The organism is uncultured Oscillibacter sp. (assembly GCF_900546705.1).
Classification (GTDB): Bacteria; Bacillota; Clostridia; order Oscillospirales; family Oscillospiraceae; genus Oscillibacter.
This window is the reverse complement of sequence record NZ_URDP01000007.1, coordinates 1-56222: the sequence shown is the minus strand read 5'-3', so window position 1 is coordinate 56222 and position 56222 is coordinate 1. Positions and strand designations below refer to the sequence as shown.

Genomic DNA, 56222 nt, shown 5'->3' with positions numbered 1-56222 from the left:
GGCCCTGCGGGACAATCTGGATGATCCGCTTTTGAAGGGGACCGGCGCGGCCCGGTTCGCGGCGCTCATCGAGCGGTTTTCCTCCGGCTGTGAGGGCCGCCCGGTGTCTGAGATCCTGTCCGCCCTTTTAAACGACAGCGGCTACGAGAAAATGCTGCGCACCGAGGGCAGTCAGGAGCGGCTGGACAACCTGGCGGAGCTGAAGCAGTCTGTCTATGAATACGAGACCACCTGCGGGGAAGAAGTGACGCTGGAACACTACCTGAGCCATGTCGCGCTCTTTATCAATTCCGACGCCGCAGGAGCAGAGGACAAAGTGCGTTTGATGACTGTGCATGCCGCCAAGGGCCTGGAATTTCCCTATGTGTTCCTCTGCGGCATGAGTGAGGGGATTTTTCCCTCCAGAAAGATTCGAACCCGCCAGGGGATGGAGGAGGAGCGGCGTCTGGCGTTTGTTGCGCTAACCCGGGCGGAAAAGCGTCTGTATCTGTCTCAGGCCGATGGCCGCAACTTTGACGGTTCCTCCCGTTACCCCTCCCGCTTCATTCTGGATATAGGCCCGGAGCAGCTGTATTTCCCGCAGCCGCCCCAGGAGGGCCTCCTCCGGGAGGCCGCCGACCAGATTGCCCGCAGCTTCCGGGCCCTGCCGGAGCGGGACGATAATCGGATTCTCCCCATCGGACAGCGGGTGCGGCACGCTGCGTTCGGCCCGGGAACAGTAGTGGACGTGGACTTGGACAAAGGGGGCCATGTGGTGCAGTTTGATGAGATGGAGACGCCCCGGACGATTTCCTTCCGGGCGAAGCTGGAGCCGCTGACTCCTTGAGGCGTGTGCGCCGTTCGTGGATTTCCCAGGTGCGGAGCCCTTGCAACAGCTGACAGAAACTGCTATAATATGAAACATTCGTACTGAACCCGCAGACTGTGAAAGGGACCACCCAATATGGACTATGCTATCCAAATCGGACAAAGAATCAAGGCCTACCGCACTGCCCGGAGCCTGACGGTAAAGGAGCTGGCCGCCAAGGCGCAGATCACGCCCTCCATGCTCAGCCAGATCGAGCGGGGACAGGCCAATCCCTCCCTCAATACCATCCGCCAGCTTTCCGCTGCTTTAGATGAGCCCATGTTTCGTTTTTTCCTGGACGATGTAAATGTTCAAAACGAGGTGGTGCGGCTGCAGGAGCGCAAGCGCATCATTGAATTCGGCGTAGAATACGAGATGCTGACCCCCGACACCAACGGTTCGCTGGAGATGATGCAGCTGACCCTCTCTCCGGGAAAGCAGTCCTGCGCCCAACTCCGCAGCCACGCCGGAGAAGAGGTGGCGCTGGTACAGCAGGGGAGCATTGAGCTGATGATGGAAGAGGAAACCTGCCTGCTCCATGCCGGCGACAGTGTGCGGATTAAAAGCGGCATCAAGCACTGCTGGAGAAATCCCGGCCGTGAGAGCTGCGTTCTGATTTTCGCTGTCTCGCCTCCGGATTTTTAAAAAGAAAAGCTGCCGAAGCATCTGCTTCGGCAGCTTTTTTGTCCGATCAGGCGTTTTTCTTCGTGGAATTGCCGCGGATGTCCACCTCCACAAGATGGTCCACCGTCTCTCCTCGCACCCCCACAAAGTAGCTGGTCAGGTTTGCGGTGGAGCAGGAGTGGTTGGGAATGATAAGTACCTTGTCGCCCACCTTCAAATCGGTCTTGCCCTCCAGGTGGAACTTTCCGACTTCCTCAGAGAGGCTGTACACCGTCAGCTCCGGATGTCCCTTGACGACACCGAATCCCTTGATGGAGGTGTTGCCGTGAGCACCCTGATCCAGGCCCAGGCACTTGGCGCCGGCGTCACAGATATAGAGATCCTCACTGGGGTGGGAAATCACGGATGCCAGCACATACAGCGCGCACTCGTCCTCGGCGGCCGTATTGGTGGAAAGCTGGATAGCGTCGTTGAAGATGTAGTTGCCGGGGTGATAGATGCCGATGTTCTCGTCCTCCAGAGCCCCCCAGAAGGTGGGGGTGGAACCGCTGGAGATGATCTCCAGCGAATAGCCGGCACCCCGCAGGGCATCTGCCGCCACCGCGACACTCCTCCGCTCGTCTTCCACATACTGCGCCACGTCTGCCTCGCAGGCTGCGCCGTACACATGGCCGGGATGGGTGGAAATTCCCTTGAACACCAGGTTCTCAAACTGCTTCATCGCATCTGCAAACGCCAGTGCCTGCTCGGGCTTCACGCCGAAGCGATGCAGTCCGCTGTCGATGATGATGGTGTAGTTGACGTGCACGCCTGCCGCTCCGGCACCGGCGTCAATGGCGCGCGCTGCATCCAGACCATCGATGCGGATGATGAAATTGGCACACCGCTTGGCCAGATTCACTACCCGGCCGATGGACACGTCCGTGGCTACCGGATATGCATACATAATGTTCTGCACGCCGTCTGCGGCCATGGCCTCTGCCTCGTCCAGCGTGCCGCACAAAAATCCGGTGCAGCCGTACTGGGTCTGGAGACGGGCCAGCTCCGTGCTCTTGTGGGTCTTGATCATGGGCCAAATCTGCTTGCCGTGGGCCGCGGCGGCGTCACAGTACTTTTTCAGGTTGTGCTCCATGTAATCCAGATTCAGCAAAATTGCGGGGGTATAGAGTTCGTTGATGGTCATGATACTCATCCTTTCCATTTTTTATCCGCATGTTCTGAATGTTACAGGAAGATCATCTGCAGAATAAAGACGCAGACAAGCGAGGTCACTGCCTGCAAAACGCTGATAATGGGGAATACCTTGTAGGCCACCTCCGGCTTCATGCCGGATGTGGACGTAACAACCCAGAAGAAATCGTCGTTTCCATGGAAGACCATGAATCCGCCGGAAGCACAGGCCAGCATGGCAATAACCAGGCCAATGGGGCTGTTGAAGCCCAGTACGTCCACCAGGGGAAGCAGCATGGACGCCGCTGTAATCATGCCCACTGTGCCGGAGCCGATGGCCGTACGGAAAATGGCGCCGATGATGAATGGAACCAGAATTCCCAGCGAGACGCCGGAGAACGTCTGCGTGACGATGGTTTCTAGATCCGACGTCTTCAAAACCGTGGCAAATGCGCCGCCGGCACCGACGATCAGCACGATCTGTCCCGCCGTCTTCAGCGCATCGCCCACTTCGCCGTCAAAGGTCCACACCTTGTGGTCCTCCGGATGGACCCGTCTGTACGTAATAAAGGCGATGACCAGGCCGATGAGGAGCGCCACATCCGTGTTGCCCAGCGCGTACAGCGCCTGGTAGGCGAAGCCCGCTCCGAAAGGAGCAGACTCCAGCGTGGCCACCGTACGCAGCAGCATCAGCGCAATGGGGACCAGGATGGGCAAAAACGCCTCCACGGACCCGGGGTGCTTCTTCTGTTTGTCCTCTTCCGTCTCAATTGCCAGTTCCTCCGGCAAAAAGGCGTACTTTTTGCCGAGCGCCTTGCCGGCCAGAAGCGCAACCGCCACAACCGGAATGGACACCACCATGCCCAGGAGAATCACCATGCCCAGGTCCGCGCCCAAAATGCCCGCCACAGACAGAGGCCCCGGCGTAGGCGGCACCAGCATGTGGGTTGCGTGCAGTCCCATGGCCAATGCCACAGCCATGGTTGTCATGCTGGTCCCTGTGTCCCGGGACATCCGCTTTGCCAGAGGGGAGAGCAGCACGAAGGCCGAGTCGCAGAAAACGGGAATGGAGACAAAGTAGCCTGTAATAGCCAGTCCCAGGGCAGCGTGTTTCTTTCCCGTCAGGCGCAAGATGGCATCGGCCATCGTCTCCGCGCCGCCGCTTTTCTCCATCAACGCGCCCATGACCGTGCCGATTGCGATCACGACGCCGATGCCGGAAATGGTGGAGCCGAGGCCCTCCGCGTAGGAGGTCATGATGTCATTGATATTATGGCCGATCAGCAGCCCGAATGCAATTGCCGAGGCCGTCAGTGCAAAGAAGGGATGCAGTTTGACTTTAACCGTCAAAAATACGAGCAGTGCAATGGCAACTACGATACATACGATGATGTAGGCTGAACTCATATGCGTTTCCTCCTTTTGTGATTGAACTGGAAGGCATGCCAAAAGCAATGGGAGATTCTGTGTTGCAACACATAAAATGTTATTAAAATAATTTAACAACATTTCTTTATCTGGATTCTATTCGCATGAAAAGAAAATGTCAATGCGCAAAATAAAATACCATTAAATTACCAAAGTTTGTTTCTTCTTTCTGTGCAAAATGGTCATTCCCTGCGTTTTTCCACTGGCCGGACAGCAAAAGCCTGTACTCAACGGTTGTACGGTGTTTTTTCCTTGTATTTGGTGGGAAAGCCTGATATAATAACTCTATATATTGGGTTTTTGCATCCAGTAGGGAAATTTTCCGGTTTGAGGTGTCGTGGTTGGAAAATCCTGTTTTTAAATTGGAAAAAGTGGTTCGTACCCGCTCCCAGGAGGAAATGCAGGATTTTGAGGGCCCGCTGGACTTGATCCTCTATCTTTTGGGCAAAAATAAGATGGAAATCCAGGATATTTCCATCTCTCAGATTCTGGATCAGTATCTGGAGTGGCTGGAGGCCCGTCAGCGGATGGACCTGGAGGTCGCCAGTGAATTTGTGGCCATGGCCTCCCATCTGATGTACATCAAGACCCGGATGCTGCTCTCCATGGAGGATGAAGAGGCAAAAAGTGAGATGGACGCTCTGATCCAGTCCCTGGAGGAGCGGCGCCGGAATGAAAATTACAGCCGGATCAAGGGCATGGCGCAGCGGCTGGAGCCTCTGGGCGAGTTTGGGCGAAATATCCTCACCCGCAACCCGGAGCCGGTACAGCGTGGGAAAATCTACGAATACAGCCAGGAGCCGGCTGACCTGATCCTGGCCATGGCGGAAATCCGCAGCCGCGCAAAGCAGGCGCTCCCGCCGCCCCGCACCGCGTTTGACGAGATCGTCCGCCATGAGCCCTATCCCGTGGAGAATAAGGCCAAGGAGATCCTGCGTCGGCTGGGCCAGCATGGCATCACCCGCTTTTTGCTGCTGTTCCGGGGAAGCCGGAGCCGCAGCGAGATCGTTGCCACCTTTCTGGCCGTGCTGGAACTGTGCCGCGCCAGTGTCATCCGCCTGGCCGGATCGGAGACGGACTGCACGGTACGGCAGGCCGGGGAAGTCCCGGAGCATCTGAAACTGTAAGGAGCTATCGAAGTTGGAAGCCATGGAAATGAAAGAAATCGAGTCCGCCGTGGAGAGCATCCTCTTCGCCTCCGGAGAACCGGTGCAGACGGAGCGGATCTGCGTGGCCCTGGAGCTGGACCGCGCCACGGCGGAGCAGGTACTGCAGCGCCTGATGGATTATTATTCCTATGAGCGGCGTGGCATGCGTCTTTTGCGGATTGAAGACAGCTGGCAGCTGTGCTCGGCGCCGGAATACGCCGACGTTATCCGCCGCGCTTTCGAGATCCGCAAGCCAGCCAAGCTCAGTCAGCCCGCGCTGGAAGTGCTGACCATTATCGCATATTACCAGCCCACGACCCGAGCCTTTGTGGACCAGATCCGGGGCGTGGACAGCGCTTATACCATCGGTCTTTTGCAGGATCGAAAACTTATTGAGGAGTGCGGTCGGCTTCAGGTTCCGGGCAGGCCCCATCTCTATCGTACTACCCGTCAGTTTCTCCGGGCATTTCACCTGAGCAGCCTGGACGATCTTCCGGAGATGCCGGAGTTGAGCGGCGACGGTCAGATGCGCCTGGACGAAAGCGGACAGATCATAGGCGGCGCCGGGGAAGAAACGGCGCAGGAATCGTCAGAATCCTGAAATACACACGCGGCAGGGGAGGTGGATGCCTTGGCGTGTTTTTTTGTCATTTTGGGCATATTGGTCTTGGTGGCTGTGCTGCTCCTGCAGGTCCGTCTGGGTGTCCGCCTGACATGGGACGAACGCGCCTTCACAGCGGATGGTCGTGTGGGGCCGTTTCATTTTCGGCTGTATCCACCTAAAAAAGCCGCAAAGCCGGCTGCGCCTGCGGCCGTGGACGGGCAGGATTCCCCTGAAAAAAAGCGCCGTTCCGTTCAAAGGCCATCTGTGGGGGAAATTCGAGAGGCTGCAGCAGAACTTCTGCCCCCTGTGCGCAAAGCTCTGGCCCGTACCCGCCGGGGCATCCGCATTTCGCCGCTGGAGATCTCCCTGGTCGTCGGCGGTGCATCGGACCCGGCCGCAGCCGCTGAACTGTACGGTGTGCTCCATATGGCCGTCTGGACGCTGATGCCGCCGCTGGAACAGCTGATCTGTATCCGGGAGCCTCAGATCCACCTGGGTGTGGATTTTGACGCACCGAAGACGGTATTCCGGGGACGGCTGTCCCTTTCGCTGTCCCTGGGGGCACTGGTATGGATCGCCGGCGGAGTGGGCATACCAGTCATGAAATTTGTCGCAAAGAAGCAAAAGCAGCAGCCGGGCCCCGTGCAGACGGCCCCTGCGGCGTAATGGAAAGGACGGTACACTATGGATAACCCGATGGAAAAAAAGTCCCCGCTCAACGATATGATGCGCGCCACCATGGAGAAAATCCGGGAAATGGTGGATACCAACACCATCGTCGGCCAGCCTATCACCACACCTGACGGTGTGACGCTGATTCCCATCTCCAAGGTAAGTTTCGGTTTCGGCAGCGGCGGCGGCGACTACGGCAAAACCACGCCCAAGGAGAACTTCGGCGGCGGCAGCGCAGCCGGTGTCAAGATCGATCCGGTGGCCTTCCTGGTCATTAAGGACGGCGCTACCCGGGTTCTGCCTGTTGCGGTTCCGCCGGTGTCCACCGTGGACCGTGTGGTGGAGATGGTCCCGGACATCATGGATAAAGTGGAAAAATATTTCGACAAAAAGCAGGACCATTCTGACCTGTAACCGGGGTATACTACCATCACTTTCGATGTTCAATCCGAGGTGATGGATTTGCAAAAGCTGTTCCGGCGCTGGTTCCTCAGTATGATGGCAGTTGTACTGCTGTTCAGCATTTTTCCTTGTCAGTCATTGGCGGTTAGTACTTCTGCCACATCTGCAATTTTGATGGACGTGGACAGCGGCCGGGTTTTGTACGAGCAGAACGCCGACGCGAAGATGCTGATCGCCAGCACCACCAAAATCCTCACTGCCCTGGTCGCTATCCGGGAGGGCAATCTGACGGATACCGTCACTGTATCTGCGGAAGCTGCCGGGACAGAGGGCTCATCCATGTATCTGCGGGCCGGGGAGGAGCTGACGCTGGAGACGCTGCTTTACGGGCTGCTGCTGTGCTCCGGCAATGACGCCGCCGTGGCCATTGCCCAGCATGTAGGCGGCAGTGTGGAGGGATTCGTCCGGCAGATGAACGAGACGGCCGCCCAACTAGGGATGAGCAATTCCTCCTTTGCCAATCCCAATGGCCTGGATGACCCTGATCACTACTCCACCGCCCGGGACATGGCTCGTCTGGCCTGTGCCGCCGTAAATAATGAGACACTGGTGCGCATTGCCTCCACCAAATCCGTGACCATCGGCGGGCGCACCATGACCAACCACAATAAGCTCCTGCAATACATGGAAGGGTGCATCGGCCTGAAAACAGGCTATACCATGGCCGCCGGACGCACGCTGGTCAGCTGTGCTCAGCGGAACGGTCAGCGCCTCGTGGCTGTGACATTGCAGGACGGAAACGACTGGGCCGATCACCAGGCGCTGCTGGAATACGGCTTTTCCGACTATCCCGCCGTGTGCTGCGCCTCTTTGGGGAAAGTCGTAACCCGCGCCGCCGTCTCCGGCGGTTCGGAGTCCGTCATCCCGCTGGTGGCCGCCTCCGGCTTCACTTGGCCCCTGGCGTCGGATGAGACTCTCACCACCGACATTACCCTGACCGCTCCGCTGACCGCCCCTGTCCTGGCCGGAACCCCGGCGGGGGAAGCCGTGTTTTCCGTGGACGGGCAGGAGGTAGGCCGGGTAACCCTGCTGTGCGGCAAGGATGTGCTGCCGGTCTGGGAGCCAGCTATGGCCACACTGAAATCCGGTTTGCCGGAATAAGGAGCAACCAATGGAAGAACGACTGCAAAAGATCTTGTCCGCAGCGGGTGTGTGCTCCCGCCGTGCCTCAGAGCGTTATATTCTCGCCGGGCGTGTCAGTGTGAATGGCCGCCCGGCGGTTCTCGGACAGCAGGCAGATCCGGAAAAGGACGATATCCGGGTGGACGGCGTGTCCATCCGCCCGGCGCCCCGCCTGGTCTATCTGATGCTGAACAAGCCCCGTGGCTACGTGACCACGCTCTCCGATGAGCAGGGCCGTCCCACGGTGGCACAGTTGGTGTCGGATGCCGGCGTCCGGGTCTATCCCGTAGGGCGTCTGGATCTGGACTCCGAAGGGCTGCTGCTGCTGACCAACGACGGCGCCCTGACCCATCGTCTGCTGCATCCCAGCCACGAAATCTCAAAAACCTACCATGTGTGGGTGTATGGCCCGGTGGAGGGTGCCGCGGAAAAGCTTGCCGCCATCCGGGATCTGCGGGGTGAGCCCATTCAGGCGGCAGACGTCCGGGTACTGCATCAGGGGAAAGAGACTGCTGAATACGCCATCACCATTCACGAGGGCAAAAACCGGCAGATCCGTCGCATGTGTGCCCGGTGTGATCTGAAAGTCAAGCGTCTGCGCCGGGTCCGGGAGCACACGCTGGAACTGGGTGACTTGCCCCTTGGAAAATGGCGCTATCTGACCGAGGAGGAAGTCCGGTCCCTGCGGGAGCCGTGATGTTCCGGCCATGCAGGCGGCTCTTTTGCGGGATGATGCCGCAAATTGCAGGATTTTTCAGGAAGCTTGCAAAACGGGTTTGAATCCCGCGAAATTTGTGGTACAATAGCTGCCGGGCGGCGCAGTCTGTGCACAGCGCGCGCATCAGGCTTGACGGAGGGAGATTCCCGTGGCAAAGAGTATTCTACATACCATTGAAAGCAACATGTCCGGCTTTTCCAAGGGCCAGAAGCGGATTGCCGGCTACATTTTGGAAAATTACGACAAGGCGGCGTTTATGACCGCCAGCAAGCTGGGGCATTTGGTGGGCGTCAGTGAGTCCACGGTAGTGCGGTTCGCCTCCGAGCTGGGCTACGACGGATACCCCAGCATGCAGCGGGCACTGCAGGAGATGATCCGCAGCCGCCTGACCTCTACCCAGCGCATCCAGGCCGCAGGGGACATGCTCTCCGGCCACGATGTTCTCTCCGCTGTAGTCCAGTCGGACATGGACAAGCTGCGGATGATGGTGGGGGAGGCCGACCGGGGCGAGTTTGACCGGGTGGTGGACAAGATCATGTCCGCCCGGCATACTTACATTCTGGGAGTGCGTTCGTCCTCCTTCGTGGCAGGGTATCTGAATTTCTATCTGCATCTGCTGTTTGAAAACGTGACGCTGGTGCAGTCCAATGCCGCCGGCGAGATCTTCGAGCAGCTCTTCCGCATCGGACCGGAGGATGTGATGATCGCCATCAGTTTCCCACGGTATTCCAAAGTCACCATGAACACCGTCAAATTTGCCCAGGACCGCGGTGCCGGCATCATTGCCATCACCGACAACGAGCTCTCCCCAGTATATCAGATGGCGGACGCCGCCTTGCTGGCTCCCTGCGAGATGCTCTCGTTTGTGGACTCCATGGTGGCACCGCTGTCCTTGATCAATGCGCTGCTGATCGCAGTGGGCGCACGGATGGGAACCGACGCTTCCCGTACCTTCGCGGAATTGGAGGATATCTGGAACGCCTACGGCGTGTTTGGAAAAATGGACGATGAGTAAAAAAAAGGTGCTGGTAATCGGCGGAGGTGCCGCCGGTATGATGGCCGCCATCTGGGCGGCGGAGGGCGGCGCGGCCGTAACGCTGCTGGAGCCGAATGAACGGCTGGGCAAGAAGCTCAATATCACAGGGAAAGGCCGCTGCAATGTCACCAACAACGCGGATATGCAGACGCTGATGGCCAATATACCGCGTAATGGAAAATTCCTTTACAGTGCCTTTTCTCACTTTGATGGGCGGGATGCTATGGCGTTTTTTGAGGGACTCGGGGTCCCGCTGAAGACAGAGCGGGGCAACCGGGTCTTTCCCGTCAGTGACCGCTCTTTTGACATCAGCGCCGCGTTGGAGAGGCGGCTGAAAGCTCTGGGCGTTCGCCTGGTACAGGACCGGGCCACAGCACTGCACACAGCGGAAGATACTGTGACCGGCGCGGCGGGGGAGCGTGGCGACTATCCGGCACAGGCCGTGATTCTGGCCACCGGCGGCGTATCCTATCCCGCCACCGGGTCCACCGGCGAGGGGCATCGGATGGCTGCCGCAGCAGGGCATACCATTACGCCCTTGCAGGGCTCCCTGGTGCCGCTGCGGGAGCAGGGGAACACCTGTGCCGCCATGCAGGGCCTCAGCCTGCGCAACGTCACGCTGACCGCCTTTGAAAATGATAAGAAAGTCTTCCGGGAGCTGGGAGAGCTGGTGTTCACTCACTTCGGCGTCAGCGGTCCGCTGGTTCTGTCCGCTTCGGCCCACATGCGCCATTTTGACAAGAAGCACTATCGCCTGGAAATCGATCTCAAGCCGGCACTGGACGAGGCACAGCTGGACCGCCGGCTGCTGTCTGACTTTGAAAAATACTGCAACCACGATTTCTGCAACGCCCTGAACGATCTGCTGCCTCAGAAGATGATTCCCCAGATGGTATCCGCTTCAGGCATTGATCCGCACTGTAAGGTAAACACCATCACCCGGGAACAGCGCCGGGAGCTGCTCCATCTGTTCAAGCACTGGCCCATTGCTGTTGCGGGACTGTGCCCGGTGACGGACGCCATTGTCACATCAGGCGGTGTGAAAGTATCTGAAGTGAACCCAACCACAATGGAATCAAAGATTGTAAAGGGGCTGTACTTTGCAGGAGAAATCCTGGATGCAGATGCCTATACCGGCGGTTTCAACCTGCAGATTGCCTGGGCAACCGGGCGTGCGGCGGGAATTGCCGCAGCGCGAAGCGAAAATTGAATTGGACAGGAGAGAAAAATTCCATGCAAACCATCAGCATTGCCATTGACGGCCCCTCCGGCGCCGGAAAGAGCACGCTGGCCCGACAAGCCGCCGCTGCGCTGGGCTATCTCTATGTGGATACCGGCGCCATTTACCGGACGATTGCCTGCTATGTGCTGCACAGGGGGATTGATCCGGCCGACCAGGCTGCGGTGATCGCCGCCCTGCCGGAGATCCGGGTGGAACTTACCTACGGAGAGGACGGACTGCAGCATATGCATCTCAACGGAGAGGACGTGACTTCCGAGATTCGCCTGCCTCAGGTCTCCGCCTGTGCATCCGTGGTCTCCGCCTATCCACAGGTCCGCTCCTTTCTCCTGGATATGCAGCAGGCGTTGGCCCGGACCCACAACGTCATTATGGACGGACGGGATATCGGGACCGTTGTCCTTCCCGGAGCCCAGGTGAAGGTCTTTCTGACTGCTTCACCGGAAGCCCGTGCCAGGCGCCGCTGTCTGGAGCTGGAACAGCGGGGGACGCCGGAGCCCTATGAAAAGGTTCTGGCAGATATCCAGCAGCGGGACTGGAACGACACGCACCGGTCCGCATCGCCTCTGCGTCAGGCGGAGGACGCGGTGGTGCTGGATACCACGGAGCTGGACTTTGCCCAGAGCCGGGAAGCCCTGCTGAAAATCATTGAGGAGCGCGTATGAATAACTGGTTTTTTAAACTTGCCTGGTCCGTGATGCGGCCCTTGTCCCATTTTCTCTTCCGGCTCCAGATTGAAGGCCGGGATCGCCTGCCCTCTCACGGAGCCATGCTCTGTGCCAACCACAGCAGCAACTGGGACCCGGTGCTCATCGCTATCAGCCTGCCCATGGACTACGGCCTGCGGGCCATGGCCAAGGACTCTTTGTTCCGCTACCCCGTGCTGCGGGGGGCGGTGGAGCGGCTGGGAGCGTTCCCTGTGGCCAGGGGGCATTCGGACATCAATTCCATCAAAACCGCCCTGAAGGCCATTCGGGACGGGGAAAATCTCCTGATCTTTCCGGAGGGAACCCGAGTGGAGAAGGAGGGGGACGTCCGGGCCAAGGGCGGCGTTGCCGTGATCGGCATCCGGACCGGTGCCCAGTTCGTCCCGGTGTTCGTGGACGGGAAGAAGCGACTGTTTCACAAGACCCGCGTCATCTTCGGTGAGCCTTACCGGCCCACCTACACCGGCCGCCACGGAACGGCGGAAGAAGTGCAGGCCATTGCCGACGATGTGCTGCACCGGGCCTATGCACTGGGAGAGGGGGATTCCACATGCCGAACGTGATTCTTGCCCAGAGCGCCGGCTTCTGCTACGGTGTGAAGCGGGCAGTGGAGCTGGCCCAGCGGACGGCGGAGGAGACCGGCGGCTGCTGGATGCTGGGAGATCTCATCCATAACACTCATGTGGTGGAGGACCTGGCCCGCAGAGGAATTCGAAAAGCCGATCATCCCGATTCCCTGAAAGCCGGGGACACGGTAGTCATCCGCTCCCACGGGGAACTCAAAAGTGTGCTCGATCAGTTGGAAAGCCGGGGCGTCTCCTGTGTCAATGCCACCTGTCCCAATGTCTGCCGGATTCAAAAGCTGGTGGCGCAGGCAGAGCAGGAAGGGCGCCGGAGCGTTATCATCGGCGAACCCCACCACCCGGAGGTGGTGGGCGTTGCCAGCTGGTGCCGCAACGCGCTGGTCTTTGACGGGCCGGAGGCAGTAAAAACGTGGCTTTCCGAGGACCCCAAAAACCGGGAAATCCCTTTGACGGTGGTAGCTCAGACCACCTGCATCCAAAAACTTTTTGAAAGTTCTTGGGAAATTCTAAAAAAAGAGTGTACAAACGTAAAAATATTTGATACAATATGCAATGCTACGCACAAGCGTCAATCGGAGGCGGCAGATATCGCCGGCAAGGTGGACGTGATGGTCGTGGTGGGTGACCGTAAAAGTGCCAATACGAAGCATCTGACGGAAATTTGCATGAAGAGATGCCCCCGCGTGATTCAGATCGAAAGCGCGGACGAGCTCTCGCCGGATTTTTTCACTGATTGCTCTGTTGCGGGTCTTACGGCCGGTGCCTCCACGCCTGCGGGCATCATTAAGGAGGTATATGCAACGATGAGCGAAGAAATCAAAGCGGCCGAGGGCAAAGAGGAGTCCTTCGAGGAATTACTGAATCAGTCTTTCAAAACTTTAAATACAGGCGAGAAGGTGACCGGTATCGTCACGGCCATCACGCCCACTGAGGTCCAGGTGGATGTGGGCGCCAAGCAGGCCGCCTATATCAAGCTCAGCGAGCTGACCGATGATCCCACCGCCAAGCCGGAGGATATCGTGCATGTGGGCGACGAGATCGAGACCTACATTGTCCGTGTCAACGACGTGGAGGGCTATGCCGAGCTCAGCAAGAAGCGCCTGGATGCTGTGAAGGTCTGGGAGAACATTGAGCAGGCTGTCGAGGACAAGACCATCCTCGAGGGCACTGTCACCGAGGAGAACAAGGGCGGCATCGTGGTGTCCGTCAAGGGCGTGCGCGTGTTCGTGCCCGCTTCCCAGAGCGGTCAGCCCCGCGGCGCTGACCTGAGCGCCATGATCAAGCAGAAGGTGCAGCTGCGCATTACCGAGGTCAACCGCGCCCGTCGCCGGGTGGTCGGTTCCATCCGTTCCGTCACCGACGAGGCCCGTAAGGCCGCTCAGGAGGCTCTGTGGGCTTCCATCGAGGTGGGCAAGCACTACACCGGCACGGTCAAGTCCATGACCTCCTACGGCGTGTTCGTGGACATCGGCGGTGTGGATGGTATGGTACATATCTCCGAGCTGAGCTGGAGCCGCATCAAGACTCCCGCTGAGGTCTGCAAGGTGGGCGATACCCTGGATGTGTATGTCATCTCCTTCGATCCTGAAAAGCACAAGATCTCCCTGGGCGTGAAGGACCGCACCATCAATCCCTGGGATGTGTTCATGAACAAGTACAGCGTGGGTGACGTGGCTTCTGTCCGTATCGTCAAGCTGATGAGCTTCGGCGCTTTCGCTGAGGTTGTTCCCGGCGTGGACGGCCTGATCCACATCTCTCAGATCGCTGACCGTCGGATCGACAAGCCCGAGGACGTGCTGTCCGAGGGTCAGGTGGTGGATGCCAAGATCACCGCCATCGACGAGGAGAAGCAGAAGATCTCCCTGTCCATCCGCGCTCTGCTGACTCCTGCCGCTGAGGAGCCCGTTGAGGAATAATCGCGTGAACTGAAAAAGGGCAGACCCATGGGTCTGCCCTTTTTTTTGAAATTTTTGTGATTTTTTTCACGTTTTCCATTGCAATACATCGACAGCTATGTTATAATCTTGACAATCAGAAGTATGACAACCCTTGAGACATCATACAAGGACATCATTTATACGGGAGGATTATCATGAGCTATCAGGAAGAGTACAAGCAGAAACTCAAGACCGCTGATGAAGCGGTGAAGGTGGTCAAGTCCGGTGATTGGGTGGATTACGGCTGGTGTGTCGGCACCCCCAAGGCACTGGATAAAGCGCTCGCCAAGCGCAGCGAGGAGCTGACCGACGTCAAGTTCCGCGGCGGCATCCTCACCAGCCGCCCTGCAATCTTTGACGTGCCCAATGTGGCTGAGCACTTCACTTGGAACTCCTGGCATATGTCCGGCATCGAGCGCAAGGCCATCAACGAGGGCTTTGCCTATTTCGCACCCATCCGCTATTCCGAGCTGCCCAGCTATTATCGCAACTGCATCGGTGAAACTGATGTGGCTATGTTCCAGGTGGCACCCATGGATGCCCACGGCTGGTTCAACTTCGGTCCCAGTGCCTCTCACCTCAAGGCCATGTGTGAGAAGGCAAAGGTCATCATCGTCGAGGTCAACAAGAATATGCCCGTCTGCTTCGGCGGCTTTGACAACTGCATCCACATCAGCGACGTGGACATGATTGTGGAAGGGGACAATCCTCCCATCGACGAACTGGGCGGCTCCGGTGAGGCCTCCGACGTGGATCTGGCCGTGGCCAACCTGGTGGTGCCCGAGATCCCCGACGGTGCCTGCCTGCAGCTGGGCATCGGCTCCATGCCCAGTGCCATCGGCAAGATGATCGCCGAATCCGATCTGAAGGACCTGGGTGTCCACACCGAGATGTACGTGGATGCCTTTGTGGACATGTCCAAGGCTGGCCGCATCACCGGTCTGCGCAAGCCCTTTGACCGGGGCCGTCAGACCTATGCCTTCGCCGCCGGTACCCAGAAGCTCTATGATTTCCTGGATGGCAACCCCGAGTGCATGTCCGCACCCGTCAGCTATGTCAACGACATTGCCCGCGTCTCCCAGATCGATAACTTCATCTCCATCAACGGCGCGGTGGACATTGACCTCTACGGCCAGGTGTCCTCTGAATCTTCCGGTACCCGCCATATCTCCGGTGCCGGCGGCCAGCAGGATTTCGTCATGGGCGCTTACCTCGCCAAGGGCGGCAAGAGCTTCATCTGCTGCTCTTCCTCCTTCAAGGACAAGAAGACCGGCGAGCTCAAGTCCCGGATCCGTCCCACCATGCTGGAGGGCACCGTCATCACCGCCACCCGTACCAACCTCCACTGGCTGGTAACCGAGTACGGCAAGGTGAATGTGAAGGGCCTGAGCACCTGGGAGCGCGCCGAGGCGATTATCTCCGTGGCCCATCCTCAGTTCCGCGAGGAGCTGATCGCCGCAGCAGAGAAAATGCATATTTGGCGCCGTTCCAACAAAAAGTAAACATCTGCTTTGTATATACTGACGGTGTTTTTCGCACCGTCAGTATATTTTTATGCCAAACAATACAAAATCACGCTTGTAAATTGACAGTTATAGGGTTATAATTGCATGTGAGTAATTATTTGTTTTTGTGAGGTGTAAACAAGACAGCGGGTTACCCGGCCCCGCTTGGACGGGAAAGGAAAGGTTTGTTCATGTTCAGCATCGGGGATCTGGTTGTGCATCCCATGCACGGAGCAGGCATCATCGACGGGATTATACGCGAAAAGATTGCAGGCAGTGCGCAGGATTACTATGTGTTCAAAATGCCGGTGGGGGGACTCCTTCTGAAAATCCCTGTGGCCAACAGCCAGGCCATCGGCATCCGCGAGATTATCTCTCAGCCGGAGGCGGAGACGCTGCTGGGCGCCATCCCCACCATGGAGGTGGAGAGCTGTACCAACTGGAACAAGCGGTATCGGGAGAACATGGCACGGCTGAAGAGCGGGGACCTCTATGAGGTTGCCCGGGTGGTCAAGGCGCTCATGCACCGTGACCACCAGCGGGGACTGTCCACCGGAGAGCGGAAAATGCTGCACAACGCCCGTCAGATTCTCCTCTCGGAGATCGTTATGGCGGAGCACGGAGCATATGATGAAATCGAAGCCCGCCTGGACCAGGCCATGATGCAGCTGCCTGCGGCGCACTGACCATGATTTTGAAAGGGTAGAAGTTCATGTTTCCATTTTTCAAAAAGCATCGGGATGCCCGCCGGCCCCGCTGTGCCGCACTGGTGGCGGCAGCCGGCAGTTCCACCCGGATGGGCGGCGTCAACAAGCTGCTCCAGCCGCTGGACGGCATCCCCGTTCTGGCACGCACGCTGCAGGCGCTGGAGCAGGCGGAGCGGGTGGACGAGATCATCGTAGCCACGCGGGAATCTGACCTTGTGGAGATCGCGGAGCTGTGCCGTACATATGGCATCACCAAATGCGCCAAGGTCATCCGGGGCGGAGAGAGCCGGGCCCACTCGGTTATGCTGGCCGCGCTGGAGGCAGGGGATGGTACGCAGCTGCTGGCCGTGCAGGACGGGGCACGTCCCCTGGTCACGCCGGCTCTGATCGATGCAGTCATCCGTGCGGCGGAGCGGTGCGGCGCGGCAGCGCCGGCAGTCGCGGTAAAAGATACCATCAAGGAAGCCGGCTCCGACGGCATCGTGGAGCGGACGCTGGACCGCAGCCGTCTGCGGGCGGTGCAGACGCCCCAGGTATTCACGGCGGACCTGCTCAAAGGGGCATTGCAGTCCGCACTGGAGCAGAACATCCCCATTACGGACGATTGTTCTGCCGTGGAACGGCTGGGCAAGCAGGTTTTGCTGATCGACGGAGACGAGTCCAATCTGAAAATCACCACGCCGGGCGATCTGATACTGGCGGAGGCAATCTTACACGCCAGGGAGGAAGCGCAATGACCAATCTTCGCATCGGGCACGGGTACGATGTGCACCGTCTGACGGAAAACCGCCGTCTGATTCTGGGCGGCGTGGACATTCCCTGGGAAAAGGGACTGCTGGGCCACTCCGACGCGGATGTGCTGACCCACGCCATTATGGACGCGCTCACCGGCGCGGCCCGGCTGGGCGATATCGGAAAGCTGTTTCCGGACACGGATCCGGCCTATGCCGGAATCTCCAGCCTGAAGCTGCTCTCCCATGTAGCCCATCTGCTGGACGAGGCCGGATACGACGTGGTCAACATCGACGCCGTGCTGCTGGCCCAGGCGCCCAAGGTGGGGCCCTACCGCCGGCAGATGGAGGAGAATCTGGCCTCGGCGCTGGGCATTGATCCCTGGCAGGTCAACGTCAAGGCCACCACGGAGGAGGGACTGGGTTTCACCGGAGACGGCTCCGGGATGGCCGCCCACGCAGTTGTTCTGCTGGAAAAACGCTGAAATATCCGGGAGAGTCCGAAATCGGACTCTCCCTTTTTCTCGGCTCCAGGGGGAACAGACAGCCACCGCCCGCATAGGATGGGGGGAGAGGAGGCGTAACTGTGGAGCACTATCTGATTATCGCCCGCTCCGTAACCTATGCCCAGCGGATGCAGCGCGCCCTGGGCCAGGCGGGAATTCGCAGCCGGATCTATCGTGCGCCCAGGGACTTGACCGAACTGGGCTGCGCCTACGCCGTGGAACTCTCCGTATCCGATCTGGCATCCGCCCTGCAGGTCCTGCACAGGGAGCGGCTGGACCCTGTTCAAATATTTTTGTCGCAAAAAGGCACATTTCTGGAGGTGCGCCCATGATCTACCTGGACAGTGCCGCCACGACCTTCCAAAAGCCGCCGGAGGTAACCGAGGCGGTCCGGGAGGCCATGGCCACCATGAGCTCGCCGGGACGGGGCGGATACCGCTCCGCCATGCTGGCGGCGGATACTGCGTTTGCCTGCCGCAGTGAATTGGCGGAACTCTATCACCTGGAAAGCCCGGAGCAAGTGGTATTCACCATGAACGCAACCCACGCCCTGAACATTGCCATCAAAAGTCTGGTGCCGCCCGGCGGACACGCGGTCATCTCCGGCTACGAACACAACGCGGTTACCCGTCCCCTCCACGCGCTGGGCGCCCGGGTGGATGTGGCGGCCGGTCCGCTTTTCGATCCGGAACAAACCGCAGATGCCTTTGCACATCTGATTGTGCCGGGCGTGGATGCCGTCATCTGCAACCATGTGTCCAACGTATTTGGCTACGTGCAGCCGGTGGAGCAGGTGGCGGCCCTGTGCCGGGCCCGGGGCGTACCATTGATCGTAGACGCATCCCAGTCCGCCGGGATCCTTGCCCTGGACCAGGCGGCACTGGCTGCCGCGTTCATTGCCATGCCGGGTCACAAGGGCCTCTACGGCCCCCAGGGTACCGGCGTGCTGCTGTGCGGTCCGGGAACCACTGTGCGTCCGCTGATGGAGGGGGGGACCGGAAGCCTTTCCATTCAGCAGCAAATGCCCGAGTTCCTGCCGGACCGTCTGGAGGCCGGGACCCACAATGTCCCCGGCATCGCAGGGCTTCTGGCCGGTGTGCGGTTCGTACGCCGGGTGGGGCCGGAAAACATCTGCTATCAGGAGCGGGTTCTGGCCCGGCAGGCCGCCCTGGGCCTTATGTCCATGCCCGGCGTGCAGGTATACGCAAGACCCGATCTTGCAAGTCAGGCCGGTGTGCTGTCCTTTACTGCTGCCGGCCGCGATGTAGAGCAGATCGCCGCTGCATTGGGGCAGCGGGACATTGCCGTCCGGGCAGGACTCCACTGCGCCCCCGCGGCCCATCGCCAGGCAGGTACCCTGGAAACCGGCACCGTCCGGCTGAGCTTTTCTCACTGGAACACAGCCGGGGAGGTGGAGCACTTTTTGGAGGCCATGGGCCAGATCCTGGGGTAATTTTCTGAACAGACCGTGAATTTTCCTGTGGATTGCCTTGCAATCCTTTGGTATTTTTTATATAATCAAGTGTATTCATGGCCTGGAGGAGATGAGGAAATCTCAATGGATGTTCAATTGTCTGAGCTGCCGCTGGTGATCGGCCGGTATTTGCTGATGATCCAGCTGACAGATCTTTTGGATATCGGCATCATGATCTTCGTCCTGTACAAGGTGCTGATGCTGGTACAAAGTACAAAGGCCGCCAGCCTTTTGAAGGGACTGTTCGTCTTCTTGGGCGCACTGCTGCTGTCCTATATTCTGCAGCTGCACAGTGTCAATTATATCCTGAGCAGCATGGTGGATATGGGCGTTCTGGCGCTCATCATTCTCTTCCAGCCGGAGATCCGGCGGATTCTGGAGCAGATGGGCAGCAAGCGGTTCATTGCCTTTTTTGCCCATACCGAGGACGTCAACGTCATCGAGCAGACCATCGGCCAGACAGTCCTGGCCTGCACGGAGATGTCCCAGTCCCGCACCGGTGCGCTGATCGTCTTTGAGCGGGAGATGCTGCTCGACGACATGGTGCGCAGCGGAACGGTGCTGGACGCCACCGTCTCCAGCGAACTTTTGAAAAATATTTTCTTTGTAAAGGCACCCATGCACGACGGCGCCGTTATCGTCCGGGACGGGCGGGTGCTGGGTGCCGGCTGCATGCTGCCCCTGAGCAAAAATGTGAATCTCTCCCGGGATCTTGGCATGCGGCACCGGGCCGGCATCGGCATGAGTGAAAACTCCGACGCGGTGGTGGTCATCGTCTCAGAGGAGACCGGCTCCATCTCCGTGGCCATCGGAGGAATGCTCAAGCGGCATCTGAAGCCGGAGACGCTGGAAAATCTTCTGCGCAACGAGCTGCTCCCTCAGGACAACGAAGAACCCGCCAGGCAGAAATTCTCTCTGGCGGGTCTTTGGGGCGCCATGACAGCCCGGCGGAACGGAGGCAGCCATGAAGATTGATCTGCGCAAGCGAAAAGCATTTTACATTGCCCTGGCCACGCTGGTGGCGATCACCCTCTGGATCTATGTGGATATGACCGGCGGCCCGGATGGAACAGCCCGCATTAGAACCAAGGAGTTCAAGGACGTCCCCATCGAATACCTGTGGGAGGATACGGTCCTGGCCGACCGCGGCCTGATGCTGCTGGACGAGGGCACGGACAAGACGGTGGATGTCACGCTCCGGGGCACACGCTGGAACCTGGCCAAGATCGACCGGGATGACATTCTCATCCAGGCGGATCTGTCCGGCATCACCACAACCGGCGTGCAGAGCGTGTCCAACAAAACCGGGTTTACCACCAAGAGTCTCAGTCAGATTGTGGAGTTTCAGGACATCAAGCCCTATACTGCTACGGTCAACATCGGCGAGTTGTACAGCAAGACCGTGGACGTTCACTGCGAGGTGGTGGGGAACGTGGCCGAAGGCTACTCCGCCGGCGAGCTGACGCTTTCTCCCTCCACCTTTGAGATCCGTGGGCAGCAAGAGATCCTCGATCAAGTCAGCTACGCCAAGGTGACCCTGGACATCGGCACCGATGCGGTTTCCTCTGTCTCGGAGGCTTTGAACTTCGAATTCTATGATGCCAATGACCAGCTTCTGGAGAGTAAGGACATCCATCCCACAGTGGATCAGGTACAGGTGACCATGCCGGTCAACGTCACCAAGGAGCTGAAACTCACCGTGAATTTCAAGGAATCCCCGGGTGCCCGTGTCTCCAATACCGTGGTGACCATCAATCCCGAGAGCGTCACCGTCACCGGCGAGGCAGATATCCTGCGGGATATCGATTCACTGGTACTGGCGGACTTTGATCTGACCAAGCTGGACAGTTCCGCCGTGTATAATTACGTCATCCCCATTCCGGAGGGATGCGAAAACCTCAGCGGTGTCTCTCAGGCTACCATGCGCCTGCACTTCAAGGACATGACCACCGCCGAGGTAACCACTGACCGGATCCGCTACGAAAATCTTGCTGCGGAGGGCCGTCAGGTGGAACTTTTGACCATGGAGGTTCCCGTACAGATCTTCGGCACCAGCGCGGATGTCGCCGCCGTCACAGGAGACGATATCATCGTGGTGGCGGATCTGACGGACTTCAATAACGCCGTGGGAAGCTATACCGTTCCCGCCAAGGTGCTCATCAGCACCGGCGGCGACGTAGGCGTCTCCGGTACCTATCAGGTGCGCGTCAATATCTCCGATGGAACGGACGATTCGTCCGGCGGGGAGGACGCGGATGCGCAATAAGTGGGGCGGCGGGTTTCCGTGCGCCGTCCCGGGAGGTTTATATGACACAAATTGCAACTGTTGAACGAATTCTGGACAAGAACCATGCGGAGATCTCCGTACCCCGCAAATCCGCCTGCGGACACGACTGCGAGGAGTGTGCCGGCTGCGGCGTCACCGGTGCGGCCGTACGGGCAAAGGCAGTCAATTCCATCGATGCCCGCCCCGGACAAAAGGTGGTGGTGGAGAGCAGCACCAGCAAAATGCTGCACATCATCGCACTTGTTTATCTGACACCCGTGGTGCTCTTTCTGCTGTGCTACCTGCTGGCCGTGGCGCTGGGTGCCGGTGTGTCCACCCAGTATACAGCCGGCGTGGTTGGGTTCGTGGCAGGAATCGTAGCCGCCATCGTCTACGACCGCCGTCTGAAAAAGCAGGGGGGACTCACTTTCCGCATTGTCCGCGTGTTTTAATGTACGGATACGTGCGTCCGCCCCTGGAATTGCTGGATGAAACCGGGCGGCAGCAATTTCAGCAGGCCTACTGCGGCCTTTGCCACACGCTGGGCACACGGTACGGATCGGCCGCCCGCTTCATTCTCAATTACGATTTTACCTACCTTGCCATTCTGCTCTCGGACCCGGGGGAGGGGACCGTGCTCCGGCGGCGGTGCATTGCCTCGCCCCATAAGGCTCGTCCTTATCTGCAAAGCAGTGCCCCCATGGAGTTGGCAGCAGACGAGAGCGTGATTCTTGCTTACTGGCAGCTGCGGGACGGGGTTTCCGACCACGACTGGCTGCACGGGGCCAAATACCGAGCCGCCTCTGCCTTGCTGGAGCCGGCTTACCATCACGCCGCCCGCCTTTGCCCTTCTTTTGACACAGCCGTTCAAAAGCAGCTCTCCATTCTCAGCCGCCTGGAGCAGGAACAGTGTGCTTCCATGGATCAGGCGGCAGATGCCTTTGCCGTCTTGCTGGAGCGGGGAGCCGATCAGGTGGAAAACGCCGTGCAGCGGCGGGTGCTGGGGCAGATGCTCTATCATCTGGGACGCTGGATTTATCTGGTAGATGCAGCGGACGACCTGAAAAAAGACGCCCGTTCGGGAAACTATAATCCTGTGGCACTGCGCTTCGGCCTGCAAAACGGCACCTGGACGCCGGAGAGCCGCCGGATCTTTGCCCAGTCTCTGGACCACTCCGTCCGCATGATCGCCACTGCCTACGAGCTGTGGGATTTCGGACGGTGGTCTCCGGTGCTGGAAGCAACCATCTACAGTGGGCTTTTTCAAGTAGGCAAGGCTGTGCTGGACGGCACCTTTCACCCCAAGACTCGGGGGATAGACAGAAAACGCAGGAAGGTTGAGGAAACCACATGAACGATCCTTACGAGGTTTTGGGCGTACCCGAAACCGCTACCGATGAAGAAATCAAAAAAGCATACCGCGAGCTGGCCCGCAAATATCATCCGGACAACTATCATGATAATCCCCTGGCCGATCTGGCGCAGGAGAAAATGAAAGAGATCAACGCCGCTTACGAGCAGATCACACGGGACCGCGCCGCACGCAACGGCAGTGCCCACAGCGGATACAGCACCCAGAGCGGCTACGGCGGTGCCTACCAGCAGCGGCAGGCCTACGGGAGCTACGGCAGCAGTGCCTCCGGCAGCTCTGTGCTTCAGCAGGTCCGGCTGGCCATCAACTCCGGAAACCTGAGCCGCGCCGAGGCGCTGCTGGCCAACTACAGCGATCACAATGCCGAGTGGAACTTTCTTCGGGGCGCCGTCTGCTACCGCCGCGGCTGGATGGACGAGGCCCGCCGTTACTACCAGACCGCCTGTCAGATGGATCCGGACAACGCTGAATACCGCGCCGCTCTGGAATTCATGGACAACGCCGGTCAGAACACCTATCGGCCCAATGGGACGGTGTTTGGCACTGAGCTGTGCGGCTCCAACCCCTGTCTGAGCCTTTGCTGCCTGTACGCGCTGTGCAATGGTGGCTATTGTTTTTGCCCCATCTGCTGACGAATGGGCCAAGATGTGATAGAATGGAGAGGAAGTAACCGTGATCAAGAGTATGACCGGCTATGGCCGGGCCCGTCAGGAGCTGCACAAGCGGGATATCACCGTGGAAGTGCGCTCTGTCAATAACCGCTACCTGGACTGCACCGTAAAAATGCCCCGGATGTACGCATTTGCAGAGGACGCCGTCAAAAGCCATGTGCAAAAGGCGGTCTCCCGGGGAAAGGTGGACGTGTTCATCACTGTGGACGCCTCTGCCGCCGATGTGGCTAAGGTCAGTGTGAACCGGGAGCTGGCAGCACAATATGCTGCCGCATTGAACGAGTTGTCCGGCCTGTGCGGCCCGGAAGCCTACCAAGTTACTCCGGAAGTTCTGGCCCGCTTCCCTGACGTGCTGACGGTCACTAAAGCCGACGAGGACTTGGAGACAGTCAGTGAAGATCTTTGCACCGTGCTGGACGAGGCGCTGGCGGCCTACAACACCATGCGGGCCGTAGAGGGCGAAAAGCTGGCGGAGGACATTGCCTCCCGGCTGGACACCATTGAAGCATGCACCGGAAAGGTGGAGGCCCGTTCTCCCGAGACCGTGGCCGAGTACCGCGCCAAGCTGACCGCCCGGATGCAGGAGGTACTCCAGAGCACCACCATCGATCCCCAGCGGATCCTCACCGAGGCAGCCATCTATGCCGACAAGGTGGCGGTGGACGAGGAGACCGTGCGTCTGCGGAGCCATGTGGCGCAGCTGCGCACCATGCTGCGGGCGGATGAGCCCATGGGCCGGAAGATGGATTTTTTGATTCAGGAAGTCAACCGCGAGTCCAATACCATCGGCTCCAAGTGCAACGATGTGTCCATCGCGCAGATCGTGGTACAGTTGAAGGCCGAAGTGGAAAAGATGCGCGAGCAGGTTCAGAACATCGAGTGAGGATATGGAACTGATCAATATCGGATTCGGCAGCCTGGTTTCCCGGGACCGGCTTCTGGCCATCGTCAGTCCGGACTCGGCACCCATCAAGCGGATGGTGCAGGAGAGCCGGGAGCGGGGCATGCTGATCGACGCGACTTACGGCCGCAAGACCGCATCCATCTTCATCATGGACAGTGACCATGTGATCTTGTCCGCGCTTCCGCCGGAGCGGTTTGGTGCCCGGGCGGAACAGCACTCGGAGGAGGAAGATTAAACACCATGACAAAAGGAAAGACTTTCATTGTTTCCGGCCCGTCCGGCGTCGGAAAGAGCACGGTACTTCAGGCACTGATGGAGCGGCGGAAAAATGTCTATTTTTCCGTCTCCGCCACCACCAGAGACCCGCGCCCCGGTGAGGTCGACGGCGTCCACTATCATTTTATGGATGTGGACACATTCCGCGCCCGGATCGCCCAGGATGAATTTTTGGAGTACGCAGAATACGTAGGCAACTTCTACGGAACGCCCAAGCGCTACGTGGATGACGCCATGAATCAGGGCAAGGATGTGATTCTGGATATTGAGGTGCAGGGTGCCATCCAGGTCACCAGCAAGCGCCCCGACGCCGTGCGCATCTTCATCGCTCCGCCCAGCTGGGCTGAGCTGGAGCGGCGGCTGACCGAGCGCGGAACAGACAGCCCGGAAAAAATCCAGAAGCGGCTGCTTCGTGCCAAGGTAGAGTTCCAGACTGCCCACACCTATGACTACTTCGTCATCAACGACAGCGTGGACAATGCCGTCTCTGAACTCAACGCCATTATGACCGCCGAGCACTGCAAGCCGAAGGAGCGCATGGAGATCATCAGTGGAAAATAAAGGCGCCGCTCCTGAAAAAATGACAAAAAAATCAGCCGAAATCCGGCAGAATGGAAGTAGATTATTATGATGCTGTATCCCGCAATGAACAAACTCACCAGCTACATTCCCAACCGCTACATGCTGGTCAACGTGGTGGCCCGTCGGGCCCGCCAGATTGCCGAAGACGCCGAGGAGACCGGTGAACATCTGACGGAAAAACCCGTCACCATGGCCATCAACGAAGTGGCTGAAGGCAAGCTGGACGCCAGCCATATGGATCTGACCATCGAAGAAGACCAATAAAAAAGAGGGGAGGGCGAGGCATGGAGACCGCGGAAATCGCAAAAATAGCGGTCAGCGCCGCGCCCTATTCCATTGACAAGCCCTATGACTACCTGATCCCCTCAGACCTGGCAGACACTGCACTGCCCGGAGTACGGGTTATCGTGCCCTTCGGCCGTGGAAACCGTACCAGTGAGGGCGTGATTTTGGCCAGATCCCGCGGGGAAAAGGTCCGGGGGCTCAAGCCCCTTACTTCCGTGCTGGACGACACTCCGGTACTGGACCACGACGGTATTGCCTTGGCGCTGTGGCTGCGGCAGCGGTACTTTTGTACCATGTTCGAAGCCGTCAAGACCATTCTTCCTGCCGGGCTGTGGTACCGTCTCCAGGAACGGTTTTCCCTGTCTGTCTCTCCAGATGAGGCCCGTTCTCTCTGCGCCGCCATCCGGGGCGCGGACCGCCTCATTGATCTGCTCACTGCCCACGGAGGCACCGCCTCCAGGGAAGTTCTGGAGGGAGAGGGCGGCGACGCTGCCGCGCTGCGCGCCATGGAAAAGGCTGGCGTTGTCTCCCGGGATGCCGCAGCCAAACGGCACATCGGCGACAAGACCCGGGCTGTGGCGGAATTGGCAGTCAGTGCCGAAGATGCCATTGCCCTGACAGAGCGTCGGCGTACCAGCGCCCCGATCCGGTATGCGGTGGTGCAGCTGCTCGCCTCCGCCGGGAAGAGCTCCGCTGCCGACGTATGCTACTATACCGGCGCCTCCATGCGCACACTGCGCGCCATGGAAAAAGCCGGACTGATTTCTCTTTCCCAGGAGGAGGAGCTCCGCGTTCCCCGAGAGGAAGTTGTTTCCCCGGGCCCAAAGATCATCTTCAACCAGGAACAGCAGCGGGCTTTTGCCGGGATTCTCTCCCTGCTGGAGAGCAAACAGGCGGAGGCGGCGCTGCTGTATGGCGTCACAGGCAGTGGAAAGACCCAGATCTATCTGCGTCTGGTGCAAGAAGTTCTGGCCATGGGGAAAAGCGCCATTGTACTGGTCCCGGAGATCGTTCTGACCCCTCAGATGATGCGGAAATTCACTGCATACTTCGGCAGTGAAGTGGCAATGCTTCACAGCTCTCTGCGTATGTCGGAACGCTATGACCAATGGAAGCGTATCCGGCGGGGAGAGGTGCGGGTGGTGCTGGGAACCCGTTCGGCGGTGTTTGCCCCGGTGAAAAATCTGGGACTCATTGTATTGGACGAAGAGCAGGAGGGCAGCTACCAGTCGGAAAACCCGCCTCGTTACCACACCCGTGACGTAGCCAAATTCCTGTGTGCCCGCTTCGGCGCCACGATGGTGCTTGGGTCCGCCACACCGTCGGTGGAGAGCGCCTGGGCAGCGGAAAACGGCACCTACCATCTCTTTCGTCTGCGCCAGCGCTACAACGCCCGGGCACTGCCCCAGGTGACGATCGCAGATCTGCGGCAGGAGGTGCGTGCCGGGAACTCCGGCGTGATCGGCGGTTTGCTCCGTCATGAGCTGGAGGAGAACCTTCGGCGTGGGGAGCAGAGCATTCTCTTTTTGAACCGGCGGGGCAACAGCCGGATGCTCCTTTGCGGAGAGTGCGGCTATGTGCCCCAGTGCCCCCGGTGCAGCGTGGCACTGACTTATCACTCCGCCAATGGGCGACTTATGTGTCACTACTGCGGTCACTCCCAGCCTGCCCGGGAGACCTGCCCCGAGTGCGGCGGCAGGATGAAGCATGTGGGCTGCGGCACCCAAAAGGTGGAAGAGGAACTGCATGCGCTCTTTCCCGGGACGGAAATCCTCCGCATGGATGCCGATACCGCTGCCGGAGGACACGCAGCTCTGCTTTCTCGGTTCGAGTCGGAGAAAATTCCCATTTTGCTTGGCACTCAGATGGTCGCCAAGGGGCTGGACTTCGAAAGCGTAACTCTGGTAGGTGTTTTGTCCGCGGACCTTTCTTTGTACGTAGACAACTACCGTGCCGCCGAACGCACATTCAACCTGCTGACCCAGGTGGTGGGCCGGGCAGGGCGGGGCGACCGGACCGGGCGCGCGGTCATCCAGACCTACACACCGGACAACGACGTAATCCGGTGCGCCGCCGCCCAGGACTATGAAGGCTTTTATCGCCAGGAAATCCGGCTGCGGAAGCTGCGGTGCTGCCCGCCCTTTGCAGATCTCTTTTCCTTTACCGCCTCCGGAACCGATGAAGGCGCCGTGCTGCGCAGCGCTGCGTCCGCCAGAGACCTGCTCCGGAAGCTGTTCCCGGACCAGGAGGTCCTGGGCCCGGCACCGGCACCGGTGCTCAAGCTCAACAACCGCTTTCGCTACCAGCTACTTTTGGTCGGCCGCAACAACAAGCCCACCCGGGACCGGATCAGCTGGCTTCTCAAAACGTTTTCCAATGACCGCGCAAACCGCGGCGTGAATATTTTTGTGGACTGCAATCTCACGGAATAGCAGTCGGAAAGGATAAAAAACGATGGCTTTGCGTAAAATTGTGGAGCAGGGTGATCCCTGCCTGAACAAGGTTTGCCGCCCTGTCACGGAATTCAACAAACGGCTCCATGAGCTGCTGGACGACCTGGTGGAAACGCTGGCAGACGCCAACGGCGCCGGCCTTGCTGCCCCCCAGGTGGGTGTGCTGCGCCGGGTGTGCGTGGTCATGGATGAGGACAGCGAGGAATACCTGGAACTGGTAAACCCGGAGATCATTGCTCAGAGCGGTGAGCAGACAGGTCTGGAGGGCTGCCTCAGTGTGCCCGGAAAATGGGGCATCGTCACCCGTCCGGAACGGGTGCGGGTCCGTGCACAGGACCGGGACGGCAACTGGTTCGAGGTGGAGGGTGAGGAGCTGACCGCCCGGGCTTTCTGCCATGAGATCGAACATCTGGACGGCCACCTTTACACTGAGCACATTGATCACTTCCTCACCGACGAGGAGCTGCAGGAATACCTGGATCAGGAAGAGGCCCAGCGTCAGCAAAAGGAGGAGTAAGACCCATGCGGATCTTGTTTATGGGGACACCGGAGTTTGCGGTGGCCTCTCTGCGGCGCCTGGTGGAGGACGGACACGACGTATGCGGCGTGTTCACCCAGCCGGACAAACCCAAAAACCGCGGACACAAGCTGGCGTTCTCCCCGGTGAAGGAATACGCGCTCTCCCAGGGGCTGCCTGTCTATCAGCCGCTGAAAATGCGGGACGGGGAGGCCATGGACATCATCCGGGAGCTGGCGCCGGAACTGATCGTGGTGGCCGCTTACGGAAAGATCCTGCCGGAGGAGATGCTGGCGTTTCCGCCCTACGGCGCCATCAACGTCCACTCGTCTCTGCTACCCAAGTACCGGGGCGCCGCCCCCATCAACTGGGCCATTCTGGACGGGGAAACGGAGACGGGCGTGTCCATCATGTATATGGCCAAGGAGCTGGACGCGGGAGATGTGATCTTGCAGGTGTCCACCCCCATCGGAGAGGACGAGGACGCCCTCTCCCTGACCGGCCGTCTGGCGGAACTGGGCGCCGGTGCCCTTTCAGAGGCCGTGCGCGCCCTGGCGGATGGCACCGCTTCCCGCACTCCTCAGGATGAGCGCCTGCAAAGCTATGCATCCATGCTGTCCCGGGAGATGTCTCCCATCGACTGGAGCCGCCCGGCCCGGGCCATCTCCTGCCAGGTGCGCGGCCTCATTCCCTGGCCTTGTGCCACGGCAGAGCTGGCGGGGCAGCGGTTCAAAATCTATAAAACCGCTCCCGGCCGTTCCACGGAAAAGGCACCCGGTACCATCCTCTCCGCCGGAAAGCAGGGAATTGAAGTCGCCTGCGGAGGCGGCAGCAGTTTGTTTGTCACTGAGCTGCAGGCCGAGGGCGGCAAGCGCATGGCGGCCGCGGCCTATCTGCTGGGCCACCCGATGAACGTGTAAATCCGGGATTTCACGAACATTCCGCGAATTTTAACGTGTGAGGTTTTCTATGCCCTATTATTTCGGTTACGGATACGGCTATCACAGCTACAGCGACTTTCTCGCCAACAATATCTATTTTCTGCTGCTGATCCCCATTCTTGCGCTCTCCCTGTGGGCCCAGTTTCAGGTCAGCGGCAACTTCCGGCGTTACAGCGCCGTCAACAACCGCCGGCATTTGACCGGCGCCCAGGCGGCGGAGGCGGTACTGCGGGCCCACGGCGTCTATGATGTGCCTGTGCGCATGACCCGGGGACAGCTGACAGATCATTACGATCCCCGGGACAATACCATCTATCTCTCTGAATCCGTGTACGGTGCTCCCACCATCGCAGCGGTAGGTGTGGCGGCCCACGAGGCCGGGCATGCGGTGCAGTATGCGGAGGGCTATGGCCCGGTGCGCCTGCGGACGGCAATCCTGCCTGCCACGCAGCTGGGCTCCAGACTCTCATTTTTGCTGCTGTTCATCGGCCTGCTGCTGTACAGCCAGGCGCTGTTCCTTGCCGGCATCGTGCTCTTCTCCCTGACGACTTTCTTCCAGCTGGTGACGCTCCCCGTGGAGTTCAACGCCTCTCACCGGGCGCTGGAGACCCTGGAGTCCCAGGCGATCCTGTGGGACGACGAGTTGGTTGGTGCCCGCCGGGTATTGCGGGCGGCTGCCATGACCTATGTGGCGGCGCTTTTGATGTCGGCCCTGCAGCTATTGCGTTTCCTCCTCATTTTTGCCGGGCGGAACAACCGGGAACAGGGAGGTGGACGCCGATGAGCAACGCCCGTGAAACCGCTCTGCGCGTCCTGATCAGCTGCCGCACCAATGGCGCGTGGGCAGATGCCGCGCTGAAGGCCCAGCTGCACCGGGACGGTCTTTCCGGCGCGGACGCCGCGCTGTGCAGCCGCATGGTCTACGGCGTGCTGCAAAATCAGCTGCTGCTGGACTACTATCTGGGTGCCTACTGTACCCAGCGAACAGAGCACTTACAGCCGCCGCTGCTGGAAATCCTGCGGCTGGGCGCCTACCAGATTCTCTATCTGGACAAGGTCCCGGACTATGCGGCGGTGAATCAGTCGGTGGAGCTGGCCCGCATATTCAAGCGGGGCTCTGCCGCGGGGCTGGTAAATGCCGTGCTGCGGAAGATCTCCCAACACAAGCACGACCTTCCTGCCATTCCGGACAAAGACCCCCTTCGGGCCCTCTCCATCCGCTACAGCCATCCCCGGTGGCTGGTCAAGCGGCTGCTGCCGGTGCTTGGGGAAGAGGAGACAGAGCAGTATCTGCGCATCAATAACTCCGTAGCCCCCATGACCGTCCAGGTCAACACCCTGAAAACCACCGCAGCGCAGCTCCGGCAGGAACTGGAAGCATCCGGCGTGTCGGTTCGGGAGCATCCCTGGGTGCCCGGCTGCCTGGAGCTCTCCGGTACGGGAGATCTCTCCGCGCTGCCGGCCTTCACCGAAGGACGCTTCCTGGTTCAGGACCCGGCAGCCAGTCTCGTGGCACCGACTGCGCAGGTTCTGCCCGGTCAGCGGGTGCTGGATGTATGCGCCGCCCCCGGGGGAAAGTCTTTTTCCGCAGCTATGGCCATGGGAGATGTGGGCACCATTGTCTCCTGTGATCTCCATGAGAGCAAGCTCTCCCGGATCCGGGATGGTGCCGCCCGGCTGGGAATCTCCTGCCTGAAGACCGCCGCCATGGACGGCCGGCGGTTCAAGCCGGAGTGGGAGAATGGTTTTGACACGGTGCTGGTGGACGCCCCCTGCTCCGGTCTGGGTATCATCCGGAAGAAGCCGGACGTGCGCTACAAAAAGGCGGACGATCTGTTTGCGCTGCCGGTTATTCAAAGTGCCCTGCTGGAAAACACCTGCCGCTATGTGCGTCCGGGCGGGCTGCTGGTGTACTCCACCTGTACCATTTTGCCGGAGGAGAACCAGCAGATCACCGACGCTTTCCTGGCGGAACACCCGGATTTTTCCCGGGAAGCTCTGCCTTTGCCACAGCCGGTGGGCACTGTGGAGGAGGGCCAGATTACCCTCTGGCCCCAGCGCCACGGAACCGACGGCTTTTACATCTGCCGCATGCGGCGGCATTCTTGAGAGGTCCATATGATCGACATAAAATCCATGTCTTTGCAGGAGATGGGTGATTTCCTTCAGTCCATAGGTCAACCGGCCTATCGGGCAAAGCAGGTATTTACCTGGCTGCACAAGGGGGCCCGCTCCTTCGATGAGATGACCAACCTGCCAAAATCCCTCCGGGATCAGCTGGCGGGAAGCTGCCTTTTGACCCCGCCCAAAGTGGCCCGCAAACAGGTTTCCCGTCTGGACGGAACCATGAAATATCTTTGGGAGCTGGCAGACGGAAACTGCATCGAGTCCGTTTTGATGCGCTACCACCACGGGAACACGGTGTGCATCTCCTCCCAGGTGGGCTGCCGTATGGGCTGCGCCTTCTGCGCCTCCACCATTGCCGGAAAGGTACGAGACCTGACCCCGGCTGAGATGCTGGATCAGGTTCTCTTCACCCAGCTTGATTCCGGTCTGGAGATCTCCAACATCGTTCTGATGGGTATCGGAGAGCCCATGGACAACTTTGATACCGTGCGCAAGTTTCTGGAGCTGGTAAACCACCCGGACGGCATGAATATCGGCATGCGCCATATTTCGCTTTCCACCTGCGGAGTAATTCCCGGCATCCGCCTTCTGGGAGACCTGGGCCTTCAACTGACGCTCTCTGTCTCTTTGCACGCACCGGACGATGAGACCCGTTCCCGGATCATGCCCGTCAACCGGGCCTATCCCGTGGACGAGCTGTTTGCCGCCTGTCATGAGTATTTCCGAAAAACCGGCCGGCGCATCTCGTTTGAATACGCCATGATCGACGGAGTCAACGACCACGACTGGCAGGCCGATCTGATTGCCAAGCGCCTCAAGGGCATGCCGGGCCATGTGAATCTGATTCCCCTCAATGACGTGGTGGAAAGCCCGTTCAAGCCCTCCAGGCGCATTGCAGCCTTCCAGAAGCGCCTGGAGTCCCACGGACTCACTGCCACCGTGCGGCGGAGTCTGGGCGGAGATATCGACGCATCCTGCGGCCAGCTCCGGCGCAAGGCCATGGAGGAAGCAAGGAAAGGGGAGATTCCCAATGATGGAAGTATGGAGCATGAGTGATGTGGGCCTGGTCCGCAAGGAAAACCAGGATGACTACGCCGTGGCCCAACTGCCCGAAAGCGGCCACACGCTGTGTGTGGTGTGCGACGGTATGGGCGGCCCTGCAGGTGGGCGTCAGGCAAGCCACATTGCCGTGGATGCCTTTATGTCGGAAATGAAAAAGCAGCTGCGTCCCGGCATGTCTGCCCAGCAGCTGCGGGAGGTATCCTCCTATGCCGTGTCCGTGGCCAACCGGGCGGTGCGTCAGGCTGCCCAGGCCTCTGTGGACTGCCGGAGCATGGGTACCACGCTGGTGTCCGCCGTGGGCTATGCCGGCGGCGCTGTGGTGACCAACGTGGGCGACAGCCGGGCCTATCACATCTCCACGGAGGGGATCACCCGTGTCACCAAGGACCACTCCCTGGTGGAGAGCATGGTGGACCGAGGCGATATCACCGCCGAGGAGGCACGCCATCACCCCAACCGCAATCTCATTACCAGAGCACTGGGTCCGGATATGTCCGCCCTCAGCGACGGATACATCTGCCCGATGGCGGCGGGGGATTTCCTGTTGCTCTGCTCCGACGGTCTGGTGGAAACCGTCACTGACCAGGAGATGCTCTTTGAAGTCCTTCACGGCGGTGACCTGAATACCTGCATGGACCGCCTGCTGGCCATCTCCAAAGCCAACGGCGCCTCGGATAATGTGACTGCCGTGCTGATGCAGATGGTGTGAGAGGAGGGAACGGATTTATGGATCAGTATATCGGTAAAATGCTGGACAACCGCTATGAGATTCTCGAGCGGATTGGAACGGGCGGTATGGCCGTGGTGTACAAGGCCAAATGCCACCGGCTCAACCGCCTGGTGGCCATCAAAATCCTCAAAAGCGATCTGGCTCAGAACGAAGACTTCCGCCGGCGCTTCAACGCCGAGTCCCAGGCGGTAGCACAGCTGTCCCATCCCAACATCGTCTCTGTCTACGATGTGTCCCGGGGCGGTGACATCGAATACATCGTCATGGAGCTCATTGACGGTATCACGCTCAAGCAATACATGGAAAAGCGGGGGCAGCTCAACTGGAGGGAGTCCCTGCACTTTATCACGCAGATCATGCGGGGCCTCAGCCACGCCCACAGCCGCGGCATCATCCATCGGGATATCAAGCCGCAAAACGTCATGGTGCTGCGGGACGGCAGCGTCAAGGTGGCCGACTTCGGCATCGCCTGCCTGGAAAACTCCGCCCAGACGCTGACCCAGGAGGCACTGGGTTCCGTGCACTACATCTCTCCCGAACAGGCCCGCGGCGACCGGACCGATGCCCGCAGCGACGTCTACTCCGCCGGCGTGGTCCTCTACGAGATGCTTACCGGTCGTCTGCCCTTTGAAGGAGACAGTGCCGTGTCCGTGGCCATCCAGCACCTGAGCTCCATTCCGCTGGCTCCCCGGGAAATCAATCCCGATATCCCGCCCCAGCTGGAACTTATCTGCATGAAAGCCATGGCCCCCGAGCTGGACAAGCGCTATCCCTCCGCCGACGCCATGATCGCCGATCTGGAGGCGTTCCGCAAGAATCCCGGCGTCAGCCTGGACTTCGAGCTGGAAGACCTCCGCCCTACAGAGGAAGATGAGCCCACCCGCCCCCTGCGTACCGGCAGCGTTCACGCCGCCATGGAGGCAAACCACACCGCCCACCGGTCCCACAGCCGGGAAGCAGAGCGGTACCAGGATTACGATGAGCCCAGCCCCCCCAATCGCAAGCGCACCGCCGTCATCGTCGGCGCCGTGGTTGTCGCGCTGGTGCTGGTCGCTGTACTGTTCAAAGTAATCTTTTCCTCCTTCGGTACGTCCACGCCGGATGATTACGAGGTTCCCAACCTGCTGGGGAAGACCATGGAGCAGGCTCTGGCCATGCCGGAGATCGACGGCATCTTCACCGTCACAGAAACCGCCACGGAATACAGTGATGAATATGACGAAGGTGAAATTATGCGCCAGACCCCGTCTGCCGGGGAGGTGCGCCGGGGTGATAATCTGAAGATCGAAGTCACGATCAGCCTGGGTGAAAACACCGGCGAGATGATCGACGTCGTAAATCAAGAGGCACAGGCGGCTATCCTGGCGCTGAAGACACTCAGCCGGGAAAATAATCTGGATCTGATCATCGACGCCTCCGTAGAGTATCAGGAGTTCTCCGACGAGATCAGTGACGGCTATGTCATCCGTACAGACCCAGCCGAGGGCGCCACGCTGAAAAAGGGCGATACCATCAAGGTCTATGTCAGCAAGGGTCCCGAACTGGAGCGGTTCCCGGTGCCTCCCTTTGTGGGACAGAATATTGACAAGGTCCGAGAGCAGCTGAAAACCACCTGGAAGCTCACCTGCACAGACGCCGACATTGAGACAGTGGACAGTGATCGGCCTGCCGGTGAGATTGTCTGGCAGAGCATTGAGTCCGGTACGGAGGTCACGGAGGGCAGTACCATCAAATTCAAGGTCAGCTCCGGGCTGGCCCCCAGCCAGACGCGCACCATCTCTGTGGTACTGCCTCAGGACGGCCGGGAAAGCGTGGACGTCTGGGTCACCGTGGACGGGGAAGAACAGTACAACAACCGTGTCTCCTGCTCCCAGGGAAGCGTCAGCGTCTCCCTGACCGGCTACGGTACGCAGCACGTCCAAGTGTATATCGACGGGGAAGAAGACCCTGCACAGGCCCAGGATCTGCAATTTGACTGATATGGCAAAGGGACGGATTCAAAAAGCCCTCAGCGGCTTCTACTATGTCAATACCGGGGCGGAGGTGCTCACCTGCCGGGCCCGGGGAAAATTCCGCAAAACCGGCCAGTCCCCCCTGGTGGGGGACTGGGTGGAAGTCCGGGAACTGGGCGGCGGTGAAGGGTTCGTGGAAGAGATTCTCCCCCGGCGCAACGCCTTTGCCCGGCCGGCGGTAGCCAACATCGACCAACTGGTCATCATCGCCTCCGGTGCCATCCCCCGCACCGATCCCTTCCTCATTGACCGGGTGACCGCCATCGCCGCGCTGAAAGACTGCGGCGTGGTCATCGTGCTCAATAAGTGTGATCTGGACCCGGCGGAGGAGTTGTATCAAATCTATACCGGTGCCGGGCTGCCCACACTGCGGGTGAGTGCGGAAACTGGAGAGGGGCTGGATCTTCTCAAAGGTGCGATCGCCGGAAAGCTATCTGCCTTTACAGGCAATTCCGGCGTAGGAAAGTCCAGTATTCTCAATGCACTGGAGCCCCAGTTCCACCTGCAGGTGGGCGAAGTCAGTGACGCGCTGGGGCGCGGACGCCACACTACCCGTCACGTGGAACTCTATCATCTCTCCTGCGGGGCAGAGGTGGTGGATTCTCCCGGCTTTTCCTCCTTTGACACAGATGAACTGAACCTGGAACTCAAGGAACACCTGCCTGAGACCTTTCGGGAGTTTGCACCCTATCTGGGTCAGTGCCGCTTTGTGGGGTGCAGCCACACCAAGGAGGCTGGCTGTGCTGTACTGGAGGCACTGAGACGGGGAGAAATCCAAAAAAGCCGTCATGCCAGCTACGTGCGTCTCTACGAGGAACTCAAGCCCCTGCGTCCGTGGCAGGAGCGAAAAAAGTGAACAAAAAGCGTCTGCCGTTCCCTGCGGCAGGCGCTTTTTCCGTTCCCGGCTGCGCACAGGGGACAGCCTCCACGGCTATACTGATACCAGAGAGGGGGCGGGTGATATGTTCCGCAGAGGCGGCTGCCGTTTTTTAGGAATCTTTGCCGTGGCACTGGGCGCCGGAATTTTGATTGCTGCAATCTTTCCGGTGGGAGCGCTGCTGTTTCTGGTGGCAATGCTGCTGATCGCCTGCGGCTGCGCCTGCTGCCGCAGATAGGGAAAGGAGGCGATGGCGTGAATATCGTGGTATGGAAATCCCCCCGTGCACTGCGGGGCATCCTGCGCCGGCTCTTCCACGTGCAGGCATAAGCGCGTCCTCTCCGGCATACACTGGAGCAACATCTCAGTGTGAACGGCCGGGAAAGGATGGACACAGCATGGAACTGGACTTAAAAAAACAAAGCTTTGATACATACGAAACCGGGGCGGAGACTACGCTGACTTCGGAAGAGACGGCAGAAACCATCGTGCCGGACTACTGCCCGGATATGGCCCGCATCATTGACACGCAGGGTACGGTCTTTCTCCATGGCCGCGAGCTTCGGGACGGCAAGGCCACGCTCTCCGGTACGGTACGGGTCACGGTGCTGTACACGCCGGAAGGGGAGGGCGGAATTCGCTCCCTGGAGTTCGCCATGCCCTTTACGGCGGAGAGTGAAACCATGCCGGAGTGCGCCTATCTGACTGCGGAGGTCGAGCCGGAAATGCTGGAGAGCCGGATGCTCAACCCCCGCAAGGTCTTCACTCACTGCAAGCTGGTGGCACGGCTGACCGGCTATCAGCGTACGGCACTGCAGGTATGTCCCGACGTGGAGACGGCACCGGAGCTGTGTGTGGAAAAGCGCCGGGAGCGGCAGCGGGTGACGCTTCTGACCCATGTAGCGGAAAAGGACTTTACCTTTTCTGAGGAAATGAGTCTTTCGCCCGGCCGGGAAGGCGCCGCAGAGATTTTGTCCTCTCAGGTCCGCAGCTCCGTAACGGAGACCAAGCTGGTGGGCAGCAAGCTGCTGATGAAAGGCGTATTCTCCGTATCCCTGCTCTATCGGACGGCTCAGGGACAATACCGGTCCACGGCCGGGGAACTGCCGTTTTCCCAGATCATGGAGGTGGAGGGCGCCGCAGAGGGCTCCTGCGCCGCCGTACATCTCCAGCTGACAGGTGCCGATCTGCAGATCGACGGGGGAGATCCGGAGGGGCGGCAGATGGCGGTAACGCTCTATCTCCATGCCACAGCTTTGGTCCGCAGGGAGGAAGAGTTGACGCTGCTGCGGGACCTGTACTCCACCGCCTATGAGCTCACATATGACGCCTCGCCGCTGTCCCTGGTAACTTACCGGGAGGCCATGCATCGCCGTCAGTCTGTCCGGGAATCGCTGGAAATCGGCGTGGTGGCTGAAGACATTCTCTCCATCCAGGCCAACTGCGGCGCTGTGACGGTAAGCCGGGAGGGCGGCGGTACAGTCCTGCGCACAGTGGTATTCGTCCATGCCCTGTATCTGGACGAAGGCGGCACACCGCTTTTGGCCGAGCGGGGCGTGGAAGTTTCCTGTCAGACAGATCTGCCGGCCGACTGCCGTGTCACCGCCCGGGCTGTCTGTGCCGAAGAGCCCCAGGGCAGCCTGACCGAACGGGGCATCGAGGTTCGCTTCCCGGTGGACTTCCAGATGGAGGCGGCATCGCAGGCGAAAAAGGTCTGTATTACCGCAGCCAGAATCGACACCGATGCCCCCAAGGATCTCACCGGCGCCCCGTCCCTGGTGCTGCGGCAACTTGGACAGCAGGAAAGCCCCTGGGACCTTGCCAAGCGGTATAACACCACCATCTCCACCATTCTATGCGCCAACCAGCTGGAAACAGAGGAGGATCTTCCGCGGGATACGCTGCTGCTGATTCCCCGCAAGCGGGCATAAAAAAGGGAGCGGACTTCCGTCCGCTCCCTTTTTTGATTCTGTTTTATGATTCTGCGTATCGGGAGAGGAATTGCCGGGTGCGCTCTTCCCTGGGATGGTCGATCACCTGCCGGGCATCGCCCTGCTCCACAATGACGCCTCCGTCCATGAAGATCACCTGATCCGCCACATCCCGGGCAAATGCCATCTCGTGAGTGACGATGATCATGGTGGTCTTTTGCTCCGCAAGCGTCCGGATGACCCGGAGCACCTCGCCGGTCAGCTCCGGATCCAGGGCAGAGGTAGGCTCGTCAAAGCAGAGGATATCCGGATGCAGTGCCAGCGCCCGGGCAATGGCCACCCGCTGCTGCTGTCCGCCGGAGAGCTGGTGAGGATAGTGATCCGCGCGGTCTGCCAGCCCCATCTGCGCCAGCAGCTCCCGGCCAGCCTTCTCAATAGATTCCCGGCTCTCGCCTCCGCGCTCTTTGGCCAGCAGTTCCCGGGCCAGCGTTACGTTCTGCAGCGCCGTGTACTGGGGGAAGAGGTTGAAATTCTGAAACACCAGACCGAAGTGTAACCGCTTGGTCCGAATCTCGCTTTCCAGCTGGGTCTTCGGGTCATCGGCGTCAAACAGCGTTTCCCCCCGTACGGAGATAGTCCCCTGGTCGGGCTTTTCCAAAAAGTTCAGGCACCGCAGCAGCGTGGTCTTGCCGGAGCCGGACGAGCCGATGATGGAGATGGCCTGTCCCTCTTCCAGGGTAAAGCTGATGTCACTGAGCACCTGAGTGGCGCCGAAGTGTTTTTCAATGTGTTTAACTTCCAGAATGGACATTTCGGTGCCCTCCTTAACGGAAATAGCTGAGCTTCTTCTCCACCCAGCTGAACAGCAGCGTCAGTGCGCCGTTGAAAATCAAATAGTACACGCCGGTAAAAAACAGCGGCCACAGAAGACCGGAGTAGCCGTGGGACCCCTTCAGGAAAGCATAGCCCGCCCAGATGATCTCCTGCATGGAGATGATGCGGGCGATGGAGGTATCCTTCACCAGCGTGATGATCTCGTTGGACATGGGGGGGACGATACGCTTGATCATCTGCAGCAGCGTGACCTTGAAGAAGATCTGGCGTTTGGTCATACCAAGCACCTCGCCAGCCTCTTGTTGTCCTACGGGGACACCCTGAATGCCGCCCCGATAGATCTCGGAGAAATAGCAGGCGTAGTTGATGATAAAAGCCACGGCAGAGGCCAGAAACCGGCCGCCCTCGCCGCTGGGCCACGGGCTGCCGTTTTTCAGGAGATAGCCGGGGATGTAGAAGATAATAATCAGCTGGAGCATCAGCGGCGTGCCCCGAATGATCCAGACGATGGTCTTGGTAAGCCACCGCAGGGGAGTGAAGCGGCTCATGGAGCCAAAGGATACCACCAGTCCCAGGGGAATGGCGCCGATCAGCGTGATCGCAAACAGCTTCAGGGTTTGAAGAAAGCCCTCATTCAGGGCTCCGATGACCGTGAGAAACATAGTTGGAACCTGCCTTTAACGGTAAGATAGGGGAGAAGACGATGCCGGGAATTACCGGGACAAAGGCCGAAAACCGGCCAAAAGCAGAGGACGTTTGACCGTCCTCTGCTTTCTTATGGAATGAGGTAGGGATTACTCCTGGGGAATCAGGGCAGCCTGAATACCGTAGGTCTCGGCCAGAGAGGTCATCGTGCCGTCGGCATAGCTGTCAGTGAAGAACTGGTTCAGCGCGGCAGCCAGATCGGAGCCCTTGCGGAAGCCCACACCGTACTTCTCACCCTCGTCAGGGTTCAGGGTGATCGTGTAGGTCAGATCGGCATAACTGGTTCCCTCGCCCACCATAGCACCAGCCATCAGAGAGTCGATGATGGCGGCATCAGCGGTACCGGAGGCCACTTCCATCAGTGCAGTAGCCTGATCAATAACCTCCGTATAAGTAAAGCCGTTGGCGTCGGCCTGGTCCTGGCCGAAAGAGCCGGACTCCACGGCGAAGTTCAGGTCGGCCATGCTGGCAGCGTCGGGATACTGGTCAGCCACGTCGGCAGGCAGGACCACCACCTGGGCGTTGTTGCAGTAGGCGTTGGAGCACTCCATGGCGGAAGTGACTTCATCAGTAAGAGTCATACCATTCCAGACCACATCGATGGTCTTGCCATCCAGCTCCATGACCTTGTTGTCCCAGTCGATGACCTGGAACTGAGCTTCCACTCCCAGACTCTCGGCAAAGGCCTTGGCCATGTCGGCGTCAAAGCCGATCCAGTTGCCGCTCTCGTCCTGATAGTCCATGGGCTCAAACTCGGTGATGCCTACCACCAGAGTGCCCTTATCCTGCACGTAGGCAAGATCGCTCTCTTTCTCTGTTTCCTCTTCCTTCGTACTGCCGCAAGCCGTCAGGGAAAATACCATTGTTGCTGCCAGCAGCATAGCCATCCACTTTTTCATATCCAATCCTCCATTGCTGCGGGTATCCCGCTCGTTTAATACATTAGCAGTTTACCATACTAAATTATCTCTGTAAATGCAAAATTCGCACAATTGAAAAATGCTTGTCGGCTGTAGTTTTGTGTGTTATGCACAGAACAAAAGACGGGCTGTCATAGGAATCCCTGCTTTGACATAGAGATGGAACATGACTATGGAGCGGAAAAAGGACGGGATGCTATGAATACAACCATCTACCAGAATATCGCCACCCGCACCGCCGGAGACATCTATATCGGTGTGGTCGGCCCGGTGCGGACGGGCAAATCCACCTTTATCAAGCGGTTCATGGAGACCCAGGTCATTCCCAACATTGATAATGTCTACCGCAAGGAGCGAGCCCGGGATGAACTGCCGCAAAGCGGCAGCGGCCGTACCATTATGACGGCAGAGCCGAAGTTCGTGCCGGAGGAGGCGGCCCAGATCCAACTGGAGGGCGGCGCGGCCTTCTCGGTGCGGCTCATTGACTGCGTGGGGTACATGGTCAAGGGTGCCATCGGCCAGTACGAGGACGATGCCCCACGCATGGTGACCACCCCCTGGTTTGACCACGAAATTCCAATGACAGAGGCGGCCGAGGTGGGAACGCGGAAAGTGATTGCCGAGCACTCCACCATCGGGATTGTCGTCACCACAGACGGCAGCATTTCCGAGATTCCCCGGGAAGACTACCTGGAGGCAGAGGAGCGGGTAATCCGGGAGCTCCAGGAGCTGGGCAAGCCGTTTATCGTATTGCTCAACTCCCAGGCTCCAAAAAGCGAACGGGCCACTGCCATCGCCCGGGACATTGCCGGACGGTATCAGGTCAACTGTGTGCCGGTGAATTGTCTGGAGCTGGAGGAAGAGGACGTAACCGATATTCTCAAAGCCGTCCTATATGAGTTCCCGCTCCAGGAGTTGGATCTGTTTCTGCCGCCCTGGGTGGATGCTCTGCCGCAGGAGCACCCCATCAAGTCCGGGCTGTACGAGGCTATCCGGCAGGGGACCGTCTCCCTGCGCCACATCCGCCAGGTAGAGGGCGTGGTTGCCGCCCTGGGCGACAGCGGGGATATCAGCGAGGCCTCCGTCACCTCCATCGATCTGGGCACCGGTGTGGCCACGGCCCGGCTGTGTCTGCCGCGGGAGCTGTTTTATAAAACGCTCTCAGAGCAATCCGGCTTCGAGGTGGCAGACGACGGCGACCTGATGAGTCTGCTGACCCGGCTGGCAGCTGTGAAGAGCGAATACGACAAGGTCGCCGGAGCCCTCCGGGATGTGCGGGAAACCGGATACGGCATTGTGGTGCCCAGCATCGACGAGCTGAAGCTGGAAGAGCCGGAGATCATGAAGCAGGGGGGACGCTACGGTGTCCGCCTCAAGGCCAGTGCTCCCAGCATCCACATGATCCGGGCAGACATCGAGACAGCGGTCAGCCCGATTGTGGGCAACGAAAAACAGTCCGAGGACATGGTAAACTACCTGCTGCAGGAGTTTGAAGGGGACACCAGCAAGATCTGGCAATCCAATATTTTCGGCCGCAGCTTCCATGAGCTGGTCAGCGAGGATCTGCAGACCAAGCTCAAGCGGATGCCAGAGGACGCCAGAAAAAAACTGCGGGAGACGCTGGAACGCATCATCAACGAGGGCAGCGGCGGTCTTATCTGCATCATTTTGTAACCATGAAGCGGAACACCGGGGAGCATCCGGTGTTCCGTTTTTTCCTCTCAGAGTGCCGTTCCCCGTTTTGGGACATACAGCTTGTCCATCGCTGCCCCTTCCAGCTCCAGCAGTCTTCGCTTGATCTGTATACCGCCAGCGTAGCCCGTCAGGCTTCCGTCGGCGCCCACCACCCGGTGACAGGGAATGATGATGGAGATGGGATTGTGTCCTACGGCGCCGCCCACCGCCTGTGCCGCCGCCCCGACGCCGCGCCGGCGCAGAGTCTCAGCCAGTGCACCGTATGTGGTAGTCTGTCCGTATGGGATCTCCAAAAGCAGCTGCCATACCGCCTGACGGAAGGAGCTGCCCTTGGGAGCAAGCGGCGGCAGGGCAGGGAGGAACGCCTTTGCAAAATACGCATCCAGCCAGCGCGCTGCCTGCAGCAGCGGCGCGGATTCCTGTTCCCGGGTCTCCGCTTTTTCCAGCGTCGCTGCAAAGTACTTTTGTCCCTCGATCCAAAGTCCCGTCAGTGCATCTCCCTCGGAAGCCAAATAGATGCGTCCTACCGGCGAGGAATACTCCATCAGGTTTGTCATCGTCCTTTCTTCGCTCCTTTCTTTTTAGGCACAGCCGGGTCCCGCAGTTCCGGCAAAGCACCGCAGGCAATTGCCCAAAGGTACAGGCTGGCCGTTGTTCCATAGGGGCTGTACCGTTTCCGGAAACGCTCGAATGTCTTCCGGTCCAGGGTCTTTCTCCCGTAGAGCATCCGCATGCCCCGCAGAATGGCCAGGTCGCCGTAGCTGACAATATCCGGCCGCCCCATACTGAAGATCATCAGCATCTCCGCCGTCCAGGGCCCAATCCCCCGCAGGGAGGAAAGGGCTGTCAGCACCTCCGAATCCTCCATGGCATCCAGCGCCGCAAGGTCAAACTCGCCGCTGTGCACCTTGTGGGCAAACTCCTGAATATACGCTGCCTTCCGGTAAGTCATGCCCAGGCTCTGCAGCTGTTCCTGCGTCAGCCGGAGCACATTTTCTGCCGTCACCTCCGGCACGGCATGCAAAAACCGCTCCCACACTGTTCTCTGCGCCGCCATGGAAATCTGCTGGCCGATAATTTGGTGGATCACAGAGGCAAACAGATCCGGATCCATTTCCCGGCTGACATGGCCGATCCGTTCTATGGCTGCCCCCAGCTTTGGGTCCTTGGTGCAAAGATGGGTAATTTCCTTTGCTCCGTAGGGGAAATCCAAAGAAACACCTCCTCCATCGCTTTGCTCTTATTATAAAAGAACATATGTACGGTCGCAATCCCCTTGTTGAAAAAAGCCGGTATTTCCCGCCTTGCAAGCAAACTTTGATCGTGGTACCATGGAAAAAACACATTCAATTCAGGAAGGGGAGTGGCATACATGCTGCTGGCCATAGACGTGGGGAATTCCAACACCTCCGTGGGCCTGTTCGACCGGGACAAAAAGCTGCAGTTTCTGGCCGCGCTGGACACGGACAGCCGAAAAACTGCGGATCAAATCAGCATCGACCTGATGAATCTGTTTACCCTGTATCATTATGACTATGCGGACGTCACCGGCGCCATTTTGTGCAGTGTCGTGCCGCCGCTGAATTTCATGATGGAAAAAGCCCTGACCCGCCTTCTGGGCAAGCCCCCCATGGTGGTGGGTCCCGGTGTGAGGACGGGGCTGAACATCCGTCTTGCCGTGCAGAGCCAGGTGGGTGCCGATATTGTGGCCGACGCCGTCTCCGCTCTGGAAAAATTCCAGCCGCCCATCATCACCATCGACATGGGTACTGCCACAACCATCGGCGTTATCGGTCAGAACCGCAGCTACGAGGGCGGGCTGCTGCTTCCGGGCGTCAATGTATCGTTGGAGGCTCTCAGTCGCCGGGCCGCTCAGCTGCCTGCCATCTCACTCCAGCATCCCAAGACACTGATCGGAAAAACCACGGAGGACTGCATGCGCTCCGGAATCGTCTACGGAACTGCCGGCATGCTGGACGGGATCATTGACCGGATCCGGGCGGAATTTCCGGGCAGGGAAGTCACCGCCGTGGCCACCGGCGGCAATGCCCCGGTCATCGTTAAATACTGCCGCAATAAGATTGTCTATGACAAATATCTGCTGATGGAAGGACTTTGGACCATCTATCAGAAAAATCGGTAAACGCCGCACATCAAACAAAAAGAATCCGCCCTGGGCCATAAGCGCAGGGCGGATGTTGTTTTGTTTCGCAGTTACTTGGCCAGAACCTTCTTCAGCTTGGCAAAGCGGGGCAGGGAATCCTGCTTGGGGAGCTTGGGCTCTCCCTGGATCAGAGGAAGCACATAGTCGATAAAGGGCTTCTCCACGCCGTTGTGGGCGGCGTTGATCCACTCCAGAGGCACCTTCTTCTCCGTGTTGGCCACCTCGGTCAGCCCCAGCAGCTTGGTCTTGCAGACATACTGACCGTTTTCGTAGCTGCGCTCGAAGCCCACCATCTTGTCCGTGATCCCGGCCACGGCGTTCTCAACGGCCGCCTTGCCGGACATGTAGGACTCCTCAATATCCGTCTCAGAAGCCAGATGTGCACCGCAGCGCTGCAGCAGGCTCAGCTCAATGCCGCGTACCTTGGCACCGGTCTTTTCTTTGACGATCTGCGCCAGCAGGGCAGCCAGGCCGCCCAGTTGGGCATGGCCGAAACCGTCGGTGGCAGAGGTCTTCGCCTCAGAGACGAAGGAGCCGTCGGCATAGTGGATACCCTCGGAGACAGCTACCATGCAGTTGCCCTTCTCCTTGTAGATCCGCTCCACATCCGCCAGGAACGTATCCATATCAAAATCCACCTCAGGCAGGTAAATCAAATCAGGGCCTGCGCCGTAAGCGGTGGCCAGCGCAGAAGCACCGGCCAGCCAGCCGGCGTGACGGCCCATGATCTCGATAATGCAGACCATGCCGGTGTCATACACACGGGCATCCTGATAAACCTCCATGCAGCTGGTGGCAATATACTTGGCGGCGGAGGCATAGCCGGGGCAGTGATCGGTACCGTAGAGGTCATTGTCGATGGTCTTGGGCACACCCATCACGCGGCACTCATAGCCGACCTTCTGCATGTACTTGGAGATCTTGTTGCAGGTGTCCATGGAATCGTTGCCGCCATTATAGAAGAAATAGCGGACGTCGTACTTCTTGAAGATTTCCAGAATACGCTTGTAGTCGGTGTCGTCCACATCCGGATCTGCCATCTTGTAGCGGCAGGAGCCCAGTGCGGAGGAGGGAGTATACTTCAAAAGCTCCAGCTCTGCAGGATCTTCCTGACCCATATCAAACAAACGGTCATTCAAAACGCCCTTGATGCCGTGCTCTGCGCCCAGAACGCGGGTGATATTGGGGTTCTTCAGTGCCGTGTCGATAACGCCGTATACGCTGGCGTTGATGACAGAAGTGGGGCCGCCGGATTGGCCGACGATGCATGCGCCTTTCAGTTCACTCATGAGAAAAGCCTCCTCAGAATATTGTAACGCTATCATATCATTGAAAAAAAGAATTGTAAATACTTGCATTTTAATTTTTCTGTGATATTATCATAGAAGAAAATCGTTTTCGTCCTTTTGAATCGTTCAATTTGACAATACGTTAACAACCGACCCTATTGGGCCGGGGCAACGGGCGAAGGGACGGGACAAATTGATGAGGAGTGATCATTATGCCATTGGTTACCACTACCGAAATGTTCAAGAAGGCATACGACGGCGGCTACGCCATCGGCGCTTTCAACGTCAACAACATGGAGATCGTCCAGGGCATCACTGAGGCTGCACGGGATCTGGATGCGCCCCTGATCCTGCAGGTGTCCAAGGGTGCCCGCGCCTACGCCAACCACACCTACCTGGTGAAGCTGGTGGAGGCCGCTGTCATCGAGTGCCCCAACATCCCCATCGCTCTGCATCTGGACCACGGCCCCGACTTCGAGACCTGCAAGTCCTGCATCGACGGCGGCTTCACCTCCGTCATGATCGATGCCTCCTCCAAGCCCTTTGCTGAAAACATCGAGATCACCAAGAAGGTCGTGGAGTACGCCCATGACCACGGCGTGGTGGTCGAGGCCGAGCTGGGCGCTCTGGCCGGCATTGAGGATGACGTGAAGGTTTCCGCCGAGGAGTCTCACTACACTCATCCTGACGAGGTTCAGGAGTTCGTGGAAAAGACCGGCTGCGACTCTCTGGCCATCGCCATCGGCACCAGCCACGGTGCCTACAAGTTTACCGCCGCTCAGTGCACCCGCAATGAAAAGGGCGAGCTGGTTCCCCCTCCGCTGCGCTTTGACATTCTGGACGAAGTGGTAAAGCGCCTGCCCGGCTTCCCCATCGTGCTGCATGGCTCTTCTTCCGTGCCTCAGAACTTCGTGAAGATGGTCAATGAGTACGGCGGCAAGATGCCCGACGCTGTCGGCATTCCCGAAGAGCAGCTGCGCAAGGCCGCCAAGAGCGCCGTGTGCAAGATTAACATCGACTCTGACCTGCGCCTGGCCATGACCGGCACCATCCGCAAGTTCATGGCAGAGCATCCCGACAAGTTCGATCCCCGCGAGTATCTCAAGCCTGCCCGTGCTGCCATCAAGGAACTGGTGGCGCACAAGATCGTCGACGTTCTGGGCTGCGATCACAAGGCCTGATTCCATAGTCCCTGCAAGAGGAGGCGCCGGGCGCCTCCTCTTTTTTTCAGAACGCCTCAGCTGCCCTGGGCATACACTGCATCAGGGGAGGGAGAACCATGCGCCTTGTACAGGACTATGACCGCACTGCCGTGATCCGCTATGCCCGTCAGTGGGCCTTTGGCAGGAACCCGGCTTTTTATGACTATGAAAAACTGGGGGGAGACTGTACCAACTTCGCCTCGCAGTGCGTCTACGCCGGCAGCAATCTCATGAATTACACGCCGGACCTGGGCTGGTACTACCTGGATGCCAACCGAAAGGCTCCCGCATGGACCGGCGTGGGCTACTTTTGGAACTTCATGACCCGCGGGACCGCCTTATCCGGTCCGGTGGGTGTTTCTTGCCAGCCGGAAGCCCTGCTGCCGGGCGATCTGGTACAGCTTTCGTTCGACGGGACGTCCTTCCAGCACACACCGGTTATTGTGGCTGTGGGCAGTCCTGCCGGACCGGACAACATCCTGGTCGCCGCCCACAGCTATGATGCCTTCGGCCGGCCGCTTTCCTCCTACTCATTCCAGAAGCTGCGCTTTCTCCATATTCTGGGGACCATGCGGCCGTGAGTTCATAATTTATTCATGATTTTTCCAGGAAATCCGGCTATGATAGCCCCAACAAAAGAGAGGAGGATCATGCCATGAAAAAACTGCTGTCTGTGCTGCTGACCGCCCTGTTGCTGGCGGGACTGACCCTGCCGGCCGCCGCTTATCGGGACGTTCCCGCCGGCAGTACGTTGGCCGGTGAGGTGGAAAAGGCAGTACAATACGGCTTGATGAACGGGTACAGCGATCAGGATTTCGGATATGCCGACTCCATGACCCGGGCGCAGTTTGTGACCGTCCTGGGACGAATGCTGGGCTGGACCAGTGACGGGACGGGGAATACCATCCTCCCGGCACAAATGAATCTGCCGTCTGGTCTTTCTGCCACGTATCAAAGTGCCATCGCCTCCGCCGTCGCCCACAACGCAGTGGATTCCGATGTGCCGTTCCGCCCCAACGACGCCGTGACCCGACTGGAAATGGCCGAACTGCTGGTGCGCGGGCTGGGGCTTGGCGGCGCCGCCAAGCTGGCTGAGAGCGCATCCGCACTGCCGTTTACCGATGTGACAACAGGGAAGGGGTACGTAGCCGTCGCCTATGCCATTGGCATGACCAAGGGCACTTCGGACACCACTTTTTCCCCCAACGCCACCGCAACCCGTGCCCAGGCTGCTGCCATGCTGGTGCGAATTTATGAAAAGCTCCAGAAAAGTGTGGATTGGGTACACGGCTTCTACGCCATCTCCTCCTACAGCCAGCTCAATTACGCCCAAGACATGGACGCTGTCAGCGCCGGCTGGAGCCGTATGACCTGGGATGGAGCTTCCGCCACCCTGGAGACCACCAATGCCGGCGGCAATGAGTATGCCGTCCCGGACGGATATGAAAGCGTAACCGCCTATCTGGAGGGCAACCGCGTCCCGCTGAATCTGAGCGTATTCATGGAGGGGAGCAGCCTGCGGGAGATGCTGGCTTCTGAAACAGGCCGGCAGGAGGCGGTTGCAGCCATCGCTGCGGAGGTGACCTCCTCTTACGAAGCCATCGGGAAAAATCCGTACGCAGGTGTTACCATTGATTTTGAGGGTCTGCGGGCAGCGGATCGGGACAACTTCACCGAATTTCTGCGGCAGCTGTCCGGGGTTCTGGGCAGTCTGGACTCCCGCCACCTTGCCCTGTATGTCTGTGTGCAGCCCGCGCTTGCTACAGGAAGCTACTATGACGGCTACGATTACCGAGCCATCGGAGACCTGGCAGACAAGGTCATTTTGATGGCCTATGATTACGATGCTGTCAATCTGGCCGGGTACGAGGGCACCACCTATCACCAGACTGCCTGCCCGGCGCCCATCGACCAGGTATTTTACTCCCTGATGGCGGTTACGGACGAGCATACCGGCGTACAGGATCGCTCCAAGATCGTCCTTGGTTTCAGCTGCAAGAACGTCGCCTGGAAAATCGACGCAAATGGGAAACTGCTATCCGGAACACCGGTATATCCCTCCAATGAAACCGTCAGCCGCCGGCTGCAGCAATCCGATACCGTGGTTGGCTGGTCGGAGGCCTACCAGCATTCCTTCGCAGTCTACTCTACGGAGGACGGAAGCCGGTACTTCCTGTGGTATCAAAACGCACAAACCATTCAGAAAGCCACTCAGGCCGCCGCGCTGCTGGACGTAACCGGTGTCTCCGTCTGGCGTCTGGGCTCCATGCCCATGTATCCCTCCTGGAACTGGAGCTGCCTGCTGCACTGAGTCCAAGTAAAAACCGCTGCCGCCCGGTTGGGCGGCAGCGGTTTTCTATGCTTCAAAAATCTTAAGAATCCAACATACCTCCCATGCCGTCATAAAGGCAGAAAATACGGCGCGCCGCAGAGCCGCCGACGGTAGGGAGGGTCCTATGGAATTTCAAATCAAAGTGGACTACACAAGAAAAACCGGAGCAGCCATTTCCAAAGCGCTGAGAAAAACAGTCCGAAAGACCCGCTCCAGAATTCTGCGCATTCTGAGTGTTCTGATCCTGGTGCTTCTTCTGATCTGCCTCATCCCGCTGGACGGTCCTTTTGTTCTCCTGGCACCGGAGAACCTTGCCTCTTTGCTGTGCATCGTGCTTCTCCTCGTTCAGCTGATCTGGGAAGATCCCATCAACGGATGGTTCTTCAACCGGGCAATTCTGCCGGGTGCCCACCATGTGGATGCCGTTTTTACGTTGGAAGGATACCGTACCCAGACGCAGCTCGGTACCACCAGCTGGAATTATGGAACGATTGCAGCAATTGTAGAATCCCATCAGTACCTGATTTTCGTATTTGGGAAAAAGCATGTACAAGCCTATGACAAATCCACGCTGACCGGGGGAACTCTGAGTCAGTTTCGTACGTTTTTGGAGCAAACCACCGGAAAAACGATTTTGTCCATTGATTGAGCTTCCTGTGAAAAGCGAGATAAATCATAACAGGGAAGTGCACAAAAGGAACCGCTGTACGGCGGTTCCTTTTTTCGGATTTCAGGATTTCTGCTCGTCCTTTTTCTTCTTTTTTTCTTGTCTGAACGTGTGTGACAAGGGATTTGCCTTTGCAGCAATTCGCAGGCCCTCATTGTCAATATGGGTGTAGATTTCCGTGGTATTCAGATGATCGTGTCCCAGTACCTCCTGTACTGCCCGCACATCCACACCGTTTTGCAGCATCAGCGTCGCGGCAGTATGGCGCAGCTTGTGAGAGGAATACTGCCGGCTGTCCAGTCCCGCCTCGCTCAGCCGCTTTTTTACCATGGCGTGGACCGTGGAGCGGCTGATCCGCTCATTTTGGGAGGAGAGGAACAGCGCGTTTTCATCCCGTCCGCGAATAGGACGCCGCACGGCCAAGTATTGCCGCAATGCGCTCTGGCAGGCCTCATTCAAATAGATGATCCGCACTTTATTGCCCTTGCCCAGTACCCGCAGAGCGTCCTCTTGAATATCCTGTAAATTCAGGCCCACCAACTCCGAAATCCGAAGACCGCAGTTGAGAAACAGCGTCAGGATGCAGTAATCCCGCTCCTGATTCTTGCCGTCCACCGAGCCCAGCAGATGGACGCTTTCCTCCAGCGTCAGATATTTTGGCAGAGACTTCTGCAATTTGGGGGAGTCTATATCTTTGACAGGATTTTCACGAAGTAGGTGCATTTTATTGGTCAGATAATTATAAAAGGAGCGGATGGTGGCGATCTTCCGGGCCCGGGACGCAGGGGTCAGGCCATACTCAGGGTTGCGGCTGTTTTGATTCTGAATCCGGTCACGGCTGAGATAGGTCATATAGCCGTAGATGTCCGTCAGCGTGATAGATGCCACAAACGGGAGATCCACGTCCATAATGTCGATTTCATCCAGGGATTTATCCGCCAGAGCAGGATCCCGGATCTGTTTGATATAGCGGAAAAAATTCCGCAGGTCCAGATAATATTCATCCACGGTCCGGCGGGAGTGCGCTTTGACCGTCTCATGATACGAAAGAAAATCCCGCAAAATCTGCGGCGCCTGTGTGCGATAGTCCAACATATACAAGTTGCGTGCAAAACCAATTCGGAACGCCGGCTGGGCAAAACCCGTAAAAACCGGCCATTTTCGGGGAAGCGGGCATTTTCATCTCCCCCGAATTGAACAAAATTTTTATTTTGTTCAATTTTTGGTATGCGCGCAAAAACCTCCTCTCCCTGCTCTTCATTCGTATAGCTTTTCATTGTCCGGGCATCCTATCATCATCTCAATCAGAAACGGATGATGCCCTGTGAGCTTGATTCCATGTACCAGCACCTGCGTCTATCAGCAAGATGGAGTGTGCACGCTGGAAAGCGCCGCCGCAGCGGGTCTGCCGGCCCTGGGCGGCGCCTGCGTCCACTTTATCCCTGCTGGCCCAGTGCGGCTCGGATCGCCTCACCGATATTCCGAACCGGGATCAATGCAAGTCCCTCCGGTGCCGTCAGAGTCTGTGCCCCGTGGGCCGGAATCAGACACTTCCGGAAGCCAAGCCGGCGGGCCTCACTGACCCGCTGGCCCAGCTGGGTCACGGAGCGAAGCTCGCCTGTCAGACCCACTTCCCCGATGGCTACCAATTCCCCAGGCACCGGCCGGTCCAGATAGCTGGAGGCAATGGCCACCACAGCGGCCAGATCCGCAGCAGGCTCCTCCAGCCACAGTCCGCCGATAATGTTGATATATGCGTCACACGCGGACACTTTCAGGCCGCCCCGTTTTTCCAGTACTGCCAGCAGCATGGCCGCCCGGTTGTAATCAAATCCGTTGCTGGTACGGCGCGGGTTGCTGCCGCTACTGGAAACCACCAGCGCCTGGATCTCTGCCAATACCGGCCGCATGCCCTCCATAACGCAGGCAACGCAGGTGCCCGGTGCGTCGTCCGGCCGACCGGAGAGCAGCAGCTGCGACGGATTCTCCACCTCCGCCAGCCCCTCATTCCGCATCTCAAAAACACCGATCTCGTTGGTGGCGCCAAACCGGTTCTTCGCCGCCCGCAGGATGCGGTGGGTCGTATGGCGGTCCCCCTCGAAGTAGAGCACGCAGTCCACCATATGCTCCAGCACCTTGGGGCCGGCAATAGAGCCCTCCTTATTGACATGCCCGATCACAAACACGGTGATTCCCCGGCTCTTGGCCAGCTGCATCAGCGCCATGGTGCACTCCTTCACCTGGCTGACACTGCCCGCCGGAGAATCCAGTTCATCGCTGCAAAGAGTCTGGATGGAGTCCACGATCAAAACATCCGGCTTCTCAGTCTCCACCGCCCCCAACACCGCGTCCAGTCCGGTCTCTGAAAGGACATACAGCGACGGGCTGTCCACCCGCAGCCGCCGGGCGCGCAGCTTCAGCTGGTGAGTGGACTCCTCGCCGGATACATACAACACCTTGGAAAACTCGCACAGCTTGCTGCAAATCTGCAGCATCAGTGTGGACTTGCCGATGCCGGGAGCGCCGCCCACCAGCACCAGAGATCCCTTTACGGCGCCGCCGCCCAGCACCCGGTCCAGTTCCCCCATTCCGGTGGGAAAACGGATCTCCTCGTCGCTGTCCAGCTCCGTCACGGGACAGGCCTTGGGCGGGGCCAGGCGGCTGCTCCGCCCACCACTTTTGGCAATACTCCTGGAAGAAGACGCCTCCGGCTGCTCCACAATGGTATTCCATGCGCCGCAGGCAGGGCACTTCCCTGCCCACTTCGGCGTTTCGTTTCCGCACTCTGTACAGTAAAAAAGCGTTTTTTGCTTCATTTCATGCTCCGTTCCATGACATGTACCCGGCCGTAATTGCCGCCGCCAGCGTCAGCTGGTACTCCGGCTGCTGAAGCAGGACGGTTTCCTCTCCGTTGGACAAAAAACCGCACTCCACCAAAATGGCCGGCGCTGTCACATGTTTCATCAGGTAGATCGAGTCGGGAATCTCCCGGCTGTGTTTTTCATTTCCCGGGTTGATGGTCAGGTTCAATGCATCCTGCACCGCATTTCCCCACGCTTCCGCCCCTTCCCTATCGTTCCAGAACACTTGGGCTCCATGAGTCACCGGAGAAGACGGAAGACTGTTTTGGTGTATGCTCAGCAGCAGCGCGTTCTCTGTTTCGTTGACCATGGCCACCCGGTTTTTCAGATCAGATGTCTTCTTTTCCTTCAGCGTCCTGGCCTCGGAGGAGTAAATTGCTCGGTCATCGGTCCGCGTCATGACAGTGGGTTGACCCGCAAAAGTCATCAAGTCCCGCACCCGCAGTGCAATTTCCAGGTTAATCCGGCTCTCAGACACCGTCTGATCCGCCGAAACGGCACCGCCGTCCTCCCCACCGTGGCCCGGGTCCAGAACCACAACGGCAGAGACAGGTGCTTCAGGAGAAAATACCGGCACAGTATCAGTAAGTACCGGTCCCGACAGTGCCAGCGCACCGGCTGCCAGACAGAGTCCCCAGAGAACAGCCCATTTTCGCTTTACCACCAACAAGACCACAGGCAACACCTCCCACACAGGAAAGTATGTTCGCCTGCTTATCCCATATACCGATTATAGCCGCGCCCCCCTGCAAAATCAAGGGCAGGCTCCTCTCCGCCCGCACCTGCATATCATGAAGCAGGCGGGAATCCGCTCCCGCCGGAGTCCACGTCAAAGGAGGATTCTTTAAGCATGGACAAATCAAAGACTGTCTCCCCCGCCGCCTGCGGCGAGGATCAGGGGACGCTGCCCGGCGCCTGCGGGGCGCTGGCGTTCCCCTTTGTCCCCATGCAGCAGCAAAACCCTGTCCGGTACAGCCGGATGGAGGCTCTGCAGACCGGGACACTGTTTCCCGGCCTGGATCTGCCCTTCAAGGCCGCCATCCAGGCCCATACCAAAATGGCCAACACCGCTCTGGCCGAGCTGATGGCGCTGGATTTTGCCATCGATGAGCTGGGGTTATATCTGGTGACGCATCCACAGGACCAAGAGATTCTGCAACTGTACTGGTCCTATATCAAGCTCTCCAACGAAGGCCGGGAAAAATACGAAAAACGCTATGGCCCTCTTACACAGACAACGCTGACCCCCGAGGACGGTTACGCATGGCTGAAAGATCCCTGGCCCTGGGAGGAAGGAGTTGGTGAATAATGTTCGTCTATGAGAAAAAGCTGCAATATCCCGTCCGGATCAAAAACACCAATCCCAAGCTGGCGGCTTTAATCATCAGCCAGTACGGCGGACCCGACGGAGAGCTTGGCGCCTCCCTGCGCTATCTGTCCCAGCGGTACTCCATGCCATATCCGGAGCTTAAGGCTCTGCTGACCGACATCGGCACAGAGGAGCTGGGCCATCTGGAGATGATCGGCACCATCGTCCATCAGCTGACCCGGAACCTGACGGAAGAGCAGATCCACTCCGCCGGCTTTGACAGCTACTTTGTGGATCACACCGCCGGCGTCTATCCCACCGCCGCCTCCGGGTCTCCCTGGAGTGCCGCCGGCATGGCAGTCAAGGGAGACGTCATTGCCGATCTGACGGAGGATCTGGCTGCGGAGCAGAAGGCCCGTGTTACCTATGACAACATTCTGCGTCTTTCTGACGACCCCGACGTATCTGATGCCATCAAATTCCTGCGCGCCCGGGAGATCGTCCACTTCCAGCGCTTCGGCGAGGGGCTTCGTTTGGCGAAGGATAAGCTGGATGAAAAAAATGTCTACTACCTGAACCCCGCCTTCGATCGCTGAGTCGCTCTCTTCTTAGTATAACAAGTGCCGTGGACATTACCGTCCACGGCACTTGTTCTTCACTGGTCCTGTCCGCCCCGGGTCCAGGCCATGTCCCAGAACTGATACTCGTACTCACTGCAGTTGGTGATGATCCGATCCAGATTCTTCAGCTGCTCCTCCGAATACCCCTCGGTGAGCCGGTCCACAAAGTCGATCATCACCTTCGTATCCTCCCGGTAGGCAGGACTTGTATAGGTCTTGATCCAGTGGCGGTAGAAGTTATCCTCCCGCAGGCTGCCGGGAATCGACTCCACATAATCGCCGATCAGCTTGTAGCTCCATGCGCAGGCCAATACCACTGTGGCCAGCTCTGCAAGGCCCTCTTTGAAGGCCACGGAGATCATATAGTTCGTGTAGGACTCATTGTTCAGGCACATGGGGGCCCGGTCAATTCCCTCCTGGGAGATCCCAAGCCGGCCGAGATACCACTTGTGTACGGCATTTTCCGTGTTGAGCGTTCCGTTAATCAAGGTGGCAAACAACCGCATGTCGCTCTCCCGGTCTGCACGGATCACGCCCAGAGCAAACACCTTGGCATACTGCATCAGGTATTTGTGGTCCTGGATCATATAAAACTGGAATTTTTCTCTGGGCAGTGTGCCGCTGGCAATTCCCTGAACAAAGGGATGGCGGTAATATCTCTCCCAAATGGGCAGCGCCGTCTCCAGCAGTCTCTGGGATACTTTCATCACGGTTCCTCCTTATCTGTTTGCAGCATGTCCGCAAATTCATCTTCCGTCAGGACGGGAATCCCCAGTTTCCGGGCCTTTTGCAGCTTGCTGCCTGCGGCCTCACCGGCTACCACATAGGTGGTGCGCTTGGAAACAGACCCGGCAGCCTTGCCGCCCCGCTCTTCAATCAGAGCCTGAGCCGTCTTGCGGTCAAAGCGGGTCAGCGTTCCGGTAAGGACGAATGTCTGCCCCTCAAACCGCCGGTCCACCAGCTCTGTATGGCTCTCCATATTGACCCCTGCATCCTTCAGCCGGGCAATCAGATCCCGGGACTGGGGCGATGCCAGGTAGTCCACAATGCAGCGGGCCGTAACCGCTCCCACATCGTTAATGTCCGTCAGCGTCTCCTCCGTAGCCTCCATGAGAGCGTCCATCGTGCCGAAGTGCATGGCCAGAACCTTGGCCGCCTTCTCGCCCACCTGTCGGATTCCAAGTCCATAGATCAGCTTGGAAAGATCATTTTCCTTCGACTTGGCAATGGCGCGGATCAGGTTGTCTGCGGACTTGGCCCCCATCCGGTCCAGCTTGGCCACATCTTCAGCCCGCAGGCTGTACAGATCCGCAGGGTTGGTAATCAGTCCGCTCTCCACCAGCTGCTGGATTACAGCCGGGCCGCAGCCGTCGATGTCCATGGCGTCCCGGCTGGC

At 58.8% G+C, this 56222-nt stretch carries 60 protein-coding genes (1 of these 60 running past the window's edge); 47 read left to right on the top strand and 13 right to left on the bottom strand.

Annotated features, from left to right (window positions below; translation table 11 throughout):
* Together QZS13_RS03005 and QZS13_RS03000 are read left to right on the top strand one after the other, a co-directional pair.
* Window positions 1-826, top strand: the end of a protein-coding gene (locus tag QZS13_RS03005) for an ATP-dependent helicase (RefSeq protein ID WP_295585306.1). 1334 nt of this gene lie to the left of the window's left edge; the window shows 826 of its 2160 coding nt (coding positions 1335-2160); its start codon lies off the left edge, out of view; its stop codon occupies window positions 824-826.
* A 117-nt stretch (window positions 827-943) separates the two neighbouring features.
* The gene (locus tag QZS13_RS03000; protein WP_295585304.1) at window positions 944-1492 is read left to right on the top strand and encodes a cupin domain-containing protein; all 549 of its coding nucleotides are present in this window, start codon (window positions 944-946) and stop codon (window positions 1490-1492) included.
* Window positions 1493-1538: 46 nt separating this feature from the next.
* On the opposite strand, the gene QZS13_RS02995 is transcribed toward QZS13_RS03000, so the two are convergent.
* The gene (locus QZS13_RS02995; protein ID WP_295585302.1) at window positions 1539-2654 is read right to left on the bottom strand and encodes an alanine racemase; all 1116 of its coding nucleotides are present in this window, start codon (window positions 2652-2654) and stop codon (window positions 1539-1541) included.
* A gap of 41 nt (window positions 2655-2695) precedes the next feature.
* The gene (locus QZS13_RS02990) at window positions 2696-4048 is read right to left on the bottom strand and encodes a GntP family permease (RefSeq protein WP_295585300.1); all 1353 of its coding nucleotides are present in this window, start codon (window positions 4046-4048) and stop codon (window positions 2696-2698) included.
* Between the two features lie 419 nt (window positions 4049-4467).
* Here QZS13_RS02990 and QZS13_RS02985 point away from each other — a divergent pair, with 419 nt between their 5' ends.
* From QZS13_RS02985 to QZS13_RS02805, 37 genes are all read left to right on the top strand, one after another.
* Window positions 4468-5196 (top strand): ScpA family protein, encoded by a 729-nt coding sequence (locus QZS13_RS02985; protein WP_295585298.1) that lies wholly within the window; start codon window positions 4468-4470, stop codon window positions 5194-5196.
* Window positions 5197-5218: 22 nt separating this feature from the next.
* Window positions 5219-5818: an SMC-Scp complex subunit ScpB gene (gene scpB / locus QZS13_RS02980; RefSeq protein WP_295585315.1), complete on the top strand. Its 600-nt coding sequence runs from the start codon at window positions 5219-5221 to the stop codon at window positions 5816-5818.
* 267 nt (window positions 5819-6085) lie between these two features.
* The gene (locus tag QZS13_RS02975) at window positions 6086-6487 is read left to right on the top strand and encodes a DUF2953 domain-containing protein (RefSeq protein ID WP_295585296.1); all 402 of its coding nucleotides are present in this window, start codon (window positions 6086-6088) and stop codon (window positions 6485-6487) included.
* 18 nt (window positions 6488-6505) lie between these two features.
* A complete protein-coding gene (gene ytfJ, locus QZS13_RS02970; RefSeq protein ID WP_295585294.1) occupies window positions 6506-6907 on the top strand; it encodes a GerW family sporulation protein in 402 nt (133 codons plus the stop codon).
* 48 nt (window positions 6908-6955) lie between these two features.
* A complete protein-coding gene (locus QZS13_RS02965; protein WP_295585292.1) occupies window positions 6956-8056 on the top strand; it encodes a D-alanyl-D-alanine carboxypeptidase family protein in 1101 nt (366 codons plus the stop codon).
* A gap of 10 nt (window positions 8057-8066) precedes the next feature.
* Complete coding sequence (locus tag QZS13_RS02960) at window positions 8067-8774, top strand: pseudouridine synthase (protein ID WP_295585290.1); 708 nt, start codon at window positions 8067-8069, stop codon at window positions 8772-8774.
* Between the two features lie 169 nt (window positions 8775-8943).
* Window positions 8944-9810: a MurR/RpiR family transcriptional regulator gene (locus tag QZS13_RS02955; RefSeq protein WP_295585288.1), complete on the top strand. Its 867-nt coding sequence runs from the start codon at window positions 8944-8946 to the stop codon at window positions 9808-9810.
* On the top strand, window positions 9803-11041 hold the full coding sequence (locus QZS13_RS02950) for an NAD(P)/FAD-dependent oxidoreductase (protein ID WP_295585286.1): 1239 nt from the start codon (window positions 9803-9805) through the stop codon (window positions 11039-11041). Before QZS13_RS02955 ends, QZS13_RS02950 begins: the two co-directional genes overlap by 8 nt.
* A 23-nt stretch (window positions 11042-11064) precedes the next feature.
* A complete protein-coding gene (gene cmk / locus QZS13_RS02945) occupies window positions 11065-11736 on the top strand; it encodes a (d)CMP kinase (protein ID WP_295585284.1) in 672 nt (223 codons plus the stop codon).
* On the top strand, window positions 11733-12341 hold the full coding sequence (locus QZS13_RS02940) for a 1-acyl-sn-glycerol-3-phosphate acyltransferase (RefSeq protein ID WP_295585282.1): 609 nt from the start codon (window positions 11733-11735) through the stop codon (window positions 12339-12341). Before cmk ends, QZS13_RS02940 begins: the two co-directional genes overlap by 4 nt.
* A complete protein-coding gene (locus QZS13_RS02935; RefSeq protein WP_295585280.1) occupies window positions 12329-14278 on the top strand; it encodes a bifunctional 4-hydroxy-3-methylbut-2-enyl diphosphate reductase/30S ribosomal protein S1 in 1950 nt (649 codons plus the stop codon). Before QZS13_RS02940 ends, QZS13_RS02935 begins: the two co-directional genes overlap by 13 nt.
* A 176-nt stretch (window positions 14279-14454) precedes the next feature.
* Window positions 14455-15801, top strand: a complete 1347-nt coding sequence (locus QZS13_RS02930) for a butyryl-CoA:acetate CoA-transferase (RefSeq protein ID WP_295585277.1) — start codon at window positions 14455-14457, stop codon at window positions 15799-15801.
* Window positions 15802-15995: 194 nt separating this feature from the next.
* Window positions 15996-16490, top strand: a complete 495-nt coding sequence (locus QZS13_RS02925) for a CarD family transcriptional regulator (protein ID WP_295585275.1) — start codon at window positions 15996-15998, stop codon at window positions 16488-16490.
* 26 nt (window positions 16491-16516) lie between these two features.
* Window positions 16517-17248, top strand: coding sequence for a 2-C-methyl-D-erythritol 4-phosphate cytidylyltransferase (ispD, locus tag QZS13_RS02920; protein WP_295585273.1), 732 nt, complete (start codon window positions 16517-16519; stop codon window positions 17246-17248).
* Window positions 17245-17727: a 2-C-methyl-D-erythritol 2,4-cyclodiphosphate synthase gene (gene ispF / locus QZS13_RS02915; protein WP_295585271.1), complete on the top strand. Its 483-nt coding sequence runs from the start codon at window positions 17245-17247 to the stop codon at window positions 17725-17727. Before ispD ends, ispF begins: the two co-directional genes overlap by 4 nt.
* A gap of 101 nt (window positions 17728-17828) precedes the next feature.
* Window positions 17829-18080 (top strand): DUF3343 domain-containing protein, encoded by a 252-nt coding sequence (locus QZS13_RS02910; RefSeq protein ID WP_295585269.1) that lies wholly within the window; start codon window positions 17829-17831, stop codon window positions 18078-18080.
* Window positions 18077-19201, top strand: coding sequence for an aminotransferase class V-fold PLP-dependent enzyme (locus tag QZS13_RS02905; RefSeq protein WP_295585267.1), 1125 nt, complete (start codon window positions 18077-18079; stop codon window positions 19199-19201). The genes QZS13_RS02910 and QZS13_RS02905 overlap by 4 nt, the downstream gene beginning before the upstream one ends.
* Before the next feature lie 105 nt (window positions 19202-19306).
* Window positions 19307-20197, top strand: coding sequence for a diadenylate cyclase CdaA (gene cdaA / locus QZS13_RS02900; protein WP_295585265.1), 891 nt, complete (start codon window positions 19307-19309; stop codon window positions 20195-20197).
* Window positions 20187-21488 carry a YbbR-like domain-containing protein gene (locus QZS13_RS02895; protein WP_295585263.1) on the top strand — a complete coding sequence of 434 codons (1302 nt, stop codon included), beginning with the start codon at window positions 20187-20189 and terminating at the stop codon, window positions 21486-21488. Before cdaA ends, QZS13_RS02895 begins: the two co-directional genes overlap by 11 nt.
* Before the next feature lie 41 nt (window positions 21489-21529).
* On the top strand, window positions 21530-21940 hold the full coding sequence (locus QZS13_RS02890) for a SoxR reducing system RseC family protein (protein WP_295585259.1): 411 nt from the start codon (window positions 21530-21532) through the stop codon (window positions 21938-21940).
* Window positions 21940-22842 carry a DUF5685 family protein gene (locus QZS13_RS02885; protein ID WP_295585256.1) on the top strand — a complete coding sequence of 301 codons (903 nt, stop codon included), beginning with the start codon at window positions 21940-21942 and terminating at the stop codon, window positions 22840-22842. Before QZS13_RS02890 ends, QZS13_RS02885 begins: the two co-directional genes overlap by 1 nt.
* Complete coding sequence (locus QZS13_RS02880; RefSeq protein ID WP_295585254.1) at window positions 22839-23492, top strand: DnaJ domain-containing protein; 654 nt, start codon at window positions 22839-22841, stop codon at window positions 23490-23492. Before QZS13_RS02885 ends, QZS13_RS02880 begins: the two co-directional genes overlap by 4 nt.
* A gap of 40 nt (window positions 23493-23532) precedes the next feature.
* Window positions 23533-24414, top strand: a complete 882-nt coding sequence (locus QZS13_RS02875; RefSeq protein ID WP_295585252.1) for a YicC/YloC family endoribonuclease — start codon at window positions 23533-23535, stop codon at window positions 24412-24414.
* Window positions 24415-24418: 4 nt separating this feature from the next.
* Entirely contained in the window at window positions 24419-24670 is a 252-nt protein-coding gene (locus QZS13_RS02870; RefSeq protein ID WP_295585250.1) for a DUF370 domain-containing protein, read from the top strand.
* 5 nt (window positions 24671-24675) lie between these two features.
* The gene (gmk, locus tag QZS13_RS02865; RefSeq protein WP_295585248.1) at window positions 24676-25272 is read left to right on the top strand and encodes a guanylate kinase; all 597 of its coding nucleotides are present in this window, start codon (window positions 24676-24678) and stop codon (window positions 25270-25272) included.
* Window positions 25273-25338: 66 nt separating this feature from the next.
* Window positions 25339-25557 carry a DNA-directed RNA polymerase subunit omega gene (gene rpoZ / locus QZS13_RS02860; protein WP_295585245.1) on the top strand — a complete coding sequence of 73 codons (219 nt, stop codon included), beginning with the start codon at window positions 25339-25341 and terminating at the stop codon, window positions 25555-25557.
* Window positions 25558-25577: 20 nt separating this feature from the next.
* Complete coding sequence (priA, locus tag QZS13_RS02855) at window positions 25578-28010, top strand: primosomal protein N' (protein ID WP_295585243.1); 2433 nt, start codon at window positions 25578-25580, stop codon at window positions 28008-28010.
* 22 nt (window positions 28011-28032) lie between these two features.
* Window positions 28033-28548, top strand: coding sequence for a peptide deformylase (gene def, locus QZS13_RS02850; protein WP_295585240.1), 516 nt, complete (start codon window positions 28033-28035; stop codon window positions 28546-28548).
* A gap of 5 nt (window positions 28549-28553) precedes the next feature.
* Window positions 28554-29468, top strand: coding sequence for a methionyl-tRNA formyltransferase (gene fmt / locus QZS13_RS02845; protein WP_295585238.1), 915 nt, complete (start codon window positions 28554-28556; stop codon window positions 29466-29468).
* A gap of 49 nt (window positions 29469-29517) precedes the next feature.
* Window positions 29518-30273 (top strand): zinc metallopeptidase, encoded by a 756-nt coding sequence (locus QZS13_RS02840; RefSeq protein ID WP_295585235.1) that lies wholly within the window; start codon window positions 29518-29520, stop codon window positions 30271-30273.
* Complete coding sequence (gene rsmB / locus QZS13_RS02835) at window positions 30270-31598, top strand: 16S rRNA (cytosine(967)-C(5))-methyltransferase RsmB (RefSeq protein WP_295585233.1); 1329 nt, start codon at window positions 30270-30272, stop codon at window positions 31596-31598. The genes QZS13_RS02840 and rsmB overlap by 4 nt, the downstream gene beginning before the upstream one ends.
* A 9-nt stretch (window positions 31599-31607) precedes the next feature.
* On the top strand, window positions 31608-32672 hold the full coding sequence (gene rlmN / locus QZS13_RS02830) for a 23S rRNA (adenine(2503)-C(2))-methyltransferase RlmN (RefSeq protein ID WP_295585231.1): 1065 nt from the start codon (window positions 31608-31610) through the stop codon (window positions 32670-32672).
* A complete protein-coding gene (locus QZS13_RS02825) occupies window positions 32647-33387 on the top strand; it encodes a Stp1/IreP family PP2C-type Ser/Thr phosphatase (RefSeq protein WP_295585229.1) in 741 nt (246 codons plus the stop codon). Before rlmN ends, QZS13_RS02825 begins: the two co-directional genes overlap by 26 nt.
* A gap of 17 nt (window positions 33388-33404) precedes the next feature.
* Window positions 33405-35387, top strand: coding sequence for a Stk1 family PASTA domain-containing Ser/Thr kinase (gene pknB / locus QZS13_RS02820; protein ID WP_295585227.1), 1983 nt, complete (start codon window positions 33405-33407; stop codon window positions 35385-35387).
* A 1-nt stretch (window position 35388) separates the two neighbouring features.
* Window positions 35389-36276, top strand: coding sequence for a ribosome small subunit-dependent GTPase A (rsgA, locus tag QZS13_RS02815; RefSeq protein ID WP_295585313.1), 888 nt, complete (start codon window positions 35389-35391; stop codon window positions 36274-36276).
* A gap of 106 nt (window positions 36277-36382) precedes the next feature.
* On the top strand, window positions 36383-36535 hold the full coding sequence (locus QZS13_RS02810; protein WP_295585225.1) for a hypothetical protein: 153 nt from the start codon (window positions 36383-36385) through the stop codon (window positions 36533-36535).
* A 160-nt stretch (window positions 36536-36695) separates the two neighbouring features.
* The gene (locus tag QZS13_RS02805) at window positions 36696-38228 is read left to right on the top strand and encodes a DUF3794 domain-containing protein (RefSeq protein WP_295585223.1); all 1533 of its coding nucleotides are present in this window, start codon (window positions 36696-36698) and stop codon (window positions 38226-38228) included.
* Window positions 38229-38271: 43 nt separating this feature from the next.
* Here the strand turns inward: QZS13_RS02805 and QZS13_RS02800 are convergent, their stop codons facing one another.
* The 3 genes from QZS13_RS02800 to QZS13_RS02790 form a co-directional block, all read right to left on the bottom strand.
* Complete coding sequence (locus tag QZS13_RS02800; protein ID WP_295585221.1) at window positions 38272-39039, bottom strand: amino acid ABC transporter ATP-binding protein; 768 nt, start codon at window positions 39037-39039, stop codon at window positions 38272-38274.
* Between the two features lie 13 nt (window positions 39040-39052).
* A complete protein-coding gene (locus QZS13_RS02795) occupies window positions 39053-39724 on the bottom strand; it encodes an amino acid ABC transporter permease (RefSeq protein ID WP_295585219.1) in 672 nt (223 codons plus the stop codon).
* A 132-nt stretch (window positions 39725-39856) separates the two neighbouring features.
* Window positions 39857-40666 (bottom strand): transporter substrate-binding domain-containing protein, encoded by an 810-nt coding sequence (locus QZS13_RS02790; protein ID WP_295585216.1) that lies wholly within the window; start codon window positions 40664-40666, stop codon window positions 39857-39859.
* A gap of 219 nt (window positions 40667-40885) precedes the next feature.
* On the opposite strand from QZS13_RS02790, the gene spoIVA reads away from it, so the two are divergent.
* Window positions 40886-42361 (top strand): stage IV sporulation protein A, encoded by a 1476-nt coding sequence (spoIVA, locus tag QZS13_RS02785; RefSeq protein WP_295585214.1) that lies wholly within the window; start codon window positions 40886-40888, stop codon window positions 42359-42361.
* A gap of 47 nt (window positions 42362-42408) precedes the next feature.
* On the opposite strand, the gene QZS13_RS02780 is transcribed toward spoIVA, so the two are convergent.
* Together QZS13_RS02780 and QZS13_RS02775 are read right to left on the bottom strand one after the other, a co-directional pair.
* Window positions 42409-42939: a methylated-DNA--[protein]-cysteine S-methyltransferase gene (locus QZS13_RS02780; RefSeq protein WP_295585211.1), complete on the bottom strand. Its 531-nt coding sequence runs from the start codon at window positions 42937-42939 to the stop codon at window positions 42409-42411.
* Window positions 42936-43595: a DNA-3-methyladenine glycosylase gene (locus QZS13_RS02775; protein ID WP_295585209.1), complete on the bottom strand. Its 660-nt coding sequence runs from the start codon at window positions 43593-43595 to the stop codon at window positions 42936-42938. The genes QZS13_RS02780 and QZS13_RS02775 overlap by 4 nt, the downstream gene beginning before the upstream one ends.
* Window positions 43596-43754: 159 nt before the next feature.
* On the opposite strand from QZS13_RS02775, the gene QZS13_RS02770 reads away from it, so the two are divergent.
* Window positions 43755-44525, top strand: a complete 771-nt coding sequence (locus QZS13_RS02770) for a type III pantothenate kinase (RefSeq protein WP_295585207.1) — start codon at window positions 43755-43757, stop codon at window positions 44523-44525.
* Window positions 44526-44596: 71 nt separating this feature from the next.
* Here QZS13_RS02770 and QZS13_RS02765 read toward each other — a convergent pair whose 3' ends face one another.
* Window positions 44597-45835, bottom strand: a complete 1239-nt coding sequence (locus tag QZS13_RS02765) for a 6-phosphofructokinase (RefSeq protein WP_295585204.1) — start codon at window positions 45833-45835, stop codon at window positions 44597-44599.
* Window positions 45836-46047: 212 nt separating this feature from the next.
* Between QZS13_RS02765 and fba the strand changes: the two genes are divergently transcribed.
* The 4 genes from fba (at window position 46048) to QZS13_RS02745 (ending at window position 50018) form a co-directional block, all read left to right on the top strand.
* A complete protein-coding gene (gene fba, locus QZS13_RS02760; RefSeq protein ID WP_295585202.1) occupies window positions 46048-47016 on the top strand; it encodes a class II fructose-1,6-bisphosphate aldolase in 969 nt (322 codons plus the stop codon).
* Window positions 47017-47114: 98 nt separating this feature from the next.
* Window positions 47115-47618, top strand: coding sequence for an amidase domain-containing protein (locus QZS13_RS02755; RefSeq protein ID WP_295585200.1), 504 nt, complete (start codon window positions 47115-47117; stop codon window positions 47616-47618).
* Between the two features lie 74 nt (window positions 47619-47692).
* Entirely contained in the window at window positions 47693-49348 is a 1656-nt protein-coding gene (locus QZS13_RS02750) for an S-layer homology domain-containing protein (protein ID WP_295585198.1), read from the top strand.
* A 145-nt stretch (window positions 49349-49493) separates the two neighbouring features.
* Complete coding sequence (locus QZS13_RS02745; protein WP_295585195.1) at window positions 49494-50018, top strand: YcxB family protein; 525 nt, start codon at window positions 49494-49496, stop codon at window positions 50016-50018.
* An 81-nt stretch (window positions 50019-50099) separates the two neighbouring features.
* Here QZS13_RS02745 and QZS13_RS02740 read toward each other — a convergent pair whose 3' ends face one another.
* The 3 genes from QZS13_RS02740 to QZS13_RS02730 all read right to left on the bottom strand — a co-directional run bounded on the left by QZS13_RS02740 (window position 50100) and on the right by QZS13_RS02730 (window position 53573).
* Window positions 50100-51131, bottom strand: a complete 1032-nt coding sequence (locus QZS13_RS02740; protein WP_295585193.1) for a tyrosine recombinase XerC — start codon at window positions 51129-51131, stop codon at window positions 50100-50102.
* Window positions 51132-51472: 341 nt separating this feature from the next.
* The gene (gene radA, locus QZS13_RS02735) at window positions 51473-52852 is read right to left on the bottom strand and encodes a DNA repair protein RadA (RefSeq protein ID WP_295585191.1); all 1380 of its coding nucleotides are present in this window, start codon (window positions 52850-52852) and stop codon (window positions 51473-51475) included.
* A 1-nt stretch (window position 52853) separates the two neighbouring features.
* Complete coding sequence (locus QZS13_RS02730) at window positions 52854-53573, bottom strand: N-acetylmuramoyl-L-alanine amidase (RefSeq protein WP_295585189.1); 720 nt, start codon at window positions 53571-53573, stop codon at window positions 52854-52856.
* A gap of 174 nt (window positions 53574-53747) precedes the next feature.
* On the opposite strand from QZS13_RS02730, the gene QZS13_RS02725 reads away from it, so the two are divergent.
* Window positions 53748-54206 (top strand): spore coat protein CotJB, encoded by a 459-nt coding sequence (locus QZS13_RS02725; RefSeq protein WP_295585187.1) that lies wholly within the window; start codon window positions 53748-53750, stop codon window positions 54204-54206.
* The gene (locus QZS13_RS02720) at window positions 54206-54802 is read left to right on the top strand and encodes a manganese catalase family protein (protein ID WP_295585185.1); all 597 of its coding nucleotides are present in this window, start codon (window positions 54206-54208) and stop codon (window positions 54800-54802) included. The genes QZS13_RS02725 and QZS13_RS02720 overlap by 1 nt, the downstream gene beginning before the upstream one ends.
* A 59-nt stretch (window positions 54803-54861) precedes the next feature.
* Here the strand turns inward: QZS13_RS02720 and tenA are convergent, their stop codons facing one another.
* On the bottom strand, window positions 54862-55533 hold the full coding sequence (gene tenA, locus QZS13_RS02715; RefSeq protein ID WP_295585183.1) for a thiaminase II: 672 nt from the start codon (window positions 55531-55533) through the stop codon (window positions 54862-54864).
* On the bottom strand, window positions 55533-56222 hold a 690-nt coding region (locus tag QZS13_RS02710; RefSeq protein WP_295585181.1), incomplete at its 5' end, for a helix-hairpin-helix domain-containing protein. The genes QZS13_RS02710 and tenA, both read right to left, overlap by 1 nt.

Bases quoted from the DNA above. Each gene is read 5' to 3' on its own strand.
- QZS13_RS02720 (WP_295585185.1), top strand. From the start codon at position 54,206: ATGTTCGTCTATGAGAAAAAGCTGCAATATCCCGTCCGGATCAAAAAC.
- gmk (WP_295585248.1), top strand. From the start codon at position 24,676: ATGACAAAAGGAAAGACTTTCATTGTTTCCGGCCCGTCCGGCGTCGGA.
- QZS13_RS02770 (WP_295585207.1), top strand. From the start codon at position 43,755: ATGCTGCTGGCCATAGACGTGGGGAATTCCAACACCTCCGTGGGCCTG.
- rsgA (WP_295585313.1), top strand. From the start codon at position 35,389: ATGGCAAAGGGACGGATTCAAAAAGCCCTCAGCGGCTTCTACTATGTC.
- fba (WP_295585202.1), top strand. From the start codon at position 46,048: ATGCCATTGGTTACCACTACCGAAATGTTCAAGAAGGCATACGACGGC.
- QZS13_RS02950 (WP_295585286.1), top strand. From the start codon at position 9,803: ATGAGTAAAAAAAAGGTGCTGGTAATCGGCGGAGGTGCCGCCGGTATG.
- QZS13_RS02800 (WP_295585221.1), bottom strand. From the start codon at position 39,039: ATGTCCATTCTGGAAGTTAAACACATTGAAAAACACTTCGGCGCCACT.
- ispF (WP_295585271.1), top strand. From the start codon at position 17,245: ATGACCAATCTTCGCATCGGGCACGGGTACGATGTGCACCGTCTGACG.
- cdaA (WP_295585265.1), top strand. From the start codon at position 19,307: ATGGATGTTCAATTGTCTGAGCTGCCGCTGGTGATCGGCCGGTATTTG.
- QZS13_RS02755 (WP_295585200.1), top strand. From the start codon at position 47,115: ATGCGCCTTGTACAGGACTATGACCGCACTGCCGTGATCCGCTATGCC.
- rpoZ (WP_295585245.1), top strand. From the start codon at position 25,339: ATGATGCTGTATCCCGCAATGAACAAACTCACCAGCTACATTCCCAAC.
- QZS13_RS02880 (WP_295585254.1), top strand. From the start codon at position 22,839: ATGAACGATCCTTACGAGGTTTTGGGCGTACCCGAAACCGCTACCGAT.
- priA (WP_295585243.1), top strand. From the start codon at position 25,578: ATGGAGACCGCGGAAATCGCAAAAATAGCGGTCAGCGCCGCGCCCTAT.
- rlmN (WP_295585231.1), top strand. From the start codon at position 31,608: ATGATCGACATAAAATCCATGTCTTTGCAGGAGATGGGTGATTTCCTT.
- QZS13_RS02870 (WP_295585250.1), top strand. From the start codon at position 24,419: ATGGAACTGATCAATATCGGATTCGGCAGCCTGGTTTCCCGGGACCGG.
- QZS13_RS02750 (WP_295585198.1), top strand. From the start codon at position 47,693: ATGAAAAAACTGCTGTCTGTGCTGCTGACCGCCCTGTTGCTGGCGGGA.
- pknB (WP_295585227.1), top strand. From the start codon at position 33,405: ATGGATCAGTATATCGGTAAAATGCTGGACAACCGCTATGAGATTCTC.
- ytfJ (WP_295585294.1), top strand. From the start codon at position 6,506: ATGGATAACCCGATGGAAAAAAAGTCCCCGCTCAACGATATGATGCGC.
- QZS13_RS02725 (WP_295585187.1), top strand. From the start codon at position 53,748: ATGGACAAATCAAAGACTGTCTCCCCCGCCGCCTGCGGCGAGGATCAG.
- QZS13_RS02740 (WP_295585193.1), bottom strand. From the start codon at position 51,131: ATGTTGGACTATCGCACACAGGCGCCGCAGATTTTGCGGGATTTTCTT.
- QZS13_RS02925 (WP_295585275.1), top strand. From the start codon at position 15,996: ATGTTCAGCATCGGGGATCTGGTTGTGCATCCCATGCACGGAGCAGGC.
- QZS13_RS02825 (WP_295585229.1), top strand. From the start codon at position 32,647: ATGATGGAAGTATGGAGCATGAGTGATGTGGGCCTGGTCCGCAAGGAA.
- QZS13_RS02795 (WP_295585219.1), bottom strand. From the start codon at position 39,724: ATGTTTCTCACGGTCATCGGAGCCCTGAATGAGGGCTTTCTTCAAACC.
- QZS13_RS02895 (WP_295585263.1), top strand. From the start codon at position 20,187: ATGAAGATTGATCTGCGCAAGCGAAAAGCATTTTACATTGCCCTGGCC.
- QZS13_RS02940 (WP_295585282.1), top strand. From the start codon at position 11,733: ATGAATAACTGGTTTTTTAAACTTGCCTGGTCCGTGATGCGGCCCTTG.
- QZS13_RS02840 (WP_295585235.1), top strand. From the start codon at position 29,518: ATGCCCTATTATTTCGGTTACGGATACGGCTATCACAGCTACAGCGAC.
- QZS13_RS02905 (WP_295585267.1), top strand. From the start codon at position 18,077: ATGATCTACCTGGACAGTGCCGCCACGACCTTCCAAAAGCCGCCGGAG.
- tenA (WP_295585183.1), bottom strand. From the start codon at position 55,533: ATGAAAGTATCCCAGAGACTGCTGGAGACGGCGCTGCCCATTTGGGAG.
- QZS13_RS02765 (WP_295585204.1), bottom strand. From the start codon at position 45,835: ATGAGTGAACTGAAAGGCGCATGCATCGTCGGCCAATCCGGCGGCCCC.
- QZS13_RS02790 (WP_295585216.1), bottom strand. From the start codon at position 40,666: ATGAAAAAGTGGATGGCTATGCTGCTGGCAGCAACAATGGTATTTTCC.
- QZS13_RS02810 (WP_295585225.1), top strand. From the start codon at position 36,383: ATGTTCCGCAGAGGCGGCTGCCGTTTTTTAGGAATCTTTGCCGTGGCA.
- QZS13_RS02960 (WP_295585290.1), top strand. From the start codon at position 8,067: ATGGAAGAACGACTGCAAAAGATCTTGTCCGCAGCGGGTGTGTGCTCC.
- ispD (WP_295585273.1), top strand. From the start codon at position 16,517: ATGTTTCCATTTTTCAAAAAGCATCGGGATGCCCGCCGGCCCCGCTGT.
- scpB (WP_295585315.1), top strand. From the start codon at position 5,219: ATGGAAATGAAAGAAATCGAGTCCGCCGTGGAGAGCATCCTCTTCGCC.
- QZS13_RS02805 (WP_295585223.1), top strand. From the start codon at position 36,696: ATGGAACTGGACTTAAAAAAACAAAGCTTTGATACATACGAAACCGGG.
- QZS13_RS02885 (WP_295585256.1), top strand. From the start codon at position 21,940: ATGTACGGATACGTGCGTCCGCCCCTGGAATTGCTGGATGAAACCGGG.
- QZS13_RS02930 (WP_295585277.1), top strand. From the start codon at position 14,455: ATGAGCTATCAGGAAGAGTACAAGCAGAAACTCAAGACCGCTGATGAA.
- QZS13_RS02780 (WP_295585211.1), bottom strand. From the start codon at position 42,939: ATGACAAACCTGATGGAGTATTCCTCGCCGGTAGGACGCATCTATTTG.
- fmt (WP_295585238.1), top strand. From the start codon at position 28,554: ATGCGGATCTTGTTTATGGGGACACCGGAGTTTGCGGTGGCCTCTCTG.
- QZS13_RS02935 (WP_295585280.1), top strand. From the start codon at position 12,329: ATGCCGAACGTGATTCTTGCCCAGAGCGCCGGCTTCTGCTACGGTGTG.
- QZS13_RS02995 (WP_295585302.1), bottom strand. From the start codon at position 2,654: ATGACCATCAACGAACTCTATACCCCCGCAATTTTGCTGAATCTGGAT.
- cmk (WP_295585284.1), top strand. From the start codon at position 11,065: ATGCAAACCATCAGCATTGCCATTGACGGCCCCTCCGGCGCCGGAAAG.
- QZS13_RS02990 (WP_295585300.1), bottom strand. From the start codon at position 4,048: ATGAGTTCAGCCTACATCATCGTATGTATCGTAGTTGCCATTGCACTG.
- QZS13_RS02985 (WP_295585298.1), top strand. From the start codon at position 4,468: ATGCAGGATTTTGAGGGCCCGCTGGACTTGATCCTCTATCTTTTGGGC.
- QZS13_RS03000 (WP_295585304.1), top strand. From the start codon at position 944: ATGGACTATGCTATCCAAATCGGACAAAGAATCAAGGCCTACCGCACT.
- def (WP_295585240.1), top strand. From the start codon at position 28,033: ATGGCTTTGCGTAAAATTGTGGAGCAGGGTGATCCCTGCCTGAACAAG.
- spoIVA (WP_295585214.1), top strand. From the start codon at position 40,886: ATGAATACAACCATCTACCAGAATATCGCCACCCGCACCGCCGGAGAC.
- QZS13_RS02745 (WP_295585195.1), top strand. From the start codon at position 49,494: ATGGAATTTCAAATCAAAGTGGACTACACAAGAAAAACCGGAGCAGCC.
- rsmB (WP_295585233.1), top strand. From the start codon at position 30,270: ATGAGCAACGCCCGTGAAACCGCTCTGCGCGTCCTGATCAGCTGCCGC.
- radA (WP_295585191.1), bottom strand. From the start codon at position 52,852: ATGAAGCAAAAAACGCTTTTTTACTGTACAGAGTGCGGAAACGAAACG.
- QZS13_RS02890 (WP_295585259.1), top strand. From the start codon at position 21,530: ATGACACAAATTGCAACTGTTGAACGAATTCTGGACAAGAACCATGCG.